This window comes from Patulibacter defluvii, assembly GCF_034096925.1.
Lineage (GTDB): Bacteria > Actinomycetota > Thermoleophilia > Solirubrobacterales > Solirubrobacteraceae > Patulibacter > Patulibacter defluvii.
On the sequence record NZ_JAWZSQ010000008.1, the window covers coordinates 56,349 to 110,930 of the forward strand.

At 76.5% G+C, this 54,582-nt stretch carries 57 protein-coding genes (2 of these 57 running past the window's edge); 33 read left to right on the forward strand and 24 right to left on the reverse strand.

From position 1 onward, the window contains the following. A protein-coding gene (locus tag SH587_RS10395) for an LmeA family phospholipid-binding protein (protein WP_320670536.1) crosses the window boundary here: on the reverse strand, nt 1–217 show its 5' end (the start). The gene continues 464 nt to the left of window position 1, outside the view; 217 of the gene's 681 nt are visible here — the first part of the coding sequence; its start codon is at nt 215–217; the stop codon falls past the left edge of the window. A 166-nt stretch (nt 218–383) separates the two neighbouring features. On the opposite strand from SH587_RS10395, the gene SH587_RS10400 reads away from it, so the two are divergent. Then, nucleotides 384–665 carry a GYD domain-containing protein gene (locus SH587_RS10400; protein ID WP_320670537.1) on the forward strand — a complete coding sequence of 94 codons (282 nt, stop codon included), beginning with the start codon at nt 384–386 and terminating at the stop codon, nt 663–665. Here the strand turns inward: SH587_RS10400 and SH587_RS10405 are convergent. Continuing rightward, a complete protein-coding gene (locus tag SH587_RS10405) occupies nt 662–2,320 on the reverse strand; it encodes a hypothetical protein (RefSeq protein ID WP_320670538.1) in 1,659 nt (552 codons plus the stop codon). The genes SH587_RS10400 and SH587_RS10405 overlap by 4 nt on opposite strands. Nucleotides 2,321–2,590: 270 nt before the next feature. On the opposite strand from SH587_RS10405, the gene SH587_RS10410 reads away from it, so the two are divergent. The 3 genes from SH587_RS10410 to purD are packed head-to-tail and all read left to right on the forward strand — an operon-like array spanning nt 2,591 to nt 5,999. Then, complete coding sequence (locus tag SH587_RS10410) at nt 2,591–4,036, forward strand: hypothetical protein (RefSeq protein WP_320670539.1); 1,446 nt, start codon at nt 2,591–2,593, stop codon at nt 4,034–4,036. A gap of 35 nt (nt 4,037–4,071) precedes the next feature. Next, a complete protein-coding gene (locus SH587_RS10415) occupies nt 4,072–4,683 on the forward strand; it encodes a class I SAM-dependent methyltransferase (RefSeq protein ID WP_320670540.1) in 612 nt (203 codons plus the stop codon). Between the two features lie 50 nt (nt 4,684–4,733). Next, nucleotides 4,734–5,999 carry a phosphoribosylamine--glycine ligase gene (purD, locus tag SH587_RS10420; RefSeq protein ID WP_320670541.1) on the forward strand — a complete coding sequence of 422 codons (1,266 nt, stop codon included), beginning with the start codon at nt 4,734–4,736 and terminating at the stop codon, nt 5,997–5,999. Here the strand turns inward: purD and SH587_RS10425 are convergent. Further along, nucleotides 5,996–6,823, reverse strand: a complete 828-nt coding sequence (locus SH587_RS10425; protein WP_320670542.1) for an ABC transporter permease — start codon at nt 6,821–6,823, stop codon at nt 5,996–5,998. The two genes, purD and SH587_RS10425, sit on opposite strands and share 4 nt — an antisense overlap. Then, nucleotides 6,820–7,785, reverse strand: a complete 966-nt coding sequence (locus SH587_RS10430; protein ID WP_320670543.1) for an ATP-binding cassette domain-containing protein — start codon at nt 7,783–7,785, stop codon at nt 6,820–6,822. Before SH587_RS10430 ends, SH587_RS10425 begins: the two co-directional genes overlap by 4 nt. 86 nt (nt 7,786–7,871) lie before the next feature. Here SH587_RS10430 and SH587_RS10435 point away from each other — a divergent pair, with 86 nt between their 5' ends. From SH587_RS10435 to SH587_RS10450, 4 genes are all read left to right on the forward strand, one after another. Continuing rightward, complete coding sequence (locus SH587_RS10435; protein WP_320670544.1) at nt 7,872–8,492, forward strand: TetR/AcrR family transcriptional regulator; 621 nt, start codon at nt 7,872–7,874, stop codon at nt 8,490–8,492. Then, entirely contained in the window at nt 8,489–9,403 is a 915-nt protein-coding gene (locus SH587_RS10440) for a PfkB family carbohydrate kinase (protein WP_320670545.1), read from the forward strand. Before SH587_RS10435 ends, SH587_RS10440 begins: the two co-directional genes overlap by 4 nt. 85 nt (nt 9,404–9,488) lie before the next feature. Beyond that, nucleotides 9,489–9,992 (forward strand): 5-(carboxyamino)imidazole ribonucleotide mutase, encoded by a 504-nt coding sequence (gene purE / locus SH587_RS10445; protein WP_320670546.1) that lies wholly within the window; start codon nt 9,489–9,491, stop codon nt 9,990–9,992. 18 nt (nt 9,993–10,010) lie between these two features. Then, entirely contained in the window at nt 10,011–10,607 is a 597-nt protein-coding gene (locus tag SH587_RS10450) for an NUDIX domain-containing protein (protein WP_320670547.1), read from the forward strand. Nucleotides 10,608–10,617: 10 nt separating this feature from the next. Here the strand turns inward: SH587_RS10450 and SH587_RS10455 are convergent, their stop codons facing one another. Further along, nucleotides 10,618–11,580: an ankyrin repeat domain-containing protein gene (locus tag SH587_RS10455; protein WP_320670548.1), complete on the reverse strand. Its 963-nt coding sequence runs from the start codon at nt 11,578–11,580 to the stop codon at nt 10,618–10,620. A 145-nt stretch (nt 11,581–11,725) separates the two neighbouring features. Between SH587_RS10455 and SH587_RS10460 the strand changes: the two genes are divergently transcribed. Both SH587_RS10460 and SH587_RS10465 read left to right on the forward strand, forming a co-directional pair. Further along, a complete protein-coding gene (locus tag SH587_RS10460; RefSeq protein ID WP_320670549.1) occupies nt 11,726–12,712 on the forward strand; it encodes an ATP-binding cassette domain-containing protein in 987 nt (328 codons plus the stop codon). Beyond that, a complete protein-coding gene (locus SH587_RS10465; RefSeq protein WP_320670550.1) occupies nt 12,709–13,560 on the forward strand; it encodes an ABC transporter permease in 852 nt (283 codons plus the stop codon). The genes SH587_RS10460 and SH587_RS10465 overlap by 4 nt, the downstream gene beginning before the upstream one ends. 4 nt (nt 13,561–13,564) lie before the next feature. Here the strand turns inward: SH587_RS10465 and SH587_RS10470 are convergent, their stop codons facing one another. Both SH587_RS10470 and SH587_RS10475 read right to left on the reverse strand, forming a co-directional pair. Then, on the reverse strand, nt 13,565–15,193 hold the full coding sequence (locus SH587_RS10470) for an NAD-dependent malic enzyme (RefSeq protein WP_320670551.1): 1,629 nt from the start codon (nt 15,191–15,193) through the stop codon (nt 13,565–13,567). Between the two features lie 108 nt (nt 15,194–15,301). Beyond that, nucleotides 15,302–15,964, reverse strand: a complete 663-nt coding sequence (locus tag SH587_RS10475; RefSeq protein ID WP_320670552.1) for a hypothetical protein — start codon at nt 15,962–15,964, stop codon at nt 15,302–15,304. A gap of 113 nt (nt 15,965–16,077) precedes the next feature. Between SH587_RS10475 and purB the strand changes: the two genes are divergently transcribed. After that, nucleotides 16,078–17,376 (forward strand): adenylosuccinate lyase, encoded by a 1,299-nt coding sequence (gene purB, locus SH587_RS10480; protein WP_320670553.1) that lies wholly within the window; start codon nt 16,078–16,080, stop codon nt 17,374–17,376. Here purB and SH587_RS10485 read toward each other — a convergent pair. Next, nucleotides 17,373–18,902 carry a PQQ-dependent sugar dehydrogenase gene (locus SH587_RS10485; protein ID WP_320670554.1) on the reverse strand — a complete coding sequence of 510 codons (1,530 nt, stop codon included), beginning with the start codon at nt 18,900–18,902 and terminating at the stop codon, nt 17,373–17,375. The genes purB and SH587_RS10485 overlap by 4 nt on opposite strands. 136 nt (nt 18,903–19,038) lie before the next feature. Here SH587_RS10485 and SH587_RS10490 point away from each other — a divergent pair, with 136 nt between their 5' ends. After that, a complete protein-coding gene (locus SH587_RS10490; protein WP_320670555.1) occupies nt 19,039–20,868 on the forward strand; it encodes an alpha/beta hydrolase in 1,830 nt (609 codons plus the stop codon). A 3-nt stretch (nt 20,869–20,871) separates the two neighbouring features. Here SH587_RS10490 and SH587_RS10495 read toward each other — a convergent pair whose 3' ends face one another. Continuing rightward, the gene (locus SH587_RS10495; RefSeq protein WP_320670556.1) at nt 20,872–21,486 is read right to left on the reverse strand and encodes an ATP-dependent Clp protease proteolytic subunit; all 615 of its coding nucleotides are present in this window, start codon (nt 21,484–21,486) and stop codon (nt 20,872–20,874) included. Between the two features lie 97 nt (nt 21,487–21,583). Here SH587_RS10495 and SH587_RS10500 point away from each other — a divergent pair, with 97 nt between their 5' ends. Further along, nucleotides 21,584–22,012 (forward strand): SRPBCC domain-containing protein, encoded by a 429-nt coding sequence (locus tag SH587_RS10500; protein ID WP_320670557.1) that lies wholly within the window; start codon nt 21,584–21,586, stop codon nt 22,010–22,012. Between the two features lie 11 nt (nt 22,013–22,023). Continuing rightward, the gene (locus SH587_RS10505; RefSeq protein WP_320670558.1) at nt 22,024–22,371 is read left to right on the forward strand and encodes an ArsR/SmtB family transcription factor; all 348 of its coding nucleotides are present in this window, start codon (nt 22,024–22,026) and stop codon (nt 22,369–22,371) included. Here the strand turns inward: SH587_RS10505 and SH587_RS10510 are convergent. Next, entirely contained in the window at nt 22,368–23,303 is a 936-nt protein-coding gene (locus SH587_RS10510) for a winged helix-turn-helix domain-containing protein (RefSeq protein ID WP_320670559.1), read from the reverse strand. The genes SH587_RS10505 and SH587_RS10510 overlap by 4 nt on opposite strands. A gap of 239 nt (nt 23,304–23,542) precedes the next feature. Between SH587_RS10510 and SH587_RS10515 the strand changes: the two genes are divergently transcribed. From SH587_RS10515 to SH587_RS10525, 3 genes are read left to right on the forward strand one after another with little or no spacing between them, the layout of a single operon-like run. Further along, nucleotides 23,543–24,199 carry a TetR/AcrR family transcriptional regulator gene (locus SH587_RS10515; RefSeq protein ID WP_320670560.1) on the forward strand — a complete coding sequence of 219 codons (657 nt, stop codon included), beginning with the start codon at nt 23,543–23,545 and terminating at the stop codon, nt 24,197–24,199. A 10-nt stretch (nt 24,200–24,209) separates the two neighbouring features. Then, complete coding sequence (locus tag SH587_RS10520) at nt 24,210–25,361, forward strand: acyl-CoA dehydrogenase family protein (protein WP_320670561.1); 1,152 nt, start codon at nt 24,210–24,212, stop codon at nt 25,359–25,361. A 16-nt stretch (nt 25,362–25,377) separates the two neighbouring features. Next, the gene (locus SH587_RS10525) at nt 25,378–26,379 is read left to right on the forward strand and encodes an acyl-CoA dehydrogenase family protein (RefSeq protein WP_320670562.1); all 1,002 of its coding nucleotides are present in this window, start codon (nt 25,378–25,380) and stop codon (nt 26,377–26,379) included. 74 nt (nt 26,380–26,453) lie between these two features. On the opposite strand, the gene SH587_RS10530 is transcribed toward SH587_RS10525, so the two are convergent. Beyond that, nucleotides 26,454–27,395, reverse strand: coding sequence for a LysR family transcriptional regulator (locus tag SH587_RS10530; RefSeq protein ID WP_320670563.1), 942 nt, complete (start codon nt 27,393–27,395; stop codon nt 26,454–26,456). A gap of 105 nt (nt 27,396–27,500) precedes the next feature. Here SH587_RS10530 and SH587_RS10535 point away from each other — a divergent pair, with 105 nt between their 5' ends. Continuing rightward, nucleotides 27,501–28,520 carry a YeiH family protein gene (locus tag SH587_RS10535; RefSeq protein WP_320670564.1) on the forward strand — a complete coding sequence of 340 codons (1,020 nt, stop codon included), beginning with the start codon at nt 27,501–27,503 and terminating at the stop codon, nt 28,518–28,520. Nucleotides 28,521–28,528: 8 nt separating this feature from the next. Here the strand turns inward: SH587_RS10535 and SH587_RS10540 are convergent, their stop codons facing one another. Next, nucleotides 28,529–29,455, reverse strand: coding sequence for a LysR family transcriptional regulator (locus SH587_RS10540; RefSeq protein WP_320670565.1), 927 nt, complete (start codon nt 29,453–29,455; stop codon nt 28,529–28,531). Between the two features lie 271 nt (nt 29,456–29,726). On the opposite strand from SH587_RS10540, the gene SH587_RS10545 reads away from it, so the two are divergent. Together SH587_RS10545 and SH587_RS10550 are read left to right on the forward strand one after the other, a co-directional pair. Continuing rightward, nucleotides 29,727–30,092, forward strand: coding sequence for a hypothetical protein (locus SH587_RS10545; protein ID WP_320670566.1), 366 nt, complete (start codon nt 29,727–29,729; stop codon nt 30,090–30,092). A gap of 63 nt (nt 30,093–30,155) precedes the next feature. Continuing rightward, entirely contained in the window at nt 30,156–31,058 is a 903-nt protein-coding gene (locus SH587_RS10550; RefSeq protein ID WP_320670567.1) for a phosphoribosylaminoimidazolesuccinocarboxamide synthase, read from the forward strand. Here SH587_RS10550 and SH587_RS10555 read toward each other — a convergent pair. Then, on the reverse strand, nt 31,001–31,975 hold the full coding sequence (locus tag SH587_RS10555; RefSeq protein ID WP_320670568.1) for a LysR family transcriptional regulator: 975 nt from the start codon (nt 31,973–31,975) through the stop codon (nt 31,001–31,003). The two genes, SH587_RS10550 and SH587_RS10555, sit on opposite strands and share 58 nt — an antisense overlap. Before the next feature lie 102 nt (nt 31,976–32,077). Here SH587_RS10555 and SH587_RS10560 point away from each other — a divergent pair, with 102 nt between their 5' ends. The 4 genes from SH587_RS10560 to purL all read left to right on the forward strand — a co-directional run bounded on the left by SH587_RS10560 (nt 32,078) and on the right by purL (nt 35,823). Continuing rightward, entirely contained in the window at nt 32,078–32,320 is a 243-nt protein-coding gene (locus tag SH587_RS10560; protein WP_320670569.1) for a hypothetical protein, read from the forward strand. Nucleotides 32,321–32,580: 260 nt separating this feature from the next. Further along, entirely contained in the window at nt 32,581–32,808 is a 228-nt protein-coding gene (gene purS, locus SH587_RS10565; RefSeq protein WP_320670570.1) for a phosphoribosylformylglycinamidine synthase subunit PurS, read from the forward strand. Further along, nucleotides 32,808–33,485 (forward strand): phosphoribosylformylglycinamidine synthase subunit PurQ, encoded by a 678-nt coding sequence (gene purQ, locus SH587_RS10570; RefSeq protein ID WP_320670571.1) that lies wholly within the window; start codon nt 32,808–32,810, stop codon nt 33,483–33,485. The genes purS and purQ overlap by 1 nt, the downstream gene beginning before the upstream one ends. Beyond that, complete coding sequence (gene purL, locus SH587_RS10575; protein WP_320670572.1) at nt 33,475–35,823, forward strand: phosphoribosylformylglycinamidine synthase subunit PurL; 2,349 nt, start codon at nt 33,475–33,477, stop codon at nt 35,821–35,823. Before purQ ends, purL begins: the two co-directional genes overlap by 11 nt. A 259-nt stretch (nt 35,824–36,082) precedes the next feature. Here purL and SH587_RS10580 read toward each other — a convergent pair whose 3' ends face one another. Continuing rightward, nucleotides 36,083–36,433, reverse strand: coding sequence for a hypothetical protein (locus SH587_RS10580; protein ID WP_320670573.1), 351 nt, complete (start codon nt 36,431–36,433; stop codon nt 36,083–36,085). A 172-nt stretch (nt 36,434–36,605) separates the two neighbouring features. On the opposite strand from SH587_RS10580, the gene SH587_RS10585 reads away from it, so the two are divergent. Together SH587_RS10585 and SH587_RS10590 are read left to right on the forward strand one after the other, a co-directional pair. Continuing rightward, complete coding sequence (locus SH587_RS10585) at nt 36,606–37,001, forward strand: hypothetical protein (protein WP_320670574.1); 396 nt, start codon at nt 36,606–36,608, stop codon at nt 36,999–37,001. A gap of 41 nt (nt 37,002–37,042) precedes the next feature. After that, nucleotides 37,043–37,726, forward strand: coding sequence for an FHA domain-containing protein (locus SH587_RS10590; protein ID WP_320670575.1), 684 nt, complete (start codon nt 37,043–37,045; stop codon nt 37,724–37,726). Nucleotides 37,727–37,736: 10 nt separating this feature from the next. Here SH587_RS10590 and SH587_RS10595 read toward each other — a convergent pair whose 3' ends face one another. After that, nucleotides 37,737–38,366, reverse strand: a complete 630-nt coding sequence (locus SH587_RS10595; RefSeq protein ID WP_320670576.1) for a TetR/AcrR family transcriptional regulator — start codon at nt 38,364–38,366, stop codon at nt 37,737–37,739. Between the two features lie 108 nt (nt 38,367–38,474). Between SH587_RS10595 and SH587_RS10600 the strand changes: the two genes are divergently transcribed. Together SH587_RS10600 and SH587_RS10605 are read left to right on the forward strand one after the other, a co-directional pair. Next, a complete protein-coding gene (locus tag SH587_RS10600; protein ID WP_375341753.1) occupies nt 38,475–40,265 on the forward strand; it encodes a hydroxysqualene dehydroxylase in 1,791 nt (596 codons plus the stop codon). Continuing rightward, nucleotides 40,262–41,590: an NAD(P)/FAD-dependent oxidoreductase gene (locus tag SH587_RS10605; RefSeq protein WP_320670578.1), complete on the forward strand. Its 1,329-nt coding sequence runs from the start codon at nt 40,262–40,264 to the stop codon at nt 41,588–41,590. Before SH587_RS10600 ends, SH587_RS10605 begins: the two co-directional genes overlap by 4 nt. Nucleotides 41,591–41,594: 4 nt before the next feature. Here the strand turns inward: SH587_RS10605 and SH587_RS10610 are convergent, their stop codons facing one another. The 3 genes from SH587_RS10610 to SH587_RS10620 are packed head-to-tail and all read right to left on the reverse strand — an operon-like array spanning nt 41,595 to nt 43,924. Next, nucleotides 41,595–42,485 (reverse strand): urease accessory protein UreD, encoded by an 891-nt coding sequence (locus SH587_RS10610; protein WP_511042164.1) that lies wholly within the window; start codon nt 42,483–42,485, stop codon nt 41,595–41,597. Next, on the reverse strand, nt 42,451–43,170 hold the full coding sequence (gene ureG, locus SH587_RS10615) for an urease accessory protein UreG (RefSeq protein ID WP_320670580.1): 720 nt from the start codon (nt 43,168–43,170) through the stop codon (nt 42,451–42,453). The genes SH587_RS10610 and ureG overlap by 35 nt, the downstream gene beginning before the upstream one ends. Nucleotides 43,171–43,189: 19 nt before the next feature. Continuing rightward, complete coding sequence (locus tag SH587_RS10620; RefSeq protein WP_320670581.1) at nt 43,190–43,924, reverse strand: urease accessory protein UreF; 735 nt, start codon at nt 43,922–43,924, stop codon at nt 43,190–43,192. A 153-nt stretch (nt 43,925–44,077) separates the two neighbouring features. On the opposite strand from SH587_RS10620, the gene SH587_RS10625 reads away from it, so the two are divergent. Beyond that, nucleotides 44,078–44,770 (forward strand): hypothetical protein, encoded by a 693-nt coding sequence (locus SH587_RS10625; protein WP_320670582.1) that lies wholly within the window; start codon nt 44,078–44,080, stop codon nt 44,768–44,770. Nucleotides 44,771–44,786: 16 nt separating this feature from the next. Here the strand turns inward: SH587_RS10625 and SH587_RS10630 are convergent, their stop codons facing one another. The 5 genes from SH587_RS10630 to SH587_RS10650 all read right to left on the reverse strand — a co-directional run bounded on the left by SH587_RS10630 (nt 44,787) and on the right by SH587_RS10650 (nt 49,511). Further along, nucleotides 44,787–45,524, reverse strand: a complete 738-nt coding sequence (locus SH587_RS10630) for an exonuclease domain-containing protein (protein ID WP_320670583.1) — start codon at nt 45,522–45,524, stop codon at nt 44,787–44,789. 59 nt (nt 45,525–45,583) lie between these two features. Continuing rightward, the gene (locus SH587_RS10635) at nt 45,584–47,308 is read right to left on the reverse strand and encodes an urease subunit alpha (RefSeq protein ID WP_320670584.1); all 1,725 of its coding nucleotides are present in this window, start codon (nt 47,306–47,308) and stop codon (nt 45,584–45,586) included. Beyond that, nucleotides 47,305–47,748: an urease subunit beta gene (locus SH587_RS10640; protein WP_320670585.1), complete on the reverse strand. Its 444-nt coding sequence runs from the start codon at nt 47,746–47,748 to the stop codon at nt 47,305–47,307. The genes SH587_RS10635 and SH587_RS10640 overlap by 4 nt, the downstream gene beginning before the upstream one ends. Nucleotides 47,749–47,890: 142 nt before the next feature. Beyond that, nucleotides 47,891–48,226, reverse strand: a complete 336-nt coding sequence (locus SH587_RS10645) for a hypothetical protein (RefSeq protein ID WP_320670586.1) — start codon at nt 48,224–48,226, stop codon at nt 47,891–47,893. Between the two features lie 100 nt (nt 48,227–48,326). Continuing rightward, nucleotides 48,327–49,511 carry a S1 family peptidase gene (locus SH587_RS10650; protein ID WP_320670587.1) on the reverse strand — a complete coding sequence of 395 codons (1,185 nt, stop codon included), beginning with the start codon at nt 49,509–49,511 and terminating at the stop codon, nt 48,327–48,329. A gap of 202 nt (nt 49,512–49,713) precedes the next feature. On the opposite strand from SH587_RS10650, the gene SH587_RS10655 reads away from it, so the two are divergent. After that, nucleotides 49,714–50,226, forward strand: a complete 513-nt coding sequence (locus SH587_RS10655; protein WP_320670588.1) for a hypothetical protein — start codon at nt 49,714–49,716, stop codon at nt 50,224–50,226. Between the two features lie 70 nt (nt 50,227–50,296). Here SH587_RS10655 and SH587_RS10660 read toward each other — a convergent pair whose 3' ends face one another. Beyond that, nucleotides 50,297–50,599: an urease subunit gamma gene (locus SH587_RS10660; RefSeq protein ID WP_320670589.1), complete on the reverse strand. Its 303-nt coding sequence runs from the start codon at nt 50,597–50,599 to the stop codon at nt 50,297–50,299. A 157-nt stretch (nt 50,600–50,756) separates the two neighbouring features. Here SH587_RS10660 and SH587_RS10665 point away from each other — a divergent pair, with 157 nt between their 5' ends. The 3 genes in view from SH587_RS10665 to SH587_RS10675 are tightly spaced (each overlapping or abutting the next) and all read left to right on the forward strand, a layout consistent with a single transcriptional unit that may run on beyond the window. After that, nucleotides 50,757–53,093, forward strand: a complete 2,337-nt coding sequence (locus SH587_RS10665) for a winged helix-turn-helix domain-containing protein (RefSeq protein ID WP_320670590.1) — start codon at nt 50,757–50,759, stop codon at nt 53,091–53,093. Then, nucleotides 53,090–53,515, forward strand: coding sequence for a response regulator (locus SH587_RS10670; protein ID WP_320670591.1), 426 nt, complete (start codon nt 53,090–53,092; stop codon nt 53,513–53,515). The genes SH587_RS10665 and SH587_RS10670 overlap by 4 nt, the downstream gene beginning before the upstream one ends. Then, nucleotides 53,512–54,582: the beginning of a hybrid sensor histidine kinase/response regulator gene (locus SH587_RS10675; RefSeq protein ID WP_320670592.1), read on the forward strand. Its footprint extends 1,794 nt past the window's final position; only the first 1,071 of its 2,865 coding nucleotides appear in the window; the start codon lies at nt 53,512–53,514; the stop codon falls past the right edge of the window. The genes SH587_RS10670 and SH587_RS10675 overlap by 4 nt, the downstream gene beginning before the upstream one ends.

Sequence of the window (54,582 nt, forward strand, 5' to 3'; positions counted from 1 at the left end):
GGAGGTCGATCGAGTCGACCTTGCCGAGCGCCATCTTCCAGGCCGGGAAGGCCTTCACGGTGACGTCGGCGTCGGGGTCGCCGAGGTCGTCGCGGACCACCTTGGCGGCGATCCACGGCAGCACCAGCTGGCCGCCGGCGAGCAGCACCAGGACCACCACCACCGCCCCGATCGCGACCCGTCGGCGGGTCAGGCGGGGCCTCGGCGCGCGCGACATGGCGCCCATCGTACGCGGGCGCGCGCCGCGGGCCGGCACCCCCGCGCAGCGTCGCGCCCAGGGGCCCCACGCCGGGGACGGGATCGGGTACAACAGGGTCAGGCTCCGGACGCGGCCCCACCGCGCCCCGGACGCCGCCAACCGACCGAACCCCAGGGGAACCCAGGTGCCGACCTACGTCCTGCTGACCCGCCTGTCGCCCGATGGCGTCCAGACGATCAAGAACAACCCGCAGCGGATCCGCGAGGTGAACAAGGAGGTCGAGGCGCTCGGCGGATCGGTCACCGCCCAGTGGGCCGTCCTCGGCCAGTACGACTTCATCAACGTCGTCGAGGCGCCGGACGAGCAGACGATCTCGCGGATCTCGCTCGAGCTCTCGTCGCGCGGGACCGGCAGCTGGGAGACGCTGACCGCGATCCCGATCGACGACTTCATCGCCGGCATCTAGCGCCCGATGCTGACCACCGCTCGCCCGCGGCGGTCGGCGCGGACCGCGTAGCGGACCGCCTGCAGGTCGGGATCGGAGGCCGAGCTCATCCGCCGGTGGTCGACCCGCAGCTGCAGGTCACCGCTGGACTGCAGGCTGCCGCCCCGCCAGCGCAGCGTGCGGGCGCCGTCGCGGACCGGCTCGGCGACGTAGAGCCAGCCGGCCGCGCGCTCGCCCGGGGCCAGCCGCAGCTCCATCGCGACCCGTTCGCCGCGGGTCGCGATCCGCAGCGAGCGGCGGCCGCAGCCGAGGCTGGTGGTCCCCGTCGTCCGCCAGACGCAGCCGGCCGGGGCCGGCCAGAGCGGGGGACGCTTCGAGCGCCGCGGCCGCACCGGCAGCACGTTCTCCCAGCCCGCGCCGGTCCGCACCTGGACCAGTTGCAGGCCCGGCTGGAAGCGCAGATCGTGGTCGCTGGCGCGGGTGGTCGCCGCCCACCAGACGTCGCCGCGCCGGGCCGCCGCCACGCCCGCCCCGTTCGGGTCGGCGAAGGTCCCGGAGCGGGTCGCGGACGGCGGTCCCCCGGTCAGCGGCGGCTGGCCCTCGAGGGCGTCGGCGGCGTCGTTCAGCAGCGCCGTCGTCAGCCCGCCGTAGATCACCATGTCGGCGTAGCCGTCGAGGCCGAGGGTCGCGTTCGCCCGCCGCAGCACCGGGGCGATCGCCAGGTAGCCGTCGGGCCGCACGCCGAAGCGGTCGTTCAGCTGCCGCCAGGCGGCGTGGGCCAGGCCGCGCCCGTCGCGGTCGCCACGGTCGATGCCGATGATCATGCTGCCGACCAACGTCCAGCTCAGATGGGCCGAGCGTCCGCTCCAGGCGACCGTCCCGTCCGGCCCCGCGACCGACAGCAGGAAGCGCGAGGTCGGCGCCCGCAGCCCGGCCAGCGCCCCTGGGACGATCGCCGGCCGCGCCCGCCGCGCCTCGCGCAGCGCCACCGCCGACAGCACCGCGTAGGCGAGCGGGTTGCTGGTCGGATCGGAGAGCACCCGGGCCGACCCGCCGAGCCAGGTGTTGACCGGCGCCGGTCCGGCCGCGGCGTTCGCCGCCATCCCGCTGATCGTCGCCAGCCGCCGGCGGCGAGCGGCGTCGAGCGGGAACCGCCCGGCGTCGAGCGCGACCGCCCGCGCCGCCAGCTCGACCAGCTTCCAGTTGTTGTAGCGGCGGTCGCTGGTCCAGGTCGGCGACGGCCGCCGGACCGTCGAGTGGAACGGCGCCTGGTCGAGGTAGGCGGCGACCTTCGGGGCGGCCGCGAGCCACGCCTTCGAGCGCGCGAAGTGCCGCTGGGCGAAGGCGTAGGACTTCGCCGTCAGCCACTGGTCGAAGGGCGTCGCGTGACCCTGGCGGGCGGAGACGAGGACCGCCCGCAGCGCCCGTTCGAGCAGCTCCGGGTCGCCGTTGCGCTGGGCCGCCCGCAGTCCGGCGTAGCCGAAGCCGGCCGGCCCGTAGTGGGCCACGTAGCGGTCCTTGACCGGGTCGTGGATCAGCCCCTCCGGGTTCTGGTGGGAGAGCGCCGCGGTCGCCAGCGTGTCGGCCAACCGCCGGATCTCGGCCGCCGAGGTGCCGTCGCCGTCGGCCGCGCGGGCCGGCGCCGGGAAGGCCGTCAGCGCCAGGGCGACGGCCACCGCCGCCAGCGCCCGACGGCCCGGGCGCGCCGGCGCGCGAGCGGGGACGGAGAGGGACCGGAGCAGGCGACGACGGGACACGCTCCCTCTGTGCCGGCCGGCCGCCGGCGATCACGGTTTGGCACCGAAACGGCACCGAAGTGGCACTTCCGGACCGCGACGAACGCAAACCTGCGCGTCGCGCGGGAGTCGTCCTGTACCGTCGTACGCATGCCGCTCCGGCCTGCCTCCACGGCGCCGGAACACCGTCTCCGGCCCTCCCCGCTCCGCGTGCTCCGTCTCCTTGCTCCTGGCGCCTCGGCGCTCACCTTCGCGTTGGCGCTCGCCGCTCCGGCCGGCGCGGCCTTCTCCAACCCGGTCGAGCTCGACAGCGGGGTCGGCGTCGCCGGCCTGACCGTCGACGGCCAGGGCGGACGGGTGGTGGTGGCCCGCGGCGCCGGCAAGGGCAACACGGTCGACACGCGGTTGCTCGGGGTCGCCGGCGACGGCCAGCCCGAGGGCCGGCGGACGATCGCGGGGCTGCTGCCCGACCCGCTCGCCTTCGGCCGCGACGCCGTCCTCCACGCCCGCTCGACCCGCCTCGGCAGCGTCCAGCGGAGCGTGCCCAACGGCCGCGGCGGCACCCGCACGATCAGCCTCCCGCGGGTCCGCCTGGGCGTCTCGGTCGGCGACGCGCCCTCGGTCGCGCTCGGCAAGGCCGCCAACCACGGCACCGCCGTGCTCGACGAGCCGGTGCGGATCGCCGGCACCACCTCGGGCAACGTCGTGATGGCCTGGAGCGACGTCGGCGCCGACGGCGTCGTCCGCGTCTACGCCTCGTGGCGGCGGGCGACGACCAAGAAGGGCACCGTCCGGCTGTCGGCGCCGAAGCTGGTCAGCGGCAGCCGCGCCAGCCGGCTGCTGGCGCTCGCCACCGGCCAGGGCGGCGACACGGTCCTCGTCTACCAGCGCGGGGCCAGCGAGAGCACCCGCCGGCTCTACGTCCGCTCGCTCGACGTCCGCAGCGGCAAGCTCGGCACGCCCCAGACGCTTCGCCGCGGCGGGCCCGGCTTCCCCTCGGCGACCGCCTCGGTCGGCCGCGGCGGCCGCGCCGTCGTCGCCTGGGGCGAGCAGGACGGGGCCGCCGACCGGACCAAGCCCTACGTCGTCCGCGCGACCACCCGCAACGACGACCGCCACCGCTTCGCCGCCCCCAAGCCGCTCGACCGCGGCAGCACCACCGTGCGGGCGCCCGGCGGCTCGCTGGTGGCGATCGTCGACCGCGCCAACCGGCCGCTGGTCGCCTGGAGCCAGGTGGTCGGCAGCGTCGCCGACGGCACCGCGCACGACATCCCGCGGATCGCCGAGGGCGGCGTCGAGGGCGGGCTCGGCCCCGCGCGCGACATCGCCGCCGCCGGCCGCGTCCACGGCCTGGCCAGCGCCCGCAGCGTCACCGGCCTGGTGCTCGTGCGCGAGCAGGAGGTCCCGCGCGGCGGCTCCAACGGCGACCGCGGCGTCGCCGTCCAGGTCGCCGTCCGCCCGGCCACCGGCACCCTCGGCACCCCGGCGACGGTCGAGGCGCTGACCGACGCCCAGCTGCTCGACCGCAGCAACGCCTTCGGGTCGGCCGCGATCGGCGCCCTGCCCGACGGCCGCTTCACGGTCGCCTGGACCCGCGCCACCGTCGTCAGCGGCAAGCTGCGCACGGCGACGCTCCTCAGCGACGGCGCGCCCTAGCCCGTCGCCCTCCGCGAGCCCGAGGAACCCCGGCCGTGCTGCTGCCCGCCCTCCGCCACCGGCTGTCCCGCCGGCGTCCGCCACGCGAGTCGCTGATCGCCCGCCACGCCGCCGGCCGCTCGTTCGTCGACATCGGCTGCATGTGGTCGGTCGACGGCGCGCTCGCCTTCGCCGCCGAGGACGCCGGCGCGACCCGCGTGACCGGGGTCGACATCATGCCGCCGACCCCCGCCTACGAGGCCGAGCACGCCCGCCGCGGATCGTCGGTGCGGTTCGTCGCCGGCGACCTCCACGACCCGGCGACGCTCGAGCAGACCGGGGTCCACGACGTGGTCTGGTGCAGCGGCGTGCTGTACCACGCGCCGCACCCGCTGCTGACGCTGGAGCGGCTGAAGGCGTTCACCGGCGAGACCCTGATCGTCGCCTCCGAGACGCTGCCGCTGCGGGGCACCCAGTGCGTCTTCGCGCCGCCGCCCGGCAGCCACCCCGCCCACAGCGAGCCGTTCGATCCCGCCGCCGGCTACGTCAACTGGTACTGGGGGATCTCGCCCGGGGCGCTGCGGCAGATGCTCGTCGCCGTCGGCCTGGAGCCGGTCGAGGAGCACCGCACCGTCTACCACACGACGATCGTCGCCCGGCCGCGGTGACGGCCCGCGGCGGGCGACCGGCACCGGCGCCCGCCGGTAGGTTGCGGCCCATGCCCAAGGTCCTCGTCGTCGGCGCCGGCGGTCGCGAGCACGCGATCGTCCGCGCGCTCGCCCGCTCCCCCCAGGCGCCCGAGCTGCACGCCGCGCCCGGCAACCCGGGGATCGCCGCCGACGCCCAGGTCCACGCGGTGGCGGCCGACGACGTCGCGGGGCTGGTCGCGCTGGCCCGCGAGCTGGCCGTCGACCTGGTCGCCGTCGGCCCCGAGGTGCCGCTGGTGGCGGGGCTGGTCGACGCTCTCGCCGAGGCCGGGATCGCCGCCTTCGGGCCGCGCGCGGCGGCCGCCGCGCTGGAGGGCTCGAAGGCGTTCGCCAAGGAGGTGATGATCGCCGCCGGCGTGCCGACCGCGGGCCACGCGACGGTCACCACGGTCGCCGACGGGCTGGCCGCGATCGGCCGTTACCCGGTCGTCCTCAAGTACGACGGCCTGGCCGCCGGCAAGGGGGTCGTGATCGCCCAGGACGAGGCCGAGGCCCGCGCCACCCTCGTCGACATGCTCGAGGACCACCAGTTCGGCGACGCCGCGGTGGTGGTCGAGGAGTTCCTCGACGGCGAGGAGCTGTCGCTGCTGGCGATCTGCGACGGCGAGCGGGCGATCCCGCTGGCGCCGGCCCAGGACTACAAGCGGATCTTCGACGGCGACGAGGGCCCGAACACCGGCGGGATGGGCTCCTACTCGCCGGTCGTCGGCGTCGACGCGGCCCGCGCCGAGGCGATCTCGGCCCAGGTCCACCAGCCGATCGTCGACGAGCTGGCCCGCCGCGGCACGCCCTTCCGGGGGATCCTCTACGCCGGCCTGATGCTGACCGCCGACGGGGTCCAGGTGCTGGAGTACAACACCCGCTTCGGCGACCCCGAGACCCAGGCGGTGCTGCCGCGGCTGCGCAGCGACCTGCTGGCGCTGATGACGGCGTCGGCGACCGGCTCGCTGGCCGACGCGGTCCTGGAGTGGGACGCGCGCTGGGCGGTGACGCTGGTGCTGGCCTCGGCCGGCTACCCCGCGTCGGCCTCGAAGGGCGACGTGATCGAGGGCCTCGACGGGCTGCCCGACGGGGTCGAGCTGACCCACGCCGGGACCGCCCGCGACGGCGACGGCCGGATCGTCACCGCCGGCGGCCGGGTCCTGAACCTGACCGTCCTCGGCGAGACGCCGGGCGCGGCCCGCGACGGCGCCTACGCCGCCGCCGACCGGGTCGCGTTCGCCGGCCGCCAGCTGCGCCGCGACATCGCCCAGCGGGCGGTCGCGCGGTTCGGCTAGCCCCGCCGGTAGCGGCGCAGGGCCAGCGGGGCGAAGACCGCCACCAGCACCACGCACCAGCCGAGCGTCAGCAGCACCGAGGTCGACGTCGCGCGGTCGACGACCGCCGCCGCGCCGTCGCCGAGGGTCAGCCCGCGGACGGCGTCGCAGGCGACGGTGATCGGCTGGTGGCGGGCGAACGCCTCCAGCCAGCCGGGCATCGAGTCGACCGGGACGAAGGCGCTCGACACGAACGAGAACGGGATCACCAGCAGGCCCATCCCCTGCGCGGCCTGGGCGCTGCCCGCCAGCAGGCCGAGCAGCAGGAACAGCCAGGTCAGCGAGAAGGCCAGCAGCACCACCAGCCCGAGCGCCGCCAGCAGCGCCAGCGGGCCGCCGTCGGGCCGGAAGCCGATCGCGAACCCGACCGCGGCCGTCACCAGCGCCGCCCAGGTGATCAGCGCGGTGTCGGCCAGCGCGCGCCCGGTCAGCACGCTCCAGCGCGGGATCGGCAGCGAGCGCAGCCGGTCGTAGAAGCCGCCGGCGGCGTCCTCGGCGACGCCGACCGAGCCGCCGCTGGCCGAGAACAGCATCCCGGAGACGACGAACCCGGGGACCAGGAAGTCGACGTAGGCGACGTCGCCGGCGCTGATCGCCCCGCCGAGCACGTAGCGGAACATCAGCAGGAAGATCACGCCCTGGACGGTGGTCGTGATCAGCAGCTCCGGCGTCCGCAGGAACTGGACGACGGTCCGGCGGGCGATCGCCAGCGTGGTCGCGATCGGGCCGGCGGCCCGGGTCGGTGGGGTCAGGGCCGGGCGGGCCGGCAGCGCGGCGGTGCTCATGCGGGGACCTCGTCGGTGGCGGTCGGGGCGGGGGCGCCGGTCAGGGTCAGGAAGACCTCGTCGAGGGTCGGCCGTCGCAGGCCGACGTCGGCGACGGCGATCCGCTCGCCGTCGAGCGCCCGGACGACGTCGATCAGCCGGTCGGTGCCGGCGTCGACCGGGATCGCCAGCCGGCGGGTGGCGTCGTCGACCTCGGGCGCGCGGCCGGTCAGCAGCGTCAGCTCGGTGATCGCGCGGTCGAGGTCGGCCGGGTCGCGCAGGTGGACCTCGACCACGTCGCGGCCGGCCTGGCCCTTGAGCTCGTCGGGGGTGCCGCTGGCGATCACCCGCCCGCGGTCGACGATCGCGATCCGGTCGGCGAGCTGGTCGGCCTCGTCCAGGTACTGGGTGGTCAGCAGCACGTCGGTGCCCTGGGCGACCAGCGCGGCGATCGCCGCCCACAGCTCGTTGCGGCTGCGCGGGTCGAGCCCGGTCGTCGGCTCGTCGAGCAGCAGCAGCCGCGGTGCGCCGACCAGGCTGGCGCCGAGGTCGAGCCGCCGCCGCATCCCGCCCGAGTAGGTCTTGACCGGCCGGTCGCCGGCCTCGGTCAGGCCCAGCTGGTCGAGGACCGCGGCCGCCGCCGCCCGGGCCTCGCGGCCGCGGTGACCGAAGAGCCGGGCGACCAGCTCCAGGTTCTCGCGCCCGGTCATCGTCGGCTCGACCGCGGCGTACTGGCCGGCCAGCCCGATCACCCGCCGGACCCGCTCGGGGTGGCGGACGACGTCGATCCCCGCCACCCGCAGGCTGCCGGCGTCGGGCCGGACGAGGGTGGCGATCGTGCGGACGACGGTCGTCTTGCCGGCCCCGTTCGGGCCCAGCAGGGCGAGGACCTCGCCCCGCCGGACCTCCAGATCGAGGCCGGCGAGCGCCTCCGTCTCCCCGAACCGCTTGACGAGGCCCCGGGCCTCCACGACGTGCTCCATGCGGGGCACTATCAACCATACGGATGAATTTGTCAACCAAACGGATGAATCAATCATCCTGCCGGTTGAGCAAGTAGCCTGGATCCGTGGCCGCCGACCCCGACGCCCCCCGCCGCTCGCCCGCCCCCGAGGTCCGCCGGCGCGACGCCGACCGCACCCGCGAGGCGCTGCTGGACGCGGCCAAGGTCGAGTTCGCCGCCAAGGGCCTGGCCGGCGCGCGGGTCAGCGAGATCGCCGCCCGCGCGGGGGTCAACAAGCAGCTGATCTCGTACTACTTCGGGGGCAAGGCCGGCCTGCACCAGGCGCTGCTCGACCGCTGGAAGCAGCAGGAGGCCGACTTCACCGACCCGGCGGAGCCGATCGAGGAGCTGGTCCTGCACTACCTGGACTACGCGATCGCCGACCCCGAGATGCTGCGGTTCTTCTTCCGCGAGACGCTGGCCGAGGACCCGGCCGCGATCCCCGGGCCCGACGAGGCCGGCGTCCCCGACGACGTCCAGGACCTGGCGCGGCGCCAGCGCGAGGGCGAGTTCGCCGCCGACGTCGACCCGGCGTTCCTGCTGCTGGTGCTGCAGGCGGCGGTCGGCGTCGGGGTCACCTTCCCGGGCGACGTCAAGCGGATGACCGGCCACGACCCGCAGTCGCCGGCCTTCCGCGCCTACATGGCCGAGCAGCTGCGGACGCTGCTGGCCCACCTGCGGCCGTGAGCGACGACGCGCCGGTCCTGGTCCTCGGCGAGGTGCTCGTCGACGCGATCTGCGAGCACCCGGTGGCGAGCTTCGACGAGGTCGACGGCTTCGTGCCCCACGTCGGCGGGGCGAAGGCGAACGTCGCCGTCGTGCTCGCGCGCGAGGGCGGACGGGCGGCGCTGGCCGGGGTCGTCGGCGACGACCCCTGGGGCCGCTGGCTGCGCCGCCGGCTGGCCGCCGAGGGCGTCGACCTGACCTGGCTGCTGGCGCGGCCGGAGGTCGTCACCCCGATCGCCTTCGTGGCCGTCGACGCCGACGCCGAGCCGACCTACGCCTTCCACGGCGACGGCCTGACCCCCGGCTTCGGGGCGCTGGCGCCGCTGGTCGAGGCGGCGGTCGACGGCAGCCGCGCGCTCTACCTGGGGACGAGCATGCAGGTGGCCCCGGACCACCGCGCGGTCGTGCGGGCGGCCCGCGACCGCGCCCTCCGCCGCGGCCGGCCGGTGGTCGTCGACCCGAACCTGCGGTTCGACCTCTGGCCCAGCCCGGACCAGGCGCTGGCCGTCGCCCGCGAAGCGGTCCCCGGCGCCTTCCTGGTCAAGGCCAACCGCGCCGAGCTGCGGGCGATCAGCGGCCGCGACGACCCGCACGAGGGCGCGCGGGCGCTGCTCGACCAGGGGGCGGCCAACGTCGTGGTCACGCTCGGGGCCGAGGGGGCGCTGCTGGTGGCCGGCGACGGCACCGTGACGACCGCCGCCGGCGTGACGGCCCGCGCGGTCAACGCCATCGGCGCCGGCGACACCGTCGCCGGGCTGCTGCTGGCGCGGCTGGCCCGCGACGGCTGGACCAGCGCGACGCTGGCGGCGGCGCTGCCCGACGCCGTCGCGGCCGCCGCCCGCAGCACCGAGCGCTGGGGCGCGGTCAGCTGAGCGTCCGCGCCGCCGGTCCGCGAGCGCGAGCGGGGCGCGTCTCGTAGGCTTGGCGGCCCTGTCCCTGCGACCCAGCGAGTCCGCGATGTCCGACACCCCCGCCGCCACCCAGGATCCCCAGACGAAGGCGCTGGAGGACGCCGTCGAGGTTCCCGGCGACGCGCCGCGCGTCGGCATCATCATGGGCAGCAAGAGCGACCTGCCGGAGATGGAGAAGGCCGGGGCGGTGCTGAAGGAGCACAACGTCTCGTTCGAGATCCGCGTGATGAGCGCCCACCGCGACCCCGAGGTCGTGGCCGACTACTGCAAGAACGCGCGCCTCCGCGGCCTGCGGGTGATCATCGCCGGCGCCGGCCTCTCGGCCGCGCTGCCGGGCGTCGCCGCCGCCCACACCGACCTGCCGGTGGTCGGCGTGCCGCTCTCCAGCCGCCTCTCCGCCGCCGGCGGGCTCGACGCGATCCTCTCGGTCGTCCAGATGCCGCCGGGCGTCCCGGTCGCGTCGGTCGGCCTCGACAACCCCCGCAACGCCGCCCACCTGGCGATCCGGATCCTCAACAGCGGCGACGGCCAGGCGCCGGTCAGCGCCTAGCCGGCGCGGAGAGCGGTCGTGGCGCAGGAGCCGTCGGGCGTCCCCGCCGACCGGCCGCGGATCCGCACCGTCGCCAGCCGCGAGGCGTACCGCAACCCGTGGATGGTCCTGCGCGAGGACGCGATCGAGCGTCCCGCGCCGGACGGGTCGTCGCGGCCGGGCATCTACGCGGTCGTCGTCAAGCCGCCGGCCGCGGTGGTGGTGCCGTGGGACGGGACCCACGTCCACCTGGTCGGCCAGGACCGCTACCCGCTCGGCGCCTGGAGCTGGGAGCTGCCGCAGGGCGCCGTCCACGGCGAGGGCGGGGACGCCGACCCCGAGGCGATCGCCCGCGCCGAGCTGCGCGAGGAGACCGGCTTCGCCGCCGGCCGGCTCGAGCGCCTGGGCGAGCTGGCCTTCGCGCCGGGGATGGCGAACCAGCGCTTCACCGCCTTCCTGGCCCGCGACCTGCGGCCCGGTCCGCCGCAGCCCGAGGCCGAGGAGGAGGGCCTGCTGGTGCCGCGCGCGGTCACCCCGGCGGAGCTGGACGCGATGATCGACTGCGGCGAGATCGTCGACGCGGCCACGATCGCCACCTGGCACCTGGCCGGCCGCCGCGGCCTCGGGCCCGGCTGACGGAGCGCGCTCAGGCGGGCAGCAGGCCCTCGGCGACCGCCGGCCGGGGACCGTGGGCGGCCCAGGCCCGCGGGGTCGTGTCGTGGAGCCGGTCGCGGAGCGTCGGATCGGCGCCGGCGTCGAGCAGCGCCGCGATCGCGTCGCCGTGGCCGTACTGGGCGGCCAGGTGCAGCGGCACCACGCCCTCGCCGTGCTCGGGCCCGCCGAAGGTCGAGCGGCCGTCGGGGTCGGCGCCCAGCCGCACCAGCATCGCGATCGTGGCCGCGTGGCCGTTGGCCGCCGCCCAGGCCAGCGCCGTCCCGCGGTGGACGTCGGCGTCGACCCGCGCGCCGCGGGCGACCAGCGCCTCGATCGCGCCGTCGCGGCCGTTGCGGGCGGCCCAGGCCAGCGCCTCGTCGCGGATCTCGGCCGGATCGTCGCTCGGCCGCCAGGCCGGGAAGCCGGAGTGGGGGCGGTGGAACTCGCGGGCCGCGCCGGCCACGGGCGCGAGCGCGCCGTCGGGACCGACCAGCCGCTCCAGCCGCGCCAGGTCGCCGAGCCCGGCCGCGACCCGCAGGTTCGCCGGCACCACTATCGCCGCCGCCAGCCGCTCGGCCGCCTCGCGGTGGCCCCAGAAGAGCGCCTGCACCAGCGGCGTCCCGCCGGCACCGCGGGCCTCGCGGTCGGGACGCGCGCCGGCCGCCAGCAGCCGCTCGACCAGCGCCGTCTGTCCCCCGTAGCCCGCCTGGTGGAGCGCGGTCCAGCCGTGGACGTTGGCCGCGTCGGGGTCGGCGCCGGCCGCCAGCAACCGCGCGACCGCGTCCTCGCTGCCGGTCGCGACCGCGATCGCGAGCAGGTCGTTGCCGTGGCCGTCGCGGGCGGCGACCAGTGTCGGGTCGGCGGCCAGCAGCGCGGCGAAGCCCGTCCCGTCGCCGCTGTCGAGGGCGTCGCGGGCGGCGGCGAACCGCGGGTCGGCCGGGGGGCTGCCGGGCATGCCCCGGAGCCTACGGCGTCGCCGCCGATCTGGCGCCCGGGCGTCGATTTGGCGCGTAGAGCGATGAGTCTCGGGTATATGGCGGGTCATCACCGGCATACGGGCGCGCCGTCGGCGCGCCGCCCCTCCGAGCCCCGAGGTCGCCATGTCCCCGTCCCCCCTCGCGATCGAAGCGTCCGGCCTGGTCAAGGCCTTCGGCGCCACCCGCGCCGTCGATGGCGTCGACCTGGCCGTGCCCAGCGGCGCCGTCTACGGCGTGCTGGGCCCCAACGGCGCCGGCAAGACGACCACGATCCGGATGCTGGCGACGCTGATCGAGCCCGACGCCGGCCACGCCACCGTCCTCGGCCACGACATCGTCGATCAGGCCGACGCGGTTCGTGATGCGGTCAGCCTGACCGGCCAGATGGCCTCGGTCGACGAAGACCTGACCGGGCGCGAGAACCTGATCCTGCTGGGGCTGCTGCTCGGCCTGCGACGGCCGGCGGCCAAGACCCGCGCCGACGAGCTGCTGGAGGCGTTCGGACTGGAGGAGGCCGCCGGGCGGCTGGTCAAGAACTACTCCGGCGGGATGCGGCGGCGGCTCGACATCGCCGCCAGCATCGTCGTCACTCCGCGGCTGATGTTCCTCGACGAGCCGACCACCGGGCTCGACCCGCGCTCGCGCAACCAGGTCTGGGACATCGTCCGGATGCTGGTCGACGGCGGCACCACGATCCTGCTCTGCACGCAGTACCTGGAGGAGGCCGACCAGCTGGCCGACGGGATCGCGGTGATCGACCGTGGCCGCGTGATCGCCGAGGGCTCGCCGGCGCAGCTGAAGGCGTCGGTCGGCAGCGGCGTGCTCCACGTGCGGCTGCTCGACCGCGAGCAGCGGCCGGCCGCCCAGGAGCTGCTGGGCCGCGAGCTGGGCGCGATCGAGCTGGCCGCCGACCCGTTCGCGCTCTCGGCCGCGAGCGCGCCCGCCGACCGCGCCGCCGACGCCGTCGCGCGGCTGACCCGCTCGGGGATCGGCGTCGCCGACTTCTCGCTCGGGCAGCCGAGCCTGGACGAGGTCTTCCTGGCCCTCACCGGCCACCCCGCCGAGCCCGACCCGGCCGGCCCCACGATCGACGAGGAGCAGGCGGCATGAGCACCGCATCCGACGAGACCACCGCGACCACCAGCGCCGGCGCCGACGCCGCGGCGGTCCGCCAGGCGATCGCCACCAGCGAGCGGCCGCCGGCCCCGAGCGCGCTGCGGACGGCGCTGGCCTTCGGCTGGCGCGGGATGCTGAAGGTCAAGCACGTGCCCGAGCAGCTGCTGGACGTGACGATCACCCCGGTGATGTTCGTCCTGATGTTCACCTACCTGTTCGGCGGCGCGATCGCCGGATCGACCGGCGAGTACCTGGACTACATCCTGCCCGGGATCCTCGTGATGTCGGTCCTCTTCACCACCGTCTACGCCGGCGTGGCGCTGAACACCGACCTCACCAAGGGCGTCGTCGACCGCTTCCGCTCGCTGCCGATCTGGCGCCCGGCGCCGCTGGTCGGCTCGCTGCTCGGCGACTGCGTCCGCTACCTGGTGGCGGGGATCGTGATCGTCGCGCTCGGCCTGGTCCTCGGCTACCGGCCGGGGGCGGGCGCGCCGGGCGTGATCGCGGCGCTGGCGCTGGTGATCGCCTTCGCCTTCGGCCTCTCGTGGGTCTTCATGACCCTCGGGCTGCTGCTGCGGTCGCCGAACGCGGTGATGAACGCGGGCTTCATGGGGATCTTCCCGCTGACCTTCCTCTCGAACGTCTTCGTCGACCCCGACACGCTGCCGGCCGGGCTGGAGGCGTTCGTCGACGTCAACCCGATCTCGATCCTGGCCAGCGCCTCGCGCGGGCTGATGGAGGGCGACGCGGTCGGCGGCGAGATCGCGATCGTGCTGGCGACGGCGGCGCTGCTGACGGCGGTCTTCGCGCCGCTGACCACCCGGCTCTACCGCCGCAGCTAGCGGCTCAGTCGGGGTAGACCGGCTCCCAGCGGGCGTTGGCGATCCGGCGGCGAAGGTCGTCGCCGCTCCGCTCGGGGGCGACGCCGTCGGCGACCGCCGCGGTCGCGACCGCCAGCGCGACCTCGTCGGCGACCGCGCGGAGGGCGGAGATCGGCGGCAGCAGCGGAGCCGTCGGGTCGCTCAGGGCGGGCGACTGGGCGCCGAGCGCCGCCGACGCCGCCCGCAGCATCCGGTCGGTCACGCGGGCCGCCTGGGCCGCCACCACGCCCATCCCGACCGCCGGGAAGACGTAGACGTTGTTCGACTGCGAGACGGGGATCGTGCGGCCGTCGCGCTCGATCGGCGGGAACGGCGAGCCGGTCGCCACCAGCGCGCGGCCGTCGGTCCAGCGGTCGAGGTCGGCGGGGTCGGCCTCGGAGCGGGCCGTCGGGTTCGAGAGCGGCAGCACGATCGGCCGCTCGACGTGCGCGGCCATCTCGCGCACGACCTCCTCGTCGAAGGCGCCGTGGGCGGTCGAGAGCCCGATCAGCGCCGTCGGGTGGACGCTGCGGACGACCTCGGCGAGGGTCGCGCCGGCGGGCGGCTCGCCGGCGGGGCGGGCGTAGACCCGCTGCTCGGCCGAGAGATCGCCGCGCTCCTCGGTCAGCAGCCCGTCGACGTCGAGGACCCAGAAGCGGCGACGGGCCTGCTCCGGGTCGAGGCCGTCGTCCACCAGCGCCTGGCGGATCTCGTCGGCGACGCCGATCGCGGCCGAGCCGGCACCGAGGACGACGATCCGGTGCTCGCGCGGACGGGTGCCGGCGACCCGGGTGGCGCCGATCAGCGCCCCGAGCGCGACCGCCGCCGTGCCCTGGATGTCGTCGTTGAAGGTGCAGATCCGGTCGCGGTAGCGGTCGAGGATCGGGCGCGCGTTGTGGGTGGCGAAGTCCTCCCACTGGACCATCGCCCGCGGCAGCTCGGCCTCGACCGCGCTCACGAACCGCTCGACGAAGTCGTCGTACTCGGGCCCGGCGATCCGCTCGTGGCGCCAGCCGAGGTAGCCGGGGTCGGCCAGCCGCTCCTCGTTGTTGGTCCCGACGTCGAGCACGATCGGCAGCGTCCGCCCCGGGTCGAGCCCGCCGATCGCGGTGTAGAGCGCGAGCTTGCCGATCGGGATCCCGAGCCCGCCGGCGCCCTGGTCGCCGAGGCCGAGGATCCGCTCGCCGTCGGTCACCACGATCACGTCGACGTCCTTCTGGCGCCGGTTGCGCAGCAGCTCGGGCAGCCGGTCGCGCATCGGGTAGGAGAGCGTCAGCCCGCGCGGGCGGCGGAAGATCCGGTGGAAGCGCTGGCAGGCCAGGCCGACCGTCGGCGTGTAGACGATCGGCAGCACCTCCTCCAGGTGGTCGACCAGCAGCCGGTAGTAGAGGACCAGGTTGGTGTCCTGCAGCTGGCGCAGGTTGACGTACTTGTCGAGGTCGGTCGGGCGCCGGCGGAAGACCTCGATCGAGCGCGCCGCCTGCTGCTCCAGGGTCTCGATCGCCGGCGGCAGCAGCCCGTCGAGGCCCAGCACCCGCCGCTGCTCGGCGGTGAAGGCGGTGCCCCGGTTGCGGAGCGGGTCCTCGAGGATCTGGGGGAAGACCGAGGGGCTCATGCGATCCAGCCTAGGGCGGCGCGGTCGCGTCGCCGTGACCACGCGGTGGCCGGCCACCCGCCCGGGGGCCCCGTGATCGGCAGGGGCCCCGTGGCTCCTGGGGGCGGCTCAGCGGCGGGCGGGCGCGGCCGGCGGGCGGTTCTGGCGGATCCGGGCGCCGCTGCCGGCGGTCGCGCGGCGGACGCGGGCGGTGGCGGAGCCGGGGGCGCAGACGGCGTTGGCGGTGACCTCGGGCCGGTAGCCGCTCGGCGGGGTGGTGCCGGGGGCCATCGTGGCGGCGGCGGTCCAGCCGTCGGCTCGCTGGTCGCCGTTGCTGTCGTTGGCCTGGGCGTAGCGGACGACGATCCGGCCGTCGTTCTCGAGCGTCGCGTTGGTGGTCGGGTTCCAGTAGTTGACCTCGAACCCGCCGCCGGTCGGCACGGTCCCGGCGGGGCAGATCGCGACCGCGTAGCGGCCGCCGCTGTCGGCCCACTGCCAGGGGCCGAAGGCCTCGCTGACGGCGGCGACGCCGTCGGCGCCGGCGGGTCCGGCCGGGCCGGTCGCGCCGGCCGGCCCGGCGGCACCCGCCTTGCCGGTCGGCCCGCGGCGGCCGTGCTTCTTGACGTAGCTGGCGATCAGGCCGTTGACGGCCCGCCGCTGCTTGGCGCTGAGCGGGCTCGGCGTCCGTGACTTGCCGCCGGCGGCGAGGGCGGTGCCGCCGACGGCGACGGCGCCGGTGGCGAGGGCGGTCACGCAGGCCACGGTGACGCGGCTGCGCAGGAGCTGTTGCATCGGGGTTCTCCCTGGGGGGTGGGGGGACGGCGTCAGCCTACGTCCGCGGCCGCCGCCGGCCATCGCCCGGGGGAGGGAGCGCCGACCCCCGTCATCGGCGAGAATCCGCGCCGATGATCCCGCGCTACACCCGTCCCGAGATCGGCGCCGTCTGGACCGATCAGGCCAAGCTCGACGCCTGGCGCGACGTCGAGGTCGCCGCCTGCGAGGAGATGGAGGGCCCGTCTCCCGAGGATCTGGAGGCGATCCGCGCCGCCACCTTCACCGTCGAGGCGGTCCAGGAGCGCGAGAAGATCACCGACCACGACGTCGCCGCCTTCGTCGACGTGCTCTCGGCCTCCGCCGGCCAGAGCGGCCGCTGGATCCACTACGGGCTGACCTCGTCCGACGTGCTCGACACCGCGCTGGCGATCCAGCTGCGGAAGGCGGGCGAGATCGTCGTCGCCGGCGCCCAGCAGGTGGCGGAGACGCTGGCCCAGAAGGCCCGCGAGCACGCCCACACCGTCTGCGTCGGCCGCACCCACGGCATCCACGCCGAGCCGACCACCTTCGGGATCAAGCTCGCCGGCTTCGCCTTCGAGGCCGACCGCAACGCCCAGCGGCTGGCCGAGGCGTTCGACCAGGCGACGGTCGGGGCGCTGTCGGGCGCGGTCGGCACCTACGCGGCGACCTCGCCCGAGTTCGAGGCGCGGGTGCTGGAGCGGCTGGGCCTGCAGGCCGAGCCGGTCTCGACCCAGGTGATCCCGCGCGACCGCCACGCCGAGCTGCTGCAGGCGATCAGCCTCGCCGGCGCCGGCCTGGAACGGCTGGCGACCGAGATCCGCCACCTCCAGCGGACCGAGGTGCGCGAGGCCGAGGAGCCGTTCCGCAAGGGCCAGAAGGGCTCGAGCGCGATGCCCCACAAGCGCAACCCGATCACGACCGAGCGGATCACCGGCCTGGCGCGGGTGCTGCGCGGCTACGCCCAGGCGGCGGTCGAGAACGTGGCCCTCTGGCACGAGCGCGACATCAGCCACTCCGGCGCCGAGCGGGTGATCCTGCCCGACGCCACGATCGCGCTCGACTACATGCAGTCGCTGGCGGTGCGGGTCGTCTCCGGCCTGGTCGTCCACGAGGACCGGATGCGCGAGAACCTCGACCTCACCAGCGGCGCCCTCTTCAGCCAGCGGCTGCTGCTGGCCCTGATCGAGGGCGACGCCGCCGCCGGCCGCGCGCCGATGATCCGCGACGACGCCTACCGGATCGCCCAGGAGCTGGCCCAGCGCGCCTGGGACACCCGCACCCCGCTGCGGCAGCTGGCCGAGCAGGACGAGCGCTGCGCCGCGGTCGACCTCGACGCGGTCTTCGACCTCGGCCACTACACCCGCTACGCGGACACGATCGTCGGCCGGCTGGCGGACGTCGGGCTCTAGCGCAGCCGCCCGGTCGCGCTCGCCCGCGCGACCGTGCCGCCGTCGGGGCGGACGGCGACCCGGACCACGATCCGGCGCCCGCCCGTCCCGCGCAGCCGCCGGCGGGCGGTGGCGCTCGGACGGAGGGCGATCGTCCGCCTGCCGGTGACGGCGACGGCGACCGCGGTCCGCGCCAGCCGCGGCCCCGACGCGCGACCCAGCCGCAGCTCGACCGTCACCCGTCCCCGCGGCAGGTCGCCGCGGCGGACGGCGATCCGGGCCCCGCGCGCCAGCCGCGTCCGGCCCAGCCGCCGGGCCCGGTCGCGCAGCGCCCGCGCCAGGCCACGGGCCGCCGGACCGCCGCGGGGCGGATCGGCGGCGTCGCTGGCCGCCGACCGCGGCCCCAGCGGCAGCCGGTAGATGCCCGCGTCGGCGCCGTCGTCCTGGGCGATCAGCAGGTCGCCGCCGCGGGCGACCGCCACCCGCAGCCGGCCGAGCGTCCCGGCCAGGTGCGAGCGCTGGGCGACGACCGCGCCGCGGCGGACGTCGAACTGGCGCAGCTCGGCCCCGCGCAGGAACGGCGCGTAGAGCGAGCCGTCGGCGCCGACGGCCAGGTCGCCGGGTGCCCACGACGGCTGGTCGCCAGCGACCGCCACCGGCGCGATCGCCCCCGCCAGCCGGTCGGGGCCGGAGACCGTCGGCCAGCCGTAGTCGCCGCCGCGGACGATCAGGTTCAGCTCGTCGCGGCCGCTGCGGCCGTTGCCGCCCGGGTAGAGCGGCCCGTGCTGCTCGCCGGTCGGCCCGTGCTCGCTCTCCCACAGCCGGCCGGCGGCGTCGAAGGCGAGCCCCTGCGGGTGGCGGTGGCCGAGCGACCAGACGTAGCGGGCAGCGCCGCCGCGGGCCACGAACGGGTTGTCGGACGGGGCGGTCAGCTGCTGCTCGTCTCCGGGCGCGGCGAAGCGCAGGATCTTGCCGTTGAGCGATCCGGGGTCGCGCGGGCGGGCCGGCTGGTGGATGTCGCCGGTGGTCACGTAGAGCCGGCCGTCGGGCCCGAACGCCATCCGCCCGCCGTCGTGGTTGCCGTCGGAGTCGATCCCGCCGAAGACCCGCCGCTCGGGCCGCAGCCGCCCGCTCTCGTCGCGCAGCCGCCAGATCTCGTTGCCGCCGTTGGCCGGGCCGGCCCCGTCGGGATCGGTCGCGCGGCCGACGTACAGGTAGGCGCGGTGGTTGCGGGCGAAGTCCGGGTGCAGCGCCAGGCCCAGGAACTTGCGGACGTCGGGCCCGATCTCGCTGCCGCTCAGCGCCACGCCGGGCAGCAGCCGGTCGGCGGCGTCGAGCACGCGGACGTCGACCGCCCGCCCGGACCCGTCGCCGCGCTCGACCACGAACGTCCGCCCGTCCGGCGTCGGCGCCAGCTCCCACGGGGTGTGGAGGCCGCCGACGATCCACTCGGCCGGGCCGCTCGGGCTGGCCGCGGCGGAGGCCGGCAGGGCCGCGGCGGCGACCAGCGCCAGCAGCAGCGACGACGGGACGGGACGGCGCGCCATCCTCCGATCCTGCCACCGCCGGCCGCCCGGCGTGGCCGATCGACGGCCGGATCGGGCGGACGGCGGTGCGGCTGGTCGCCCGCTGACCGGCGACCGGCCGTGCTGGTCGCCGGCCGGCCGGCTACCGTGCTCGCCCATGCGCCGGGTCGTCTCGCTGCTCCTGCTGGCCCTGCTGGTCCCGCTCGCCGGGGCCGGCGGCGCGTCAGCGGCCCCGAAGCTGCGGCCCTGCCCCAAGCAGCCCGGCTTCGGCTGCGGGACGCTGACCGTGCCGCTCGACCGCAGCGGCCGCACGCCGGGCACGATCGGGCTCCGGTTCGCGATCCAGGACAGCCGCGCCGCCCGCCGCAAGCCGCGGCTGCTGGCGGCGCTCTCGGGCGGTCCGGGCCAGGCCGGCGCGCCGTTCGCGGCCAGCTTCGCGCGCAGCCTCAAGCCGCTGCTGTCGCGCTACCGGCTGGTGACGCTCGACCAGCGCGGGACCGGCCGCTCCGGCGTCCTCTCCTGCCCCGAGCTGCAGCGGCTGCTGCCGCTGACCGAGGCCAGCAGCGCCCAGGCCGCCGCCTGCGCGGCCCAGGTCGGGGCCCAGCGGCCGTTCTTCTCGACCCGCGACTCGGTCGCCGACCTCGACGCGCTGCGGGCCGCGTTCGGCTCGCGCAAGCTGGCGCTGATGGGCGTCTCCTACGGCACCTTCGTGGCCCAGCAGTACGCGCGGATCCACCCCGCCACGACCGACCGGCTGGTGCTCGACTCGGTGGTCCCGGCCGTCGCCGGCTCGCCGTTCGCGGTCGACCTGTTCCAGGCGATCCCGCGGGTCGTGCGCGAGATCTGCGGCGGATCGCGCTGCCGCGGCGTCACCCGCGACCCGCTCGACGACGTCGCCGCGCTGCTGGCCAAGCTGCGCGCGGCGCCGCTCCAGGGACCGGTCCACGACAGTCGCGGCCGCCGCCGGACGGTCACCCTGAGCGCGCCCGAGGTGCCCGGCCTGCTGTTCGCCGGCGACCTCAACGGCCCGCTGCGGGCGGCGCTGCCGGCGGCGGTCCGCGGCGCGCTGGCCGGCGATCCCGCCCCGCTGCTGCGGCTGCGCTCGATCGCCGCCGGGGCGCCGTCGAAGACCCGCGAGCTGAGCTTCGCGCTCTACCAGACCACGACCTGCCTGGACCAGGCGCTGCCCTACGCGCTGACCGACGCCCCGGCCCGCCGGCGAGCGCTGGCCGACGCCGCCTTCGCGAAGATCCCGGCCGCCGACTACGCGCCGTTCGCGCCCGGCGAGGTGCTGCCGAACAGCAACGCGATCACCTGCATCGAGTGGCCGGCCGACCGCGTCGAGCGGCCCTCGACCGCGCCGCTGCCCGACGTCCCGGCGCTGATCCTGAACGGCCGGCTCGACATGCGGACCGGGGTCGAGGGCGCCCGCGAGGTCGCCGCCGAGCTGCCGCATTCGTCGCTGGTCGCCGTCGCCGGCACCGGCCACGACGTGCTCGACAGCGACGCCAGCGGCTGCGCCGAGCGGGCGCTGAAGCGGTTCGCCGCCGGCCGTGCGGTCGGCCAGCCCTGCCGCGGCCACGACAACCACGAGCGGATCGTGGCGCTGGCCCCGCGGCGGCTCTCGGCGGTGCGGCCGATCCGCGGCACCAGCGGCGACCGCTCGCGGGTGGCCAACGCGGCGCTGCTGACCGTCGGCGACGCGATCGACGCCGACAACCAGCGGCTCTTCTCCGGCCTGCCCGAGCGCGGCGGCGGGCTCCGCGGCGGCCGCTTCCGGGCCGACGCCAACTCGATCACCCTCAGCCGCTACGCCTACGTGCCGCGGGTCCGGGTCAGCGGCCGGATCCGCTTCGGCGACCGCGGCGCCCACGGCACGCTGCGGGTCGACGGGCCCGGCCGGCTCGACGGGCGGCTGACGCTCGACGGCCGCGGGCGGGCGACGGCGACGATCGGCGGCGGCCGGATCGCGATCCGGCTGGGCTAGCCGCTACGCCAGCCCGGTCGGCGCCGCGGGCTCGCCGCCGCGGTGGGCGATCACGCGGTCGATCAGCCCGTAGGCCCGCGCCTCGTCGGGCGAGAGGAAGCGGTCGCGCTCGATGTCGAGGTGGATCCGCTCCCGCTCCTGGCCGGTGTGCTCGACGTACAGCTGCTCGATCCGGTCGCGCATCCAGAGCATCTCCTTGGCGTGGATCTCGATGTCGCTGGCCTGGCCCTGGAGCCCGCCGTGCGGCTGGTGGACCAGGATCCGGCTGTTCGGCAGCGCCGCCCGCTTGCCCGGCGCGCCGCCGCAGAGCACCACCGACCCGCCCGACATCGCGATCCCGGCGCAGACCGTCGCGACGTCGCAGCGGACGTACTGCATCGCGTCGTAGATCGCCAGGCTGGCGTAGACGTCGCCGCCGGGCGAGTTGACGTAGAGCTGGATGTCCTTCTCGGGGTCGACCGCCTCGAGGTGCAGCAGCTGGGCGATCACGAGGTTGGCGACGTCGCTGTCGATCGCGCTGCCGAGGAAGACGGCGCGGTCGTTGAGCAGCCGCGAGTAGATGTCGAACGAGCGCTCGCCGCGCGGGCTCTGCTCGACGACCATCGGGACGAGGGGCATGCGGGCCTCCGGTTGGAAGGGTGATGCGCAACTGATCGGTTGCGTGTCGACGACGCTAGCAGATGCGCAACTGGGTGGTTGCGTGTAGGATCGGCCCATGCGCGAACCGGTCGTGGATCCCGTGGTCCGGCGCGAGCTGTGGCTCGACGCCGAGCGCGACGCCGTCTGGGCGATGCTGGCCGACGCCGACGGGCTGGCCGAGTGGCTGGCCGACGAGGTCGCGCTCGAGGTCGTCCCCGGCGCCGAGGGCGAGATCGGCTGGGAGGACGGCGAGCGCCGCCGGGTGGTCGTCGAGGAGGTCGCCGAGCGCCGCCGCGTGGTCCTCCGCTGGTGGCAGGAGGACGGTCCCGAGTCGTTGGTCGAGCTGACCCTCGACGACGTCGACGGCGGCACCCGGCTGGTCGTGGTCGAGCTGCCGGTCGTCGCCCTGCGGGCCGTTGGCCGCTGGCTGCCGGCCGCCGTCGGACCGGGCCCGGCCGCTCCCGGGGCGGGCGCCGCGCAGGCGCGGGCGCTGGCGTGCGCCTAGGCGGCGAGACGGTGGCGACCACCACCGACGCCGAGCGCGACGCCGCCGCCGGCGCGGTCTTCGCCGCCCTCGCCGACCCGACCCGGCGGACGGTGGTGCGGGCGCTGGCCGAGCGGCCGACCGTGACCGCCTCGGCGCTGGCCGCCGACCTGCCGATCAGCCGCCAGGCGGTCGCCAAGCACCTGGCCGCGCTGGCCGACGCCGGGCTCGTCGCCGCCCGCCGCGAGGGCCGCGAGACCCACTACCGGCTGACCCCGGCCCCGCTGGCCGACGCGATGAGCTGGATCGCCGGCGCCGGCGCCCGCTGGGACGACCGGCTGGAGCGGCTGCGCCGGCGGCTGGCCGAGCGCGACGGCTAGTCGTCGTAGAGGGCCAGCAGCTGGGTGCCGCGGGCGGTCCGCCGCACGACCACGTTGCGGCCCTGGCGCTCGCGGGCGACCAGGCCGGCCTCCTCCAGCAGGCTGACGTGGCGGGTGGCGGCGCTCGGCACCGCCAGCAGCGCGTCGGCCACGTCGCCGGCCGTCGTCGGCCGGTCCAGGTGCCGCAGGACCCGCGCCCGCGCCGGGCCGATCAGGGCCTCGAGCGCGTCCGGCGGCGGGATCGCCAGGTCGGGCTCGACGTGCAGCAGACGGTTGCGGCCCGGCAGCGGGTAGGCGATGTGGGTCAGGGCGTCGCCCTGGTGCTGGACGATGATCCGGTGGGTCCCGGTCAGCATCGGGATCAGCACCAGCCCGGCCGGCCCGACGTGCAGGTCGAGGGTGTCGTGGTAGTCGGGCAGCACCAGCGCCCCGTCCTCGACCGCGGCCTCGGGGTGGACGCCGGCCAGCAGCTCGGCCAGCGCCCCGCGGGCGGCGGCGGCGCCGACCCGCTCGACCTCGCGGTCGAGCAGCGCCTCGGCCCGGCCCCAGAGCGGGGCGACCGCGTCGCCGGCCCGCTGGAGCGCGGCGGCGTACATCCCGACCCAGCGCTGCGGCTGGCGGGCGACCGGCTGCCAGTGGCTCGGCGGCACCGGTCCCAGCTCCATCTCCAGCTCGGTGGCCAGCAGGTCGCGGCCGGCGGTGGCGATCCGGTCGAGGTCGTCGGCCAGCGGCACCAGGTGCGCGCTCGGCATCGGGATCAGGCAGTTCGGCACCGCGGGGGTCCGCGGGTCGACGACCGGGGCGACCGCCTCGCGGGCGCGGGCCGGCAGCATCTGGCGGACGGCGTCGCGCCAGGGGCCGGGCAGGTGACCGCGCGGGTGATAGGCGTCGGCGAGCAGGGCGATCAGCGAGGCCAGCGGGGCGATCGCCACGCGGAGGGGCCAGTGATGGGCGTCGGCGAGGCCGATGCGGAGGCGCGCGGGGGCGGTTGGGCGGTCCATCGTCGTTCCCGCCCCGAGGGCGGGCGGTCGACGGGCAGGGTGGGGGAGACCCGGCGACCCGCGTCGAGCGTAGCGGGCGGACCAGCCGGCAACGGGGGAATCGCGGGGGGAGCGGCGTCCCCCGGTTGTACTTGCGAAGTACAGTCCTGTACTCGTAAGGTACGCAGTCGATGAGCGTCGTCCTCCTGGCCGAGCACCCGGACATCGCCGACCCCCAGGTCGCGCGGCCCGGCGCCCACGGCGACCAGCGCAGCCGGCTGCTGCTGGCGGTCGCGCGGGTGGTCGGCGAGGGCAGCTACGCCGGCACGACGGTCGCCGACGTCGTCCGCGCGGCCGGCGTCTCGCGGACCACCTTCTACGCCGAGTTCGCCGGCAAGGAGGAGGCGTTCCTCGAGTCCTACCGCCACGGCGTCGACGTGATCGACGCCCGGATCGACCGCGCCGTGCGGGCCTCGCGCGACTGGCGCGACCAGCTCCGCGCCGGGATCGAGGCCTACCTCCGGGCGCTGGCCGAGCACCCCGTCTTCGCCCGCGCCTACCTGCTCCAGGTGCCGCTCGCCGGCCCGGCCGCGCTGGCCGCCCGCGACGAGGCGCTGCGCCGCTTCGCCGAGCGCTACCGCCGGACCGCGGGCCTCGCCCGTCGCGAGCATCCCGGCCTGGTCGAGCCGCCGGCCGACGCCCTCCACGTGCTCTGCGCCGGCACCGAGCACCTGGCCGCCGACCGCGTCCGCGCCGGCCAGGCCGAGCGGCTGCCGGAGCTGGCCGACGTCTTCTGCCACTGCGCCGAGTCGGTCCTGACCGGCCCCGCCCGTCCCGCCCAACCGTGAGGAATCACCCGTGGACCTGACCTTCACCCCCGAGCAGCGCGCGTTCCAGGACGAGCTGCGCGACTGGTTCGCCGCCCACCGCCCGGGCGACCCGCCCGAGGGCGAGGACGCCGGCCACCGCTGGCGTCGCGACTGGCAGCGGACCCTCCACGGCGCCGGGCTGGCCGGCGTCCACTGGCCGAAGGAGTACGGCGGCCGCGGGGCCAGCCTGACCGAGACGGCGATCTTCTTCGAGGAGCTGGGCCGGGCCAAGGCCCCGCTGCCGGCCGACGTGCTGGGGCTGCTGCTGGCCGGGCCGACGCTGATGGTCTGGGGCAGCCAGGAGCAGAAGGAGCGGCTGCTGCCGACGATCCTCGGCGCCGAGGAGACCTGGTGCCAGGGCTTCAGCGAGCCCGACGCCGGCTCCGACTTCGGCGCGGTCAAGACCCGCGCCGTGCAGGACGGCGACGACTGGCTCGTGACCGGCCAGAAGGTCTGGACCTCGGGCGCCCAGTACGCCAAGTGGTGCATGCTCGTGGCCCGCACCGGCGACCCGGCCGAGGCCAACGGCCCGGCCAAGCACAAGGGCCTGACCTACTTCGTGCTCGACATGGAGTCGGCCGGGGTCGAGGTCCGGCCGCTGGTCCAGATCACCGGCAGCCCCGAGTTCAACGAGCTGTTCCTGGACGAGGTCCGGATTCCCGGCTCGGCGGTCGTCGGCGGGGTCGGCAACGGCTGGAAGGTCGCGCTGACGACGCTGATGAACGAGCGCGCGGGGTTGGCGTTCTTCCTCCAGGTGCGGCTGCGTCAGCAGCTCGACGCGCTGCTCGCCCGCGCCGTCGGCGAGGACGGCACGATCGCCGACCCGCTGGTCGCCGACCGGCTGGCCGACCTCCACCTGCGGACCGAGGCGCTGCGGCTGCTCTCGTGGAAGGGGCTGACCGCGATCGAGCGCTACGGCCAGCCGGGGCCGGAGGGCTCGCTCGGCAAGTGGCTGTGGAGCGAGACCAACCAGCAGCTGGTCGAGCTGGCCGTCGACGTGCTCGGCGGCGAGGCGCTGACCGACGGCGAGCCGTGGGCCTACGAGCTGCTGCGGGCGCGCGGCAACTCGATCGAGGGCGGCACGACCGAGATCCAGAAGAACATCGTCGCCGAGCGCGTGCTCGGCCTGCCGCGGGCCTGAGCGGAGGGAGCTGAAGATGCGTTTCGAACTGTCCGAGGACCAGCAGGAGATCCAGCGGACCGCGCGCGAGCTGCTCGCCGAGCGGTCGTCGTTCGCCCAGGTCCGCGCCGCCGCCGAGGCCCGCCGCGAGGACGACGCGCTGTGGGGCGAGCTGCGCGAGCTGGGCTGGCCGGGGATCGCGATCGGCGAAGCCCACGGCGGCTCCGGCCTGGGCGTGATCGAGCTGGCGGCGATCGCCGAGGAGCTGGGCCGGGCCGTGACCCCGGTGCCCTTCCTCGGCACCGCGCTGGCCGGCCTGGTCGTCCAGCACGACGGCGACGACGAGCAGCGCGAGCGGTGGCTGCCGGGCCTGGCCAGCGGCGAGCTGCGCGGTGCGGTGACCCTGCCCGGCGACGCGACCCCGGTCCCCGGCGCCGCCGACGAGGGCCTGGTGGTGGTGGCGACCGCCGACGGTCCGCTGCTGCACGCGCCGGGCAGCGGGGTGGCGACCGCGGTCGACGCGATCGACCCGACCCGCGGCCACGGCCGGGTGGCGGCGACCGCGCCGGCGGCGACCGACGGCGGCCCCGGCGGCGGCCTCGACCGGGCGGCGGTGGTGGTCGCGGCCGAGCTGGTCGGGGTGCTCCAGCGGGCGCTCGACCTGACGGTCGCCTACGTCAAGGACCGCAAGCAGTTCGGCGTCCCCGTCGGCAGCTTCCAGGCGGTCAAGCACGAGGCGGCGCAGATGCTGCGCGACGTCGAGGTGGCGCGGGTGCTGGTGGCCAACGCGGCCTGGGTGGCCGACGCCGGCGAGCCGGACGCGCTGGCCCCGGCGGCGGCGCTGGCGAAGGCGGCGGCCTCGGCCGCGGGCCGGCGGGTCGGGGCCCAGGCGATCCAGCTCCACGGCGGGATCGGGTTCACCTGGGAGGCGGATCTCCACTGGCTGTTCAAGCGCGCCCACGTCGACGCGGTGCTGCTGGGCGGCGCCGGCCACCATCGGCGACGGATCGCGCGGCACGCGGCGGCGGCCGTCGCCTGACCGCCCCCCCATCCCTCGCGTGGCGGTTGACCCCCGGCGTGCGGGGCCGATTCGCCACGCGAGCGGGGGGCCGGTCAGGCGCTCTCGCTGGCGGTGGCGGTGGCGGCCTGGGCGGCCAGCCACCGCCACAGCCGCCGCGCCGGCTCCTGCGCGCCGGCGCCGGCCGCGCCGCCCCGTCGCCGGACCGCGCGCAGCTCGCGCCGCAGGTCGGCCCCGCGGACCCGACGGGTGATCAGCCGGCCGGCCTCGACCTCGCGGACAACGACCAGCGGCGAGAGCAGCGCGAAGCCGTCGCCGCCGGCCACCGAGCGCTTGACCGACTCCAGGCTCATCGCCTCCAGCGACGGCCGCAGCCCGACGCCGGCCGCGGCCAGCGCGTCCTCGGCGACGGTGCGGGTGCCGGACTCCGGCTCGCGGGTCAGGTAGGGCTCGCCGATCAGGTCGCGGGCGGTGACCGACCGCCGGCGCGACCAGCGGTGGCCGGCGGCGACCACCACCACCAGCTCGTCGTGCCCGACCACCAGCGTCTCGACGCCGGTCACCGCCCGTCCGTGCTCGATGAAGCCGAGGTCGACGTCGCCCTCGCGGACGGCGTGGACGACGGCCGGTGAGTTGGCGATCTGGACCGCCGCGTGGTGGGCGCCGCCGCTGCGCCGGTGGGCGGCCAGCCAGTCGGGCAGCAGGTACTCGCCGATCGTGTGGCTGGAGGCGATCCGCAGCGTGTCGCGCTGGGCCACCCGCTCGGCCCGGACCAGGTCGGCGGCACGGTGGAGGACGTCCAGCGCCCGCCGCGCTTCCGGGTAGAGCAGCCCGCCGGCGGCGGTCGGGCGGACGCCGAAGCGGCCTCGCTCCAGCAACACGATCCCCAGCTGGGCCTCGAGCCGGGCGATCCGCTTGGTGACCGCCGACTGGGTCAGGTCGAGCGCCTCGGCGGCGCCGCCCATCGTGCCGGTCTCGACGGCGGCGACCAGCGCCTCGAGGTCGTGCGTGGCCGGCAGGACGGGCCGCTCGCTCATGCCGTCGAGTATGCCACCGCGGAATGCTTTTGTCATTCCTTCTCGGAATGCGAAGGGGCGCCATCGCGGTGGTTCAGCAGGCGATCCGGGTCGACCATCTGGTGCATGTCCTCGCTCGCCGCCCCGCTCGCCCCGTCCGCCTCGTCGCGCGGCGCGGCCGCGCTGGCGCTGGCCGCGGCGGCCGCGGTCGTGCTGGTGCTGGCCGCGCTGCTGCCGCCGGGCAGCGGGGCGCTGGTCGCGCTGGCGCTCGGGACGGCGGCGGGACCGGGGCTGCGGGCGGCGGGCCTCGACGGCGCGGTCGTGCGGCTCGGCGGCGCCGGGCTGCGGATCGGCGTCGCGCTGCTCGGGCTGCGGATCGCGCTCGACCAGCTGGTGGCGCTCGGCCCGCCGGTGCTGGTGGTCGGCGTCGGCGCCGGCCTGGCGACCGCGGCGGTGACGCTGGCCGCGGCGCGGCTGCTGCGGGTGGCGCCGGGCGTGGCGCTGCTGGTGGCGGCCGGCTCGGCGATCTGCGGCGCCTCGGCGATCGCGGCCGTCGACCAGGTCGCCGGCACCCGCCGCGACGAGCTGACCTACGCGGCCGCGGCGGTCACCGGCCTGGGCGCGATCGCGATGGTGGTGCTGCCGTGGCTGGCGGCGGGACCGCTGGCGCTCGACCCGGCGACCGCCGGCGCCTGGGCCGGCGGCGCGCTGCAGGAGGTCGCCCAGGTGACCGGCGCGGCCGGGGCGCTGCCGGCCGGCGCACTGGCCGCGGCGGTGGTGGTGAAGCTGGCGCGGGTGACGATGCTGGCCCCGGCCGTGGTCGCGGTCGCGCTCTGGCGGCGGCGGACCGCGGTCGGTGACGGCGACGGCGACGCCCGCGGCCGGCGGCCGCCGCTGGTCCCGCGGTTCCTGCTCGGCTTCGTGCTCGCCGCGGCGGTCGGCGCCAGCGGCCTGCTGCCGGCGCCGGCGCTGTCGGCCGGGACGTGGGCCTCGTCGACCCTGCTGCTGGTCGGGCTGGTCGCGGTCGGCGCCCAGATCCGCCCGGCCGTGCTGCGGCGGGCGGGCCTGCGGCCGGCGCTGCTGGCCGTCGTCGGCGGCGCGACCGCGGCCGCCGTCGCGCTCGGACTGGCGCTGGCGCTGGCCTGAGCCGACCCTCAGGCGCCGGCGGCGGCCCGCGCCTGCTCGGTGGCGGCGTAGGCCGCGGCGGCGTCGGAGAGCGCGGTCACCATCGCGTCGTGGACCGGCGAGGTGGCGCCCTCGACCGTCATCGCCACGATCCGCCGCACGATCCGCTGCTCCAGCGGCCGGATCACGACGTCGCCGCGCTGGGCGCGGAGGGCCAGCTCGGGGATCATCGCCACCGCCAGGCCGGCGGCCACCAGGCCGAGGCTGGCGCCGTAGTCGTCGGCCAGGTAGGCGCGGTTGGGGGCGAAGCCCTCGGCCTCGCAGGCCTGCTGCATCACGTCGCAGTCGGGGCAGGTGCGCGGCGATCCGAGCACCAGCGGCTCGCCGGCGAGGGCGGCGATCGGCACCTCGTCGAGCTCGGCCAGCGGGTGGTCGGGGGCGAGCGCGCAGTAGAGCGGGTCGTCGATCAGGCGGGTCGCGCGGAAGCCGGGCGGCGGCTCGGGGGCGGCGCCGAGACTGGTGACGGCGACGTCGAGCTGGCCCTGGCGCAGCAGCTCGAGGCCGGGGCCGGGCTCGACCAATTCGAACTTCACCTGGACGTCGGGGTAGCGGTCGGCGAACGCCCGCAGGCCGGAGGGGACGAACGACCCGACCGTGCTGGGGAAGGCCGAGACCCGCACCTGGCCGCCGCGCATCGTCGCGATCGCCTGCATCTCCGCCTCGGCGGCGTCGACCCGGGCGAGGATCTCCTCGGCGTGGCGCAGCAGCGCCTCGCCGGCCGGCGTCAGGCGAGCGCCGCGGGGGGTCCGCTCGACCAGCGACTGGCCGCTCTGGCGCTCCAGCATCGCCAGCTGCCGCGAGACCGCCGGCTGGGTGTAGTCGAGGGCGTCGGCGGCGGCCGAGATCGAGCCCCGGCGGGCGACCTCGCGCAGGACGCGCAGGTGGAGCAGCTCCATGGCCCTCCCGACAGTAGCCCTCTCCCCGCGCGCGGTCCATGCGAAGCCGGCATGCCGGCCATGCCGCGTCGATGCCGGCGCATGGCCCGCATGCCGGATCGCGATGGAGAACCGGACCCGCGCCCGCCATCGTCGTCGGTGGCTCCCGCGGCGGCCCGACCGGGCCAGTCGGCGGCGACTGGACCACAGGTCCGTTTTCCGCCGGCCGGCCCAGGAAGCGGCCGCGAAGGTGGAGCACGATCGACGGCAGATGCCGACGGAAGGCGAGCAGATGAGCACCGAGCCCCGTTCCTACGACGACCCGTTCGTCCCCCGCACGGCGGGCCCCGCCTGGGATGCGCTGCGCGTCGTCCGCCGGCCGACCGTCCGGCCGGCGGCGGACGGGCTCTGCCTGCGCCCGGCGACCGCCGCCGACGGCGAGGCCCTGCGCACGATCGCCGAGCGCGACAGCGCTCAGGTGCCCGCCGGCCCGCTGGTGCTGGCCGAGGCGGCGGGGACGCCGCTGGCCGCCATCAGCCTCGCCACCGGCGAGGTGATCGCCGACCCGTTCTGGCCGACCGCCGGTGCCGTCGTGGCCCTGCGCGACTTCGCGCACGGCCGTCCCCGCCGGCGCCGCTGGTGGCGGGGACGCGGCTGAGCCGGCGGGCGCCGGGGCCGGCGGCCACGACCCCGGCGGGCCGCCGCGCTAGCCTCCGCAGTCGTGACGCTCGACCGGCTCCCTCTCCTCGCCAGCGGCAAGGTCCGCGACATCTACGACCTCGACGACCGGCTGCTGCTGGTCGCGAGCGACCGGGTATCGACCTACGACGTCGTCCACCCGAACACGATCCCGGGCAAGGGCGCGGTCCTGACCGGCGTCTCCGCCTTCTGGTTCGACAAGACGGCGCACATCGTGCCCAACCACGTCGTCTCCTACACCGACGGCGTGCCGAACGAGGCCCGCGGCCGCGGCGTGGTGGTGAAGAAGCTGCGGATGCTCCCGATCGAGGCGATCGTGCGCGGCCACATCACCGGCTCGGGCTGGAAGGACTACCAGGCGACCGGCAAGGTCTCCGGCGTCGAGCTGCCGGCCGGCCTGCAGGAGAGCCAGGAGCTGCCGGTGCCGATCTTCACCCCCTCGACGAAGGCCGACCAGGGCCTCCACGACGAGGCGATCGACTTCGCCCGCGCGGCCGAGCTGCTGAACGACGTCGCCCCCGACGGCGACGGCGACGCGCTGGCCACCAAGGTCCGCGAGGCGGCGATCGCGCTCTACAAGTTCGGTCACGAGCACGCCCGCTCGCGCGGGGTGATCCTGGCCGACACGAAGTTCGAGTTCGGCCTCGATCCCGAGACCGGCCAGCTGATCCTCGGCGACGAGGCCCTGACCCCCGACTCCTCGCGCTACTGGCCGGCCGACGAGTTCGAGGTCGGCACCACCCCGCCGAGCTTCGACAAGCAGTACGTCCGCGACTGGGCGGTCTCGTCCGGCTGGGACAAGACCCCGCCGGCGCCGGAGATCCCCTCCGACGTGGTCAAGGGCACCCAGGAGCGCTACGCCGAGGCCTACGAGCGGATCACCGGCGAGCCGCTCTCCGCCTGGCTGGGGCGGACCGCGGCCTGACCCGCCGCCGCGGCCGCGGGCGCGCGGCCGACCCGCTCGGCCGCCGCGGCCAGCTCCTCGAGCAGCGCGTCGCGGCCGGGCCGGACCGGCGCGTCGAGCGGCGTCAGCGCCGCGATCCGGCGCACGACCGGGGTCCGGAAGGGCCGGATCGCGACGTCGTCGCGCGGCTGCGTCAGGCACAGCTGCGGGATCGCGGCGACGCCGACGCCGGCCGCCACCAGCCCCTGCGAGGCGGCGGCGTCGTCGCAGTGGGCGACCGCGTGCGGCCGGAAGCCGGCGGCCTCGCAGGCGGCGACCAGCACCCCGCGGTCGGCGCAGAGCGTGGCCGCGGTCATCACCCACGGCTCGTTCCGCAGCGCCTCGACGGCGACCGCGTCGGCCTCCGCCAGCGGGTGGTCGCGGGGCAGGACACACCACAGCGGATCGTCGAGCAGCGGCACGACCCGCGCGCCCGGCAGCCGCTCGTCGCCGACCAGGCTCAGCACCGCGACGTCCAGCCGGTCGTCCTGCAGCGCCGACTCGCCGCTGACGTTGGCGGCGATCCGCAGCGTCACGTCGAGGCCCGGGATCCGCGCCCGCAGCGCCGTCACCGCGACCGGGACGAAGGTCGCGATCGTCGACAGGACGGCGGCCACCCGCAGCGGCATCCGGGTGCCGTCGGCGAGCGCCAGCAGGTCGGCCTGGGCGGCCTCCAGTTCGCCGAGGATCGTCTCGGCCCGCTGCAGCAGCACCTCGCCGGCGGTCGTCAGCCGGGTCCCGCGCGCGGTCCGCTCGACCAGCGGCCGGCCGGCGGCGCGCTCGAGCGCGGCCAGCTGCCGCGAGACCGCCGGCTGGGTGTAGTCGAGGGCGTCGGCGGCGGCCGAGATCGAGCCGCGGCGGGCGATCTCGCGCAGCACCCGCAGGTGGAGCACGTCCATCGTCCGACCGTAGCCGGCCGGCGGCCGCGGGCCCATGCGCGCTCGGCATGGCGATGCGCGGTCGCGCTGGCGGCGGTCGCGGCGAGCCCGCACGATCGGAGCATGCGCTCCCGCCCCGCCCCGCCCGACGTCGCGCTGCGGACGGCGACCGCCAGCGACCAGATCGAGATCGGTGGCCTGGCCGGCCGCGCCGGCGAGCCGGTGCCCGACGCGCCGCTGGTGGTGGCCGCGGTCGACGGCCGGGTCGTCGCCGTGACGAGCCGCCGGACCGGCGTCGTGCTCTTCGAGCCGGCGGCCGACGCCGACGTGCGCGCCGCCCTGCGCGCCTACGCCCGTCGCGGCTGAGGGAACCGACCCCGGAAGGAGGTGCGGGGGGCGCCGCCGAAGCGACGCCCCCCGCGGGAGGAGAGAGGGACGCAGAACGTCCTCGTTCAGCATCATGCAACTTTCAACGGCCGGCGAGCGTGTCATCGGTCACGCAAGCGGCGACGGCTCGCGCGGGGGCCGGTTCCCCGCGGCCGGCAACAGCTACCATCGCGAGCGTCGGCGGCGCCGCCGCGGCCTCCGACGATCCCCGGCTCTCGACCTCGCTAGGACCCGCCGCGATGCCCCACGCCCGCATCCTCATCCGGCCCAAGGCCGGCATCCTCGACCCGCAGGGCGTCGCCGTCGAGCAGGCGCTGCCGCAGCTGGGCTTCCAGCCGGCCGAGAACGTCCGGATCGGCCGCCTGGTCGAGCTCGACGTGGCCGACACGGCGGAGCTGGAGGCGATCTGCGACAAGCTGCTCGCCAACCCGCTGATCGAGGACTACGAGATCCAGGTCGACGCCTGATGCGCGTCGGCGTCGTCCAGTTCCCCGGCAGTTGCGACGAGGTCGACGCGCTGCTCGCCGCCGAGCGGGCCGTCGGCGCCGGCAACGCCGAGCTGCTCTGGCACCGCGACCGCGACCTCAAGGGCGTCGACGCGGTCGTCGTTCCCGGCGGCTTCTCCTACGGCGACTACCTGCGCGCCGGCGCGATCGCCGCGCTCAGCCCGGCGATGGAGTCGGTCGCCGCGTTCGCTCGCGAGGGCGGCCCGGTGCTCGGCATCTGCAACGGCTTCCAGGTCCTCTGCGAGTGCGGGCTGCTGCCCGGCACGATGCTGATGAACCTCGGCCGCCGGTTCGTCTTCCGCCAGGTCCAGCTCGACGTCGTCGCGGCCGACACCGCCTGGACCCGCGCGACCCGCGCCGGCCAGCTGCTCTCGATCCCGGCCAAGCACCAGACCGGCCGCTGGTACGCGCCGGAGGAGACGGTCCAGCAGCTGCGGGCCGACGGCCAGGTGGTCTTCCGCTACGCGGCCGGTCACAACTACAACGGCTCGTCCGACGACATCGCCGGCGTCTGCAACGCCCAGCGCAACGTCGTCGGCCTGATGCCCCATCCCGAGCACGCCGTCGACCCCCTGACCGGGTCGGCCGACGGGCTGCTGCTCTTCCGCTCGCCGCTGGAGGCCGCCGGTGTCGCCTGATCCCGCCACCCTGCCCGCCCCCCGCGCGCTGGCCGACGGCACCGTCCCGGTCGGCGAGGCGCCCGGCGTCGAGGCCGCGGTCGGGCTCGGCCTGACCCGCGACGAGTACGCGCTGGTGGTCGAGAAGCTCGGCCGCGAGCCGGTCCAGGTCGAGCTGGCGATGTTCTCGCTGATGTGGAGCGAGCACTGCGCCTACAAGCACTCGAAGCTGCTGCTGAAGACGCTCCCGACCGAGGGCCCGGCGCTGGTCCTCGGCCCGGGCGAGAACGCCGGCGCGGTCGACGCCGGCGACGGCTGGGTCGTCGCCTTCAAGGTCGAGTCGCACAACCACCCCTCGGCGGTCGAGCCGTTCCAGGGCGCGGCGACTGGCGTCGGCGGGATCCTGCGCGACATCTTCGCGCTCGGCGCGCGGCCGATCGCGGTCCTCGACGCGCTCCGCTTCGGCGAGGTCGAGGACTCCGACCGCTCGCGCTTCCTGCTCGACGGGGCGGTCCGCGGGATCGGCCACTACGGCAACTCGATCGGCGTCCCCAACGTCGGCGGCGACGTCTACTTCGAGGGTCCCTACGAGACCAACTGCCTGGTCAACGCGATGGCGCTGGGGCTGGTGCGGCAGGAGAAGCTGACGCTCTCGGCCGCGACCGGGGTCGGCAACGTCGTCGTGCTCTTCGGCGCCTCGACCGGCCGCGACGGGATCGGCGGCGCGTCGGTGCTGGCCTCGGCCGAGCTGGGCGAGGACGACGCCGACAAGCGCCCGACGGTCCAGGTCGGCGACCCGTTCGAGGAGGCGAAGCTGGTCGAGTGCTCGCTGGAGCTGCTCGACCGCGGCCTGCTCGTGTCGCTCCAGGACCTCGGCGCCGCCGGCCTGACCTCGTCGGCGTCGGAGATGGCCTCGAAGGGCGAGGTCGGCCTCGACCTCGACGTGGCACGGGTGCCGCGGCGCGAGACGGGGCTGGAGCCGTTCGAGGTGATGGTCTCCGAGTCGCAGGAGCGGATGCTCTGCGTCGTCACCCCGGAGAACGTCGACGAGGTGATCGCGGTCACCGACAAGTGGGACGTGCACGGGACGGCGATCGGCGTCGTCACCGACACCCGCCGCTTCCGCGTCTTCGACGGCGACGAGCTGGTCGGCGACATGCCGGTCCCGGCGCTGGTCGACGACTGCCCGCTGTACGAGATCTTCCCCGAGAAGCCCGCCGGCGGGCCGGCGGCGATCTACCCCGCGCCGCCGCAGCGGGTGGCCCCGGGCAGCGACGCCCGCGACGCCCTGCTGGCCCTGATCGGCAGCGCCAACGTCGCCGACCGGCGGCCGTTGTTCGAGCAGTACGACCCGGTCGTCCAGTCGCGGACCGTGCGCCGGCCCGGCCAGGCCGACGCCGCGGTGCTGATGATCCCCGGGCCGGCCGGCCAGCGGGCGGTCGTCGGCGGGCTCGCCGGGCCGACCGACGTCGCCGCGGTGGCCGACGCCGAGCGCGGCGAGGTCGCGATCCCCGGCGTCGGCGTCTCGATCGACGGCTCCGGCCGCCGGGTCGCCGCCGACCCCTACCAGGGGACGGTCTGGAACGTGCTCGAGTGCGCGGCCAACCTGGCCTGCGTCGGCGCCGAGCCGCTGGGGCTGACGAACAACCTCAACTTCGGCAACCCCGAGAAGCCGCACATCGCCTGGCAGCTGACCGAGGCCGTCCGCGGCCTCGGCGACGCCTGCCGCGCGACCGGCGCCCCGGTCGTCGGCGGCAACGTCTCGCTCTACAACGAGGGCACTACCGGCCCGATCTACCCGACCCCGGTCGTCGGCATGGTCGGCAAGGTCCCGGACGTCCGCACGACGGCGCCACTCGGCTTCCAGCGCCACGGCGACGCGGTCGCGCTGGTGGGGGCGTTCGCGCCCCAGCTGGCGCTGTCGGAGCTGGCCAAGCTCGAGGGCCGCGAGCTGCCCGACGGGCTGCCGGCCTGGGACGTCGAGCGGGTGGTGGCGGGGATCGCCGCCGTCCGCGAGGCGGTTCGCCGCGGCGAGCTGTCGAGCGCCCACGACATCGCCGAGGGCGGCCTGCTGGTGGCGCTGGCCGAGGCCGCGATCGCCGGCGGCTACGGCGCGACGGTCGACCTCGCCCCGATCGCCGGCGACGCCCGCGCGACGCTCTTCGGCGAGGCCCCCGGCGGCTTCGTCGTCTCCGCCCCGCGCGAGGCGCTGGAGCGGCTGGCGGCGTGGGTCCCGGTCACGCTGCTCGGCGAGGTCGGCGGCGGCGAGCTGCGCGTCGCCTGCGGCGAGACGGCGGTCACGGCGACGCTCGACGAGCTGCGCGACGCCCACGCCGCCCTGGCGCGCTTCTTCGGGTAGCGCGCCCCCCACCCGCTCGCGTGGCGGTTGACCCCCGGCGTTCGGGTGTCATCCGCCACGCGAGGCGGGGGGCCGGCCACCAGCACGCAACATCTGGCGGGCGGCGTACGCCTAGCCTCGGCGGGACCCCGTTCCCGTCCCCTGAGGTCCGATGTCGCTTCGTTCCCGGACGCGCGCCGCGCGCCCGGCGGTCGTCTCCGCCGTGGTCGCGCTCCGCCACGCGAGGGAGGGCGGGGCGGGCAGGCGCGGGTGGGGCGCCTCAGGCGGCGGGGCGGGCGGCGATCGCGGCGTGGATCTCCGCCACCTGCGCGGCGATCGTCGGCACCTGCCGCAGCAGCTCCATCTCGCCCTGCAGCTCGGTCAGCAGCGCCCGGACCTCGGTCAGGGTGCCCTCGACCGTGGCCAGCGTCCCCTCGACGGTGGTCAGGGTCCCGCTGACGGTCGAGAGCGTACCGTCGACCGTCGTCAGGGTCCCGCTGACCGTGCCGAGGGTGCTGCCGACCTCGCTCAGGGTCCCGTCGACGCGGCCGAGCACGCCGTCGACGTTCTCCAGCGTCCGATCGGCCCGGCCGAGCACCTCGGCCGGGTTCTTGGGGATGAATCGCGCCACCTGGGTCCCTCCTCGTTCCTACCGACGGTAGGGACATTGGCAGGCGCGGCGTCCCACGTCAATCGGTGCCGGTGACGGGGGTGGACCGGTCCCCACCGCGGAGGGATGGGCGGGGCGGCCCGCGGGGCGCAGGATGGTCCCATCGAACCACCCGCTTCCCCAGGAGCCTCCGATGACCACCACCGCCCCCACCCGCCGTTCTCGCCGGATCGCCGCCGGCGCCCTCGCCACCGCCGTCCTCGCCCTCGGCGGCGGGACGGTCGGGACCGCCTCGGCCGACGCCGCCCAGACCTTCCGCTCGAAGACCGGCAACCTCTTCTGCAAGGCCTCGCGCTCGACGATCGCCTGCGAATCGCGTGCTTCGGGCGTCCGCTACGTGCTCTCCTCCTACGGCTACGCCTACCGGACCGGCGCCAACTACCGCGGCGTCGGCAACACCACCCTCGGCTACGGCATGACCTACCGCGTCGGCCGCTTCCGGGTCCGCTCCGGCTCGGCCGGCTTCACCGTCACCAACCGCTCGGGCCACGGCTTCTTCATCGAGCGCTTCGCCTCGTACCGCTTCTGAGAGCGGGCGCCGCGGGCCGCCGTCCCGGTACGCTCGGCGGGATGCAACTGCGTGCTGCCGACGGCACCTCCGCGGCGCAGGGCCTGAAGCTCGTGCTCGCCGCCGAGCGGGACGGCCTGCCCTTCCTGCGCCTCTCCGACGGCGAGGGGCGGACGGTGGTCGCGGTGCTGGAGCCGGACGACGCCCGGATCACCGTCGGCCGGGCGCCGGCCTGCGACCTGGTGATCGACCACGATCCCGGCGTCTCGCGCGTCCACTTCGAGCTGGAGCGGGTCGCCGACGGCTGGGTGGTGAGCGACGACGGGCTCTCGCGCAACGGCACCCACGTCGACGACCGCAAGCTCGACGGCCGCCTGCGCCTGCACGAGGGCACGGTGCTGCGGATCGGCGGGACGGCGATCGAGTTCCGCGACCCGCGCGACGGCGAGACGATCGCCGCCACCCGCACGATCGGCCTCGGCAGCGTCCCGCCGGTGGTGACCCCGGCCCAGCAGGCGGTCCTGCGCGAGCTCTGCCGGCCGATGGTCGTCGACGGCGCCGGTGCCCCGGCCCCGAACCAGGCGATCGCCAGCGCGCTCTTCCTCTCGGTCGAGACCGTCAAGAGCCACCTCAAGGTGCTCTACGAGCGCTTCGACCTGGACGGCACCCCGGCCCAGGGCAAGCGCTCCGAGCTGGCCGCCCGCGCGCTCCGCTCCGGCCTCGTCCGTCGCGCCGACCTGGAGTAGCGTCCGCGGCTCAGGCCGCGCCGCGACCGAGGCCGGTCCAGAGCAGCTCGGTGCCGGCGTCGACCAGCGCCGCCCGCGACGTCCCCGGGTGCTCGCGCCACCAGGCGACCGCGCCGGTGAGGGCGGCGATCAGCATCTCGACGACGATCTCGACCTGGGCCGGATCGCGGTCGAGGCCCGCCTCGTGGGCGTCGGCGGCCAGCAGCGCGCCGACCGCCGCGGTCCGGCCGGCGCGGAACGCGCGCCAGGTCTCGTCGAGCGCGTCGTCGCCGTGGGTGGCGTTGCCGAACAGCAGCCGCCAGGCGTCCGGGTGCCGCTCGGCGAAGGCGAAGACCGCCTCCATCGTCGCCCGCATCCGCTCGCGGGGGCTGCCCTCGCCGCCGATGCGGGCGCCGACGTGGCCCATGAAGAGCGCGTTCTGCTGCTCGACCACGGCCAGGAAGACGGCCTGCTTCGACGCGAAGTGGTCGTAGAGCACCGCCCGGGTGACGTCGGAGGCGGCGGCGATCTGGCCCATGCTGGTCCCGCTGTAGCCGCGCGAGGCGAACGCCTCCAGTGCCGCCTGCAGGATCCGGATCCGCCGCGCGGGCGCCGACAGCCGGCGCTTGGGGAGCGGGTCGCTCGTGGTCGGAACCGACACGGATGCAGGTTATCAGCGGTCCCGGCGCCGCCGGCCGTCCAGAACAGCCGCGATTGACAACCGACACACCTGTTGGTTACGGTGCCGGCGGAGAACGAGGAGGGCGGGATGCAGGACCAGCAGGCGAACCAGCGGGGCCAGGGCACGACGCGGCGGCGGTTCCTCCGCGACGCGGGCGCGGTCGGGGCGGTAGCGGCGACCTCCGGGGTCTTCGCCGGCCCCGCGCGGGCGGTCACGACCGGCCGCCGGGTGGCCGTGCTCGGCGGCGGGATGGCGGGCCTGACGGCCGCCCACGAGCTGGTCGAGCGGGGCTTCCAGGTGACCGTCTACGAGCGCAACGCGCTCGGCGGCAAGGCCCGCAGCATCCCGGTCGCCGGGACCGGCCGCGGCGGCCGCAAGGACCTGCCGGGCGAGCACGGCTTCCGCTTCTTCCCCGGCTTCTACCACCACGTGCCCGACACGATGCGGCGGATCCCGTTCCCGGGCAACGCCCACGGCGTCGGCGACAACCTGGTCGCGGCGACCGGTGGCAAGTTCCTGCGCAAGGGCGACCGCGCCGACGCCGGGCCGTTCGGGCTGATCCCCGATCCGGGCGGGCTGCTGACCGTCGACGGCCTCCGCCGGCAGCTGACCGACTGGCTCTCCGGCTACGGGATCCCGCCCCACGAGCTGCTCTTCTTCGTCGAGCGGCTGCTGGTCTTCCTGACCAGCTGCGACGCCCGCCGCTTCGCCCAGTGGGAGAACGTCAGCTGGTGGGACTTCATCCGCGCCGGCAACAAGTCGCAGGAGTACCAGACGGTCGCCGCGGCCGGGATGACGCGCAACCTCGTCGCCGCCAAGGAGACGATCGCCAGCACCCGGACGATCGGCAACATGGCCGAGGCGTTCCTGATGACGATGCTGAATCGCGGCAACGACGGGGCGCTCGACCGCGTGCTCGACCTGCCGACGAACGAGGCCTGGATCGACCCCTGGGTGGCGCACCTCCAGCGGCTCGGCGTGCAGTTCGTGGTCGGCCAGGCGGTCGACCGGCTCGAGGTCGCGGGCGGCCGGATCGTCGCCGCCCACGCCCACGACGCCCAGCGCAACCGGCTGCGGATCGACGCCGACTGGTTCGTCTGCGCGATGCCGGTCGAGCGGGCGCGCAAGCTCTGGAGCCCCGAGGTCCTGGCGATCGACCCGTCGCTGAAGCTGATGGACGAGCTGTTCGCCGACTGGATGGTCGGGATCCAGTTCTTCCTCAAGCGCAAGGTCGACCTGACCCACGGCCACATCACCTTCATCGACGCGCCCTGGGCGCTGACCGCGCTGACCCAGGCGCAGTTCTGGAACAGCCGCGACTTCGCCCGCGACTACGGCGACGGGATCGCGGTCGACGCGCTCTCGATCGACATCTCGAACTGGGACGCGCCGGGGATCCTCTACGGCAAGCCGGCCAAGCAGTGCTCGCCCGAGCAGGTGGCGCGCGAGGTCTGGGCCCAGGTCCGCGCCCACGGCACCGCCGCCAAGCTGCTGCCGGACGACATCGTCCACTCCTGGTTCCTCGACCCGGGCGTGGTCTGGAACCCGCAGACCGGCCAGAACCGCAACGCCACGCCGCTGCTGGTCAACACCGTCGGCAGCTGGAGCAAGCGGCCGACCAGCCGCACGAAGCTGCCGAACCTGTTCCTGGCCGGCGACTACGTGCAGACGAACATCGACCTGGCGACGATGGAGGGCGCGAACGAGTCGGCCCGGACGGCGGTCAACGCGCTGCTGGAGAGCGCCGACTCGAGCGCCCAGCCGGCCCGCACCTACACGCTCTACCGAGCGCCCGAGCTGGAGCTGCTGAAGGGCGTCGACCAGATCCTCTACAGCGCCGGCGCCCCGAACGCGCTCGATCTGCCGCTGCTCGGATGAGCGGCGGGCCCGAGCGCGTCGACGCGATCGTCGTCGGGGCCCGCTGCGCCGGGTCGGCCGCGGCGGTGGCGCTGGCCCGCAGCGGCCGGCGGGTGGTCGCGCTCGACCGCGGGCGGTTCCCCTCCGACACGCTCTCGACCCATCTGCTGTGGCCCTCGACGGTGGCCGAGCTGGCCGCGCTCGGGGTGCTGCCGGCGGTCGAGGCGCTGGGGGCGCCGCGGCTGCCGTGGGCGCTGGCCGGCGGGGCCGGGGTCCAGCTGCGGGGCCGGTTCCGGCCGGTCGACGGGATCGGCCACGCGCTCTGCGTCCGCCGCCCCGGGATGGACGCGGCGCTGGTGGCGACGGCGCGGGCGGCGGGGGCCGAGGTCCGCGAGCGGGCGCGGGTGACGGGGCTGGTCCGCGACCGCGACGGCCGGGTCGCCGGCGTCCGCTGGCGCCACGCGGGCGGGGACGGCGGCGAGCGCGAGCTACGGGCGCCGCTGGTGATCGGGGCCGACGGCCGCCGCAGCCTCGTCGCCCGCGAGGTCGGAGCCGAGCAGCCGTACCGCTCGAGCGTCAGCGGCCGCGCCTGCTACTTCGGCTACTGGGAGGACCCGCACGAGGGCTGGCGCGACACCGCCGCCCAGTGGCGCGACGGGCCCGAGCTGGGCACGGCGTTCCCCTGCGACGGCGGACTGGTGCTGGCGCTGCTGCAGCCGCCGGTCGCGCGGGTGGCCGCGTTCCGGGCCGACCTGGAGGGCGAGTACCGGGCGACGATCGCTCGGATCGGGCCGATGGCCGAGCGGCTGGCCGGCGCGCGGCTGGTCGGGCGGGTCCGTTCGGCGACGGGGATCGCGTCGTACTTCCGCCGCTCCGCCGGGCCCGGTTGGGCGCTGGCCGGCGACGCGGGCCACTTCAAGGACCCGGTCACCGCGCAGGGGATCCGCGACGCGCTCCGCTACGGCCGCGAGCTGGGGGCGGCCGCGGCGCCGCTGCTCGACGACCCGGCGGCGCTCGACCCGGCGCTGCGGGCCTGGGAGCGGCGGCGCGAGCGCGAGTGCCTCGAGGTCTACCAGTGGACGAACGGGCTGGCCCGCGGCGAGCCGCTGAGCCCGCTCGAGGCGGAGCTGTACCGGGTGGCCGCGCAGCGGCCGGCGCTGGTCTCCGACATGCTCGAGGTCTTCTCGCGCCAGCGGCGGCCCTCGCGGGTGCTCTCGCCCCCGCGGGCGGCGATGATCGCCGGCCGCGCGCTGCTCCGGCGCGGGGCGCGGGGAGCGGCGCTGCACGCCGCCGGCCGCGAGCTGGCCGGCGCCTGGGCCGACTCCCGCGAGCGCGCCCGGGCCTGACCGCTCAGGCGACCGGCCGCTCGGCCGGCGGCAGGCCGAGCGCGGCCCGGGCCGGCTGGCGCAGCGCGTGGAGGCCGGCGTAGAGCGCCGGGGCGTCCCGCGCCAGCAGCCGCGCCACCACCAGCCCGGGCGCGGGAGCGGAGGCGCCGGCCAGCAGGCCGCGGCGACCGGCGAGCGTCCGGTGGAGGTCGTCGGCGAGGGCGGCGGCGGGGTCGTCACGGATCGCCAGGGCCGCGCCGCCGTTCGCCGTTCGTGGCAGCACCACCACCACGGTCGCGGCCAGGTCGGCGCCGTCGAAGGGCTCGCCACCGGCCGCCAGGACGGCCCCGTCGGTCAGCAGCGGACGGCCGTCGCGGACGACCCGCAGCCGCGTGTCGAGCGCGCGCCAGGCGAACCGCTCGCCGTGGGCGGAGCGGCCGGCGCAGAGCACCTCCCAGGCCAGCAGCGCGCCGCTCGCCGCGACGTCGACCCTCGTTCGCTGGTGGACGGCGGCGCCCGCGTACGGCATCAGGTGGTGGGGGATCCACTCCACCCGCGCCGCGGCGCCGACCGCGACCGTCGTCGTCAGCACCGTCGGCGGGCCGTCGCCGGCGCGGTAGACCCGGGTCGCCCCCTGGGTCGCGATCGAGACCGCCGTCCCGGGGCCGGCCTCGATCGCGGTCTCCAGGCGGTCGCCGCCCAGCAGCCCGCCCGAGGGGTTCGTCACCAGCAGCTCGCGGAGCCCGTCGCCCTCGGTCAGGCGGACGCTGCCGGCCGGGAAGGCGACCCGCTCGGCGACGATCGCCGTGCGACCGCGACGCGCGGCCAGGCGGACCTCCAGGCGACCGCGGCGGTGGACGTCGGGGGCGGCTGCCGCCGCGTCACGCGGAATGGTCGTGCCGGTGGTCGTGGGGATCGGGTCGGGCGTCCGAGGTGGCGGCCGTCCAGCGCCGTTGCTCGACCGCGTCGGCGACCCAGCCGACCACGTCGTCGAAGCCGTCGCCGTGCATCACCGAGACGGCCACGGTCGGCGCGCCGGCGCGGAGGGCGTCGGCGTCGCGGACCATCATCGCCACGTCGCTGCCGACCAGCGGGGCCAGGTCGACCTTGTTGATCACCAGCAGCTCGGAGCGGGTCAGCCCGGGGCCGCCCTTGCGCGGCACGTCGTCGCCTCCGGCGACGTCGATCACGTAGATCGCGCAGTCGACCAGCTCGGGGCTGAAGTTCGCCGCCAGGTTGTCGCCGCCGCTCTCCACCAGCACCAGCCGCAGGTCGGGGAAGCGCTCCTCCAGCTCCTCGATCGCCCGCGCGTTCATCGAGATGTCGTCGCGGATCGCCGTGTGCGGGCAGCCGCCGGTCTCGACCCCGACGATCCGCTCGGCCGGCAGCACGTCGGCCCGCAGCAGCGCCTCGGCGTCCTCGCGGGTGTAGATGTCGTTGGTGACGACGGCGATCGGGAAGCGGTCGGCCAGCCGCCGGCAGAGCTCGGCGACCAGCGCCGTCTTGCCCGAGCCGACCGGTCCGCCGACCCCGATCCGGATCGTCGTGCCGTTGCGGCGGACGGGGTACGGCGGCAGGTGGATGGCGCTGGGATCGTGCATGCGGGGGCTCCGGTCGCGGTCAGGAGATGAAGAGGCGGACCCGCTGGCGCTCGTGCTCGGCCGAGCGGACGTCCAGCTCGGGCACGAACGAGCAGGGCTCGCGGGGGTCGTGGGCGGCGGCCGCGGCGACCGCCGCCGGGATCGCCGCGGCCGCCGCCCACAGCGCGCGCTGGGTCGCGACGCCGCCGAGCGGCACCAGCCGCTGGCCGGCCTCCGCCAGCGCCGCCAGCGCCGAGAAGGCCAGGGCCTCGGCGGCCGGCGCGGCGTCGGCGCCGACCGCCCGCGCGGCGAGCGCCCACGCCACCGGCAGCGTCCCGGGCGTCGCGCGGTCGTCGACGGCCGCGCGCAGGGCCCGCAGCGGCGGATCGTCGAGCAGCGCGGCGGCGGCCAGCAGGAACCGCTCGCCGGTCGCGCGCGACGCCTGCCGCGTCTCGCGGGTGGCGCGGGTCGCGTCCAGCTCGTGGTCGAGGTCGATCAGGAGCTCGAGCGGCGCCGCGGCCGCGCCCGCCGTCAGCTTCCGGTCGCTGAGCGTCCGGTTCGTCGCGGCGGGCGCGGCGAGGCGGTGGGCGGCGAGGGCGACGGGCAGGTCGCTGGTGGCGAGGCCGTCGAGCTGGCGCCGCAGCAGCCGCTCGAGGTCGGCCTCGTCGCGCAGCTCGCCCGCCGCGTGGACGCCCTCGAGGCCGAGCGAATGGGCGAACGCCCCGGTCGGGAACGCCGAGTCGGCGAGCTGGAGCAGGCGCAGGAGGGTCGGCATCGGTCGAGCCCGACGGCGCGCCGGGACGCGCCGCCGGGACCGCATCATCGCCCGCCGCCGGGCGCCCGGGCCTGTCCAGGCGGACAAGCCGGGACGCGGCCGCTGCGCCGTCGTGCGCGCGGTCCGGCGGCGGCCGGCGGATAGGTTGGCGCGGTGAGCTTCGACTGGATGTTCTCGCCGCTGGAGTGGCTCGACGGGCGGCTCGAGGCGTGGGCCGCCGGGGCGCCGCTGGCCGTGGCGCTGCTGGCGGCGCTGCTGCTGGGCCTCCGGCACGCCTCCGACCCGGACCACCTGATGGCGATCGCGACCCTCCAGGGGACCGCCGGCGCGCCGGTCCGCGGGGCGGCGCGGCTGGGGGCCTGGTGGGGCGTCGGCCACGCGGCGACGATGGTCGCGGTCGGGGTCCCGCTGATCGCGCTCGACGATCGGCTTCCCGCTCCGCTCCAGGCCTGGGCCGAGCGGCTGGTCGGGGTCCTGATCGTCGCCCTGGCGCTGCGGGCGGCGTGGCGCTGGTGGCGCGGGCGGACGCCGCGCGACGGCGCGGCGGCGGCCGCGGCGACGGCCCGGACGCCGGCGGCGGCGTTCGCGATCGGGGTCCTCCACGGGCTGGCCGGGACCGGGGCGATCGTGCTGCTGGTGCTCGCGACGCTGCCGTCGACCGGGACCGCCTACCTGGCGCTGCTGGTCTTCGCCCCGATGAGCGTCGTCTCGATGGCGGCCTGCTCGGCGGCGTGGGGCTGGCTGGGAGCGCGGATCTCGCGCACGCGGCTGGCCGGCGACCTGTTCGCGGTCGCCGCCAGCGGGTTCGCCCTCGCTTTCGGCCTCTGGTACGTGGCTGCGGTCTGAGCGGCGGCGGGACGGCTCAGGCGGCGACGGCCAGCGGCGCGACCGGCAGCGGCAGCGGCACGATCGGCCAGGCCGGCTCGACGTGCTCGGGCCGGCCCTGCGAGCGGAAGTACTCCTCCAGCGAGCGCGCCTGGCGGTCGGCCCAGACCACCTGCCAGCGGTGGAGGTCGGCCAGGGTGGCGTCGCGCAGCTGCGGAAACCGCTGGCCCAGCCGCCAGGCGACGCGGGCGGCGGCGATCGCGTCGGCGTCGGCGGCGTGGGCGCTGTCGAGCCGCACCCGGTAGTGCTCGGAGACGGCGGTCAGGGTCCGCTTGCCCGGCCGGTAGCGGTCGGCCGCCTTGTCGATCACCAGCGGGTCGACCACCAGCAGCGCCTCGGCGCCGCCGATCCGGTCGACCAGCGGCCGCAGCTCGTGGCGGCGCGCCTCGCGGTCGAGGATCGTCAGGTCGAAGCGGGCGTTGAAGGCGACGATCGGCACCCCGTCGCGGACGTGGGCGGCCAGCAGCGCGACGATCTCCTCGATCGCCTCGCGGGCGTCGCGGCCGTGGGTGCGGGCGTGCTCGGTGCTGATGCCGTGGACGGCGGTCGCCTCGGCCGGGATCTCGATCTCCGGATCGACCAGCCAGTCGTGGCTCTCGCTCGGCAGGCCGCCGCCCACGATGCTGACCGCGGCGGTGACGATGCGGTCGTGCTCGAGCTCGATCCCGGTGGTCTCGAGGTCGAACGCCGCCAATCTGCCCGCGTGCCAACTCACCCGCCGGACGGTAGAGACGGGTCCGGACGGGCTCGCTCCGTGGGACGGCGCCGGAGGCCTCAGAAGAGCGAGTAGCGCTGCGCCATCGGCAGCTCGTCGACCGGCTCCGAGGCGGCGCGCACGCCGTCGACGGTCACGACGTAGGTCTCGGGGTCGACGGCGATCCGCGGCGTCGCGTCGTTGTGGACCATGTCGCGCTTGGCGACCGTGCGGGTGCCGCGGACGGCGACGCAGCGGCGGCCCAGGCCCAGCCGCGCCGGCAGGTCGTCGTCGAGCGCGGCCTGCGAGACGAAGGTCAGCGCGGTCGCGGCCGGCCCGCCGCCGATCGCCCCGAACATCGGCCGCAGCAGCACCGGCTCGGGGGTCGGGATCGACGCGTTCGGGTCGCCCATCTGGGCCCAGCCGATCATCCCGCCCTTGAGCACCAGCTCGGGCACGACGCCGAAGAAGGCCGGCTCCCAGAGGACGAGGTCGGCGAGCTTGCCGACCTCGACCGAGCCGACCTCGTGCGCGATCCCGTGGGTGATCGCGGGGTTCAGCGTGACCTTGGCGACGTAGCGCTTGACGCGGGCGTTGTCGCCGCGGTCGCGGCCCGCCTCGTCGGGGCCGTCGCCGGGCAGCGGGCCGCGCTGGACGCGCATCTTGTGGGCCGTCTGCCAGGTGCGGGTCCAGACCTCGCCGACGCGGCCCATCGCCTGCGAGTCGGAGGAGATCATCGAGAGCACGCCGAGGTCGTGGAGGACGTCCTCGGCCCCGATCGTCTCGCCCCGGATCCGCGACTCGGCGAAGGCGACGTCCTCGGGGATCTCGCGGCTGAGGTGGTGGCAGACCATCAGCATGTCGAGGTGCTCCTCGAGCGTGTTGCGCGTGTAGGGCCGGGTCGGGTTGGTCGACGAGGGCAGCACGTTCGGCTCGCCGGCGATCGCGACGATGTCGGGCGCGTGGCCGCCGCCGGCGCCCTCGGTGTGGAAGGTGTGGATCGCGCGGCCGCCGATCGCCGCGACGGTGTCCTCCAGGAACCCGGCCTCGTTGAGCGTGTCGGTGTGGATCGCCACCTGGACGTCCAGCTCGTCGGCGACGTCGAGGCAGTTCGAGATCGCAGCCGGGGTGCTGCCCCAGTCCTCGTGCAGCTTCAGCGCGCAGGCCCCGGCGCGGACCTGCTCGCGGAGCGGGTCGGGGACGGCCACGTTGCCCTTGCCGAGCAGGCCGACGTTGACCGGCAGCCCCTCGATCGCCTGCAGCATCCGGTGCAGGTGCCACGGGCCGGGGGTGCAGGTGGTCGCCTTGGTGCCGGCCGCCGGCCCGGTGCCGCCGCCCAGCATCGTGGTGATCCCCGAGGCCACCGCCGCCGTCGCCTGCTGGGGGCAGATCAGGTGGACGTGGCTGTCGATCCCGCCCGCGGTCAGGATCCGCCCCTCGCCGGCGATCACCTCGGTGCCGGCGCCGACGACGATCGTGACCCCGTCCATCGTGTCGGGGTTGCCGGCCTTGCCGATCGCGGCGATCCGGCCGCCGACGATCCCGACGTCGGCCTTGACCACGCCCCAGTGGTCGAGGATCAGGGCGCCCGTGACGACCGTGTCGACCGCGCCCTCGGCGTTGGTGGCGGTCGCCTGGCCCATCCCCTCGCGGAGGGTCTTGCCGCCGCCGAAGACCGCCTCCTCGCCGGCGACGGTCAGGTCGCGCTCGACCCGCACGGTCAGGACGGTGTCGGCCAGCCGCACCCGGTCGCCGGTGGTGGGGCCGTACATCCGCCCGTAGCGGGCGCGAGGGAGGGCGCTCATCGGCCGTCGCCGTCCGCCGCCTCGGCCTCGGCGTCGACCTCGGCCGCTCGGTCGAGGAACCCGCGGTCGCGGATCGCGGCCAGCACCCGCGCGCGGACCGCGTCGTCGTCGAGCGGCCCGTCGACGAGGCCGTGGAAGCCGCGCACCACCCGCGCCCCGCCCAGCGGCACCAGCTCGACCTCGCGCACCTCGCCCGGCTCGAAGCGGACGGCGGTGCCGGCCGGGATCGCCAGCCGCATCCCGTAGGCGGCGGCACGGTCGAAGCGCAGCGCGCGGTTGACCTCGAGGAAGTGGAAGTGGCTGCCGACCTGGATCGGCCGGTCGGCCGTGCTGGTGACCCGCAGCGCGGTCCGCGGCGCGGCGGGACGCAGCGGCACGTCGCCGTCGGCGGGCAGCAGCTCGCCGGGGACGAGCGCGGGGGAGGGAACGGGAGCGGTCATCGGCGTCCTCGACGCTAGTCGGGCCGGGCGGCGCCGTTCCCCTCCGCGGGGCGGAACCGGAGGCCCGGCGGTGCGCCCTGGTGGCGGGTCGGTCGCGTCGGCGCGGCAGGGGCGGTCGGCCTGGGCCGGTCGGTCGGTCGGCTCAGGCGGCGTCGCGGCGGTCGAAGCGCTCCACCAGCTGCTGCAGCACCTCGGTGTGGCGATCGCTGGCGCGCCGCACTCCCCGCAGCTCCTCGAGCTGCAGGTCGCTGCTCTGCCGCAGCGCCCGCAGCTCCTTGACCTGCTCGGCGAACCGCTCCTCGCTGACGCGCCGCAGGGCCCGCGTCTCCTCGGCCTGGATCGCGTTCTGGGCGCGGATCTCCTCCAGCTGCTGCAGCTCGATCTGGTGCTGGGCCTCGCCGGCCACCCGCAGGATCCGCAGCTCCTCGAGCGTGTTGGCCATCCGGCGGTCGATGTCGTTCAGGTCCGGGTCATCCATGGATGGAGATGTTCCCGGGGCGGGCGTGACGGATCAAGGATCCGACCGATCCAACATCGGCCGGATCCTGCGCCAACTTCGTGGCGGCGCGGCGCGCCGGTCAGCGCGAGCGGATCGTGCGGACCGTCGCGGTCAGCGAGACCCCGGTGCCGCCGGCGTTGCTGGCCTGGACCGCGCAGCCCGCCTGCCAGCCGCGGTAGCTGGAGCGGAGCTTGAAGCGGCGGCTCTTCGAGAGCTTGCCGGTCTTCGAGCGGCTGCCCTTGATCAGGATCAGCCGGTAGCGCAGCTTCGGCTTGCCCGTCCACGAGCCCGCGCTGCAGGTCAGCGTGCGCCCGACGCGGAACGTGCCGCGGAGCCGGATCGAACGCCCGCCGCGGGGCGAGACGGGGATCTCGGCCGCCGTCACGTTGCGCTCGGCGACGGCCGCGTCGATGAAGGTCCGGATCTCGGGCGCCGCGACGTTGGCGAAGAGGTTCATCCCGCGCGCGCAGTCGCGCTCGGCGATGTCGGTGACGCCCGCGATCCCGCCGGTGATCGAGCCCGAGCCGCCGCTGTCGCCCGAGCAGGCGGCGTGGCCGGTGCGGACGGTGCAGAGGACGGCCGCCGGCGCGTCGGTCCCGCAGAGGCCGGCGGTGACCACCTGGGTCTGGACCTGGCGCAGCGTGCCCCAGTCGTCGGCCGTCGCCGAGCTGATGCCGTAGCCGGTGATCGTCAGCGGGGTGCCGCCGACCACGTAGCTGCCGGTGGCCAGCAGCGGGGCCGGCTGGACCAGCGGGGTGCCCAGGTTCAGCGGCACCTTCAGGGTCACGACCGCGACGTCGTCGGGGATCGCGTTCGAGCTGTAGCGGGGGTGGACCCGGACCAGCTGGGCCTGGTGGCGGGCCGCGGCGTCGACGCCGGGCTTGGTCGTCAGGTCGGACGAGCCCGCGTAGACGAAGACGTTCTGCGCCGGGACGGTCGACCCGTTCTCGGTCACGCAGTGGGCGGCGGTGAGGACGTGGGTGGCGTCGAGCACGCTGCCGGTACAGGTCGCCCCGCCGTCGCCCATCTTGATCGCCAGCCCGACCGAGAACGGCGCCTGGGCGGTGCTGCCGAGGGCGGTGCCGCCGACGATCCGCGGCCGCGCCGCGGCCTCGCCGGAGCCGCCGCCGGTCAGCGCGCCGGGCGGTCCGGCGGCCTCGATCGCGGCCAGCCGGGCCAGGTCGGAGCGGGGCGCCGCTCCGGCGGTGGACGCCGCCGTCCCGCAGACGAGGACGGCGACGAGGGCGAGCAGGGCGCGACGCATCACCCCCGGAGCGTAGGCGGCCGGCGCGCGACACGCGGCACTGGCGGCGAGGAAGCGCCGAAGAATCGCGTCCAGTCTCGACCTCGAGTCGAGCCCTGTGACGATCCCACTGGCGCGGTATACGACGTACGAGTAGCCTCCGCCGGCCCCGCCGCGCGCTCGCCCGGCGGATCCACCCGACCCCCCCCGGAGGACCACCCCGATGGCCCGCACCCTGCACCCACCGCGCCTGCGGCTGGCGACGATCGTCGTCCTGCTGCTGGCGCTCGTTGCCGTCCCCACGCTCGCGGCCTGCGGCAACGACGAGAAGGCCTCGAAGGTCGAGATCGTCACCCGCCTGGGTCTCGCCGCCGGCGCGACCAAGCGCTGGATCGTCGATCCCGCGCGCGAGGGCGGCTTCGCCAAGGGCGCCCAGAAGCGCAAGCGCACGATCGCCAAGGCGGTCCTGGCCGGCGGCTTCACCCTGCGGATGCTGCAGAAGGCCAAGGAGGAGGCCGACCAGGATCCGAAGCTGCGCAAGCTGCTGCCGAGCATCGCCAGCGCGACCGCGGCGATCACCGCCCTCAAGGGCGCGCTCGGCGGCGGCGACGCGGGCGCGATCAGCAAGCTGGTCGGCGGCGGCAACCCGCTCGACGGCCTGATGTCGGCCGCGCGCGGCCAGGGCCTGGACGTCAAGGAGGAGGTCCCCTCGGCGGCCAAGCTGGCCGGCGGCTGAGCGGGCGACCGGCCGGCGGCGCGGCGGCGATCCCGCCGCGCCGCCCGGTCGGCGCGGGCCCGACTCAGGCTCAGACGATCGGGTCGTGGACGGTGACGAGCTTCGTCCCGTCCGGGAAGGTGGCCTCGACCTGGACCTGCCGGATCATCTCCGGCACGCCCTCCATCACGTCCTCGGCGCGCAGCACCTGCTTGCCGAGCGCCATCAGCTCGCTGACCGTGCGGCCGTCGCGGGCGCCCTCCAGCAGCTCGGCGGTGATCAGCGCCACCGCCTCCGGGTGGTTCAGGCGCAGCCCGCGCTCGCGGCGCCGGCGGGCGACGTCGGCGGCGACGTGGATCAGCAGCTTCTCCTGCTCGCGGGGGGTCAGGCGCATCGGCGGTCGGGCCGCGGGCGGCTCGGGGAACCCCGCGGCCGGCCGATCGTAGTCGAGCCCGCGAGGGTCGCGGACGCCACCGCGTACAGACGCGGGCCCGCGAGCTTGGACGGTCGCGGGCCCGCACGCCGCGCCGTCCGTAGTGGGATGGGGAGCCGTGGCATCCCCGCCCACCAGCGGTGCGCCGTCGCGGGTCCGCGGCGCGGCCTTCCCGCGGACGAAGTTCCATCACCCGCCGGGGCGTCCCGAGCACGTCCGGCGGGCGCGGCTGCTCGAGCGGATCGCCCGCGGCGGGGCGCGCACGCTGCTGGTCAGCGCGCCGCCCGGGTTCGGCAAGAGCACGCTGCTGGGCCAGTGGGCCGCCGGCCGCCCACGGGTGGCGTGGGTGTCGCTGGACGCCGACGACCGCGGCGGGCGGCTCTGGTCGGCGGTGCTGGCCGCGCTCCAGCCGCTGCTCGGCGAGGCGCTCGATCCGGCGCTCGAGGCGTCGGCGGCCCCGGTCGCCGACCTCCGCGACGACGTGCTGGTGGCGCTGCTCGACGTGCTCGACGCGACCGAGGAGCCGCTGACGCTGGTGCTCGACGACCTGCACCTGGTGCTCGACGACGAGCGGACCCGGGCCAGCCTCGACTGGGTCCTGGGGCGGCTGCCCGCGCACCACGCCGTCGCGATGGGCACGCGCCGGGGCCCCGAGCTGGCGGCCCTCGGGCGCCAGCGGATCCGGGGCGAGCTGCTCGACGTCGGCAGCGACGAGCTGCGCTTCGACCCCGAGGAGTGCGGGCGGTTCCTGCGCGACGGCCTCGCGCTGCGGCTCGACGACGCGGCGATCGCCGCCCTCGACGAGCGGGTCGAGGGCTGGCCGGCGGCGCTCTACCTGGCCGCGCTGCGCCTGCGCCTGGGGGAGCCGCTGGCGCAGCTGCTGGCGCGGCTCGACGGTCGCGACGAGGAGCTGCTGGGCGGCCTGGCCGACGAGGTGCTGGCCGCGTGGCCGACCGCCCACCGCCGGTTCATCCGCGAGACGGCGCTGCTGGACCGCTTCACGGCCGACCTCTCCGTGCACGTGCTCGGGGGCGACGAGGACGAGGCGCGGGCCGCGTTCCGCGAGCTGACCCGGACCTCGCTGCTGCTGACGCCGCTCGACGGCGCGCGGACCTGGTTCCGCTGCCATCACCTGCTGCGGGACGTGCTGCGGCAGCGGCTCGAGGAGGAGGACGCCGCGCGCGCCCGCGAGCTGCACGTCCGGGCCGGCGCCTGGCTGGAGAGCGAGGGCGGCGAGAGCGAGCTCTACGAGGCGCTGGAGCACTACCTGGCCGCCCGCGCGTGGGACGCGGCGGCCGAGCTGCTCGCCCGCCACGGCCTGCGGATGGTCGGGTTCGGGGCCCTCGGCGACCGGGCGCGCGGATGGCTGGGGCGGTTCCCGGCCGCGGTCGTGCGCGCCGACGCCCGGCTCGCCTACGTCAGCGCGCTGGCCGCCGCGGTCGACGGGGACCGCCACGGCCGCGACGCCTGGATCGCCACGGGCGCGGCGACCGGCTGGGCGGGTCCGATGCCCGACGGCACCGCGTCGTACGCCCTGGCGACCGGCGCGCTGGCGGCGATGGCCTGCTTCGACGACCTCGGGACGGCCGTGGACGCGGCCCGCCGCGCGCTCGAGCAGCTGCCGCCCGCCGCCCCGGCGCGGGCGGCGATCGAGGCGCTCGGGGCCTGGCACGCGCTGCTGCGGGGCGAGCGCGAACGGGCGGCGCGCTGGGCCGAGCGGGCGCTGGCGGCCGAGCACCCGCCGGCGGTCGGGCTGCCGCTGGCCGGGGCCGTGGGGCGCGCGGTCCTGGCCCTGCTGGCGCTCGACCAGGGGGACGTCGACGGGGCCGAGGGGCTGGTGGTGGCGGCCGAGGACGCCCGCCAGGCCGGACCGCTGCCGGGCGCGCCGCACGGCCTGCCGGTGGTCTGCGCGCGGGCGCGGCTGGAGCGGAGCGGCGGCCGTCCGCGGGCGGCGATCGGGGCCTGCCGGGCGGCGCTGGAGCGCACGGCGGGCTGGCGGGACTCCTCGCTGATGGTGCCGGCGCTGCTGCTGGAGCTGGCCCGCGCGCAGGCCGCGGACGGCGACCGCGACGGCGCGCTGCGCAGCGTCCGCGCCGGCGAGGAGCGGCTCCGCGACGCGATCGACGCGGGCACGCTGCCCGCCGACCTGGCCGCGGTCCGGGAGGGGCAGCGGGCGGCCCGCCGCGAGCACGGGCCGCCCGATCCGGCCGCGCTCTCCGGGCGCGAGCTCGACGTGCTGCGGGCGCTCTCGGGCACCGGGAGCCTGCGCGACGTCGCCGACGGGCTGCTCGTCTCGCGCAACACGGTCAAGACCCACACCCGGTCGCTGTACGCCAAGCTCGGCGTCGCGTCGCGCCAGGACGCGGTCCGGCGCGGACGCGAGCTGGGGCTGCTCGGGGGCGTCCGGGCGTCGGCGTCGGTGGCGACGCTGCCGGTCGAGGAGCGCACGCGATGAGCCTGCGCGCCAACCGTCCCGCGGCGCCGCCGGCCGCGCCCGGTCCGCGGCTGGCGGCGGCGACGGTGCTGGTGGTGGAGGACCACGACTTCCAGCGCCGGACGATGCTCCAGATCCTGGCCAACCTCGGGGCCAGCGCGCTGCTGGAGGCCGCCGACGGGGCCGGGGCGCTGGCCGTGGTCGCCGGCGGGGCGGTGCCCGACGTGGTGCTCTGCGACCTGGACATGCCCGGCATCGACGGCGTCGCGTTCCTGCGCGAGCTGGCGGCGCGCGGGGTCGACGCCGAGGTGGTGATCGTCAGCGGCCTGGAGGGCTCGCGGCTGGCGGCGGCCGAGCAGGCCGCGCGCGCCGCCGGGGTCCGGCTGCGGGGGACGATCACCAAGCCGCTGACCGCCCGCCGGCTGCTGGCCGTGCTCCAGTGACCGGCGCCCGCCGCCGCGGCGACCGGCGCGTCCGGCAGCCACCGTCGATCCGCCAGGCGCTCGGGGCGCTGCTGGCGGCGGTGGTGCTGCTGGCCGTCGCGCTGCTGTTCGTGACGGCGCTGCAGCAGCGCACGGCCGACGAGCGCAGCACGGCGGAGCAGGCGCGGGTCACCTCGTTCCGGCTGGCCGACCAGATGCGGCAGACGTCGAACGACCTGACGCGGATGGTCCGGCTCTACGTGGCCACCGGCGAGCACCGCTACCGCGACTACTACGACCGGATCCTGGCGATCCGCGGCGGGCGGGCCCCGCGGCCGCTCGACTACGACAGCTCGTTCTGGGACCGGGTGCTCGCCCGCGGGCTGGTCGGCGTCCGGACCGGCCCGCCCGCCTCGCTGCCCGACCTGATGCGCCGCGCCCACTTCGCGCCGGCCGAGTTCCGGGCGCTGGCCGCGTCGCTGCGCCACTCCGACGACCTGGCGGTGACCGAGGTGGCGGTGATGCGGCGGGTCGCGCCACGGATCGCGGCCGGGATCGACGCGAACTACCAGCGCGACACGGCCCGCCAGTACGCGCGCCTGGTCGACCTCGACTACCACCGCAAGAAGGACCGGATCATGGCGGCGATCGAGCGCTTCACCGGCTTGGTCGACCGCCGCACCGCCCGCCGCGCCGACCAGCTGCAGGCGCGCACCGACCGCCTGCTGGCCGCCCAGACGACGATCCTGGTGCTGTTCGTGCTCGCGGTCGGCGCCGCGCTCGCGCTGGCCGCCCGCACGGTCGTGCGGCCGCTCCAACGGCTCGCCGCGGCGACCCGCGCGATCACGCGCGGCGACTGGAGCCAGCGGGCCAGCCCGGACGGCGTGCGCGAGCTGCGGCAGCTGGCCTGCGACTTCAACGAGATGGCCGACGCCGTCCAGCGCGACCTCGCGGCCCGGGTCCGGGCCGAGCGCGAGGCGACCGACGCCCAGCGGCGGCTGCGGACGATCGCCGACCGCGTGCCCGGCGCGGTCTTCCAGTTCCACGTCGACGTCGACGGCGGCCTCTCGGTGCGCTTCGCCAGCCGC

Coding starts and splice junctions, on each gene's coding strand:
- purD (WP_320670541.1), top strand. CDS start 4,734: ATGCCCAAGGTCCTCGTCGTCGGCGCCGGCGGTCGCGAGCACGCGATC.
- SH587_RS10425 (WP_320670542.1), bottom strand. CDS start 6,823: ATGAGCACCGCCGCGCTGCCGGCCCGCCCGGCCCTGACCCCACCGACC.
- SH587_RS10430 (WP_320670543.1), bottom strand. CDS start 7,785: ATGGAGCACGTCGTGGAGGCCCGGGGCCTCGTCAAGCGGTTCGGGGAG.
- purE (WP_320670546.1), top strand. CDS start 9,489: ATGTCCGACACCCCCGCCGCCACCCAGGATCCCCAGACGAAGGCGCTG.
- SH587_RS10455 (WP_320670548.1), bottom strand. CDS start 11,580: ATGCCCGGCAGCCCCCCGGCCGACCCGCGGTTCGCCGCCGCCCGCGAC.
- SH587_RS10460 (WP_320670549.1), top strand. CDS start 11,726: ATGTCCCCGTCCCCCCTCGCGATCGAAGCGTCCGGCCTGGTCAAGGCC.
- SH587_RS10465 (WP_320670550.1), top strand. CDS start 12,709: ATGAGCACCGCATCCGACGAGACCACCGCGACCACCAGCGCCGGCGCC.
- SH587_RS10470 (WP_320670551.1), bottom strand. CDS start 15,193: ATGAGCCCCTCGGTCTTCCCCCAGATCCTCGAGGACCCGCTCCGCAAC.
- SH587_RS10475 (WP_320670552.1), bottom strand. CDS start 15,964: ATGCAACAGCTCCTGCGCAGCCGCGTCACCGTGGCCTGCGTGACCGCC.
- purB (WP_320670553.1), top strand. CDS start 16,078: ATGATCCCGCGCTACACCCGTCCCGAGATCGGCGCCGTCTGGACCGAT.
- SH587_RS10485 (WP_320670554.1), bottom strand. CDS start 18,902: ATGGCGCGCCGTCCCGTCCCGTCGTCGCTGCTGCTGGCGCTGGTCGCC.
- SH587_RS10490 (WP_320670555.1), top strand. CDS start 19,039: ATGCGCCGGGTCGTCTCGCTGCTCCTGCTGGCCCTGCTGGTCCCGCTC.
- SH587_RS10495 (WP_320670556.1), bottom strand. CDS start 21,486: ATGCCCCTCGTCCCGATGGTCGTCGAGCAGAGCCCGCGCGGCGAGCGC.
- SH587_RS10500 (WP_320670557.1), top strand. CDS start 21,584: ATGCGCGAACCGGTCGTGGATCCCGTGGTCCGGCGCGAGCTGTGGCTC.
- SH587_RS10515 (WP_320670560.1), top strand. CDS start 23,543: ATGAGCGTCGTCCTCCTGGCCGAGCACCCGGACATCGCCGACCCCCAG.
- SH587_RS10525 (WP_320670562.1), top strand. CDS start 25,378: ATGCGTTTCGAACTGTCCGAGGACCAGCAGGAGATCCAGCGGACCGCG.
- SH587_RS10530 (WP_320670563.1), bottom strand. CDS start 27,395: ATGAGCGAGCGGCCCGTCCTGCCGGCCACGCACGACCTCGAGGCGCTG.
- SH587_RS10535 (WP_320670564.1), top strand. CDS start 27,501: ATGTCCTCGCTCGCCGCCCCGCTCGCCCCGTCCGCCTCGTCGCGCGGC.
- SH587_RS10540 (WP_320670565.1), bottom strand. CDS start 29,455: ATGGAGCTGCTCCACCTGCGCGTCCTGCGCGAGGTCGCCCGCCGGGGC.
- SH587_RS10545 (WP_320670566.1), top strand. CDS start 29,727: ATGAGCACCGAGCCCCGTTCCTACGACGACCCGTTCGTCCCCCGCACG.
- SH587_RS10555 (WP_320670568.1), bottom strand. CDS start 31,975: ATGGACGTGCTCCACCTGCGGGTGCTGCGCGAGATCGCCCGCCGCGGC.
- SH587_RS10560 (WP_320670569.1), top strand. CDS start 32,078: ATGCGCTCCCGCCCCGCCCCGCCCGACGTCGCGCTGCGGACGGCGACC.
- purS (WP_320670570.1), top strand. CDS start 32,581: ATGCCCCACGCCCGCATCCTCATCCGGCCCAAGGCCGGCATCCTCGAC.
- purQ (WP_320670571.1), top strand. CDS start 32,808: ATGCGCGTCGGCGTCGTCCAGTTCCCCGGCAGTTGCGACGAGGTCGAC.
- SH587_RS10585 (WP_320670574.1), top strand. CDS start 36,606: ATGACCACCACCGCCCCCACCCGCCGTTCTCGCCGGATCGCCGCCGGC.
- SH587_RS10590 (WP_320670575.1), top strand. CDS start 37,043: ATGCAACTGCGTGCTGCCGACGGCACCTCCGCGGCGCAGGGCCTGAAG.
- SH587_RS10600 (WP_375341753.1), top strand. CDS start 38,475: ATGCAGGACCAGCAGGCGAACCAGCGGGGCCAGGGCACGACGCGGCGG.
- SH587_RS10605 (WP_320670578.1), top strand. CDS start 40,262: ATGAGCGGCGGGCCCGAGCGCGTCGACGCGATCGTCGTCGGGGCCCGC.
- ureG (WP_320670580.1), bottom strand. CDS start 43,170: ATGCACGATCCCAGCGCCATCCACCTGCCGCCGTACCCCGTCCGCCGC.
- SH587_RS10620 (WP_320670581.1), bottom strand. CDS start 43,924: ATGCCGACCCTCCTGCGCCTGCTCCAGCTCGCCGACTCGGCGTTCCCG.
- SH587_RS10635 (WP_320670584.1), bottom strand. CDS start 47,308: ATGAGCGCCCTCCCTCGCGCCCGCTACGGGCGGATGTACGGCCCCACC.
- SH587_RS10640 (WP_320670585.1), bottom strand. CDS start 47,748: ATGACCGCTCCCGTTCCCTCCCCCGCGCTCGTCCCCGGCGAGCTGCTG.
- SH587_RS10645 (WP_320670586.1), bottom strand. CDS start 48,226: ATGGATGACCCGGACCTGAACGACATCGACCGCCGGATGGCCAACACG.
- SH587_RS10650 (WP_320670587.1), bottom strand. CDS start 49,511: ATGCGTCGCGCCCTGCTCGCCCTCGTCGCCGTCCTCGTCTGCGGGACG.
- SH587_RS10655 (WP_320670588.1), top strand. CDS start 49,714: ATGGCCCGCACCCTGCACCCACCGCGCCTGCGGCTGGCGACGATCGTC.
- SH587_RS10660 (WP_320670589.1), bottom strand. CDS start 50,599: ATGCGCCTGACCCCCCGCGAGCAGGAGAAGCTGCTGATCCACGTCGCC.
- SH587_RS10670 (WP_320670591.1), top strand. CDS start 53,090: ATGAGCCTGCGCGCCAACCGTCCCGCGGCGCCGCCGGCCGCGCCCGGT.